Origin of the sequence: Mycobacterium sp. 852002-10029_SCH5224772, assembly GCF_001667315.1 — a bacterium.
Lineage (GTDB): Bacteria > Actinomycetota > Actinomycetes > Mycobacteriales > Mycobacteriaceae > Mycobacterium.
Map to the genome: position 1 here is coordinate 1 of NZ_LZHT01000085.1, position 57671 is coordinate 57671.

General features: G+C 67.7%; 53 protein-coding genes and 1 pseudogene (1 of these 54 running past the window's edge). 32 read left to right on the forward strand and 22 right to left on the reverse strand.

The window, feature by feature from the left end; all coding sequences use genetic code 11:
* The 4 genes from A5775_RS15435 to A5775_RS15450 form a co-directional block, all read right to left on the reverse strand.
* On the reverse strand, nt 1–1098 hold a 1098-nt coding region (locus tag A5775_RS15435), incomplete at its 3' end, for a hypothetical protein (RefSeq protein WP_067253866.1).
* Between the two features lie 2 nt (nt 1099–1100).
* Complete coding sequence (locus A5775_RS15440) at nt 1101–2576, reverse strand: condensation domain-containing protein (protein ID WP_067253869.1); 1476 nt, start codon at nt 2574–2576, stop codon at nt 1101–1103.
* Nucleotides 2577–2989: 413 nt separating this feature from the next.
* Nucleotides 2990–3538, reverse strand: coding sequence for a hypothetical protein (locus A5775_RS15445; protein ID WP_067254098.1), 549 nt, complete (start codon nt 3536–3538; stop codon nt 2990–2992).
* 35 nt (nt 3539–3573) lie between these two features.
* Nucleotides 3574–4155, reverse strand: coding sequence for a VOC family protein (locus tag A5775_RS15450; RefSeq protein ID WP_067253873.1), 582 nt, complete (start codon nt 4153–4155; stop codon nt 3574–3576).
* A 96-nt stretch (nt 4156–4251) separates the two neighbouring features.
* On the opposite strand from A5775_RS15450, the gene A5775_RS15455 reads away from it, so the two are divergent.
* The 4 genes from A5775_RS15455 (at nt 4252) to A5775_RS15470 (ending at nt 9751) form a co-directional block, all read left to right on the forward strand.
* Complete coding sequence (locus A5775_RS15455; RefSeq protein ID WP_067253876.1) at nt 4252–4902, forward strand: TetR/AcrR family transcriptional regulator; 651 nt, start codon at nt 4252–4254, stop codon at nt 4900–4902.
* Nucleotide 4903: 1 nt separating this feature from the next.
* Nucleotides 4904–6034 (forward strand): alpha/beta hydrolase, encoded by a 1131-nt coding sequence (locus A5775_RS15460; protein WP_156660716.1) that lies wholly within the window; start codon nt 4904–4906, stop codon nt 6032–6034.
* 140 nt (nt 6035–6174) lie between these two features.
* Entirely contained in the window at nt 6175–8385 is a 2211-nt protein-coding gene (locus tag A5775_RS15465) for an acyl-CoA dehydrogenase (protein WP_067253883.1), read from the forward strand.
* 1003 nt (nt 8386–9388) lie between these two features.
* Nucleotides 9389–9751 carry an ATPase gene (locus tag A5775_RS15470; protein WP_067253887.1) on the forward strand — a complete coding sequence of 121 codons (363 nt, stop codon included), beginning with the start codon at nt 9389–9391 and terminating at the stop codon, nt 9749–9751.
* Between the two features lie 2 nt (nt 9752–9753).
* Here A5775_RS15470 and fadD2 read toward each other — a convergent pair whose 3' ends face one another.
* On the reverse strand, nt 9754–11433 hold the full coding sequence (gene fadD2, locus A5775_RS15475; protein WP_067254102.1) for a long-chain-fatty-acid--CoA ligase FadD2: 1680 nt from the start codon (nt 11431–11433) through the stop codon (nt 9754–9756).
* A gap of 57 nt (nt 11434–11490) precedes the next feature.
* On the opposite strand from fadD2, the gene A5775_RS15480 reads away from it, so the two are divergent.
* Complete coding sequence (locus A5775_RS15480) at nt 11491–12789, forward strand: DNA polymerase domain-containing protein (RefSeq protein WP_067253890.1); 1299 nt, start codon at nt 11491–11493, stop codon at nt 12787–12789.
* Here A5775_RS15480 and A5775_RS15485 read toward each other — a convergent pair.
* Nucleotides 12786–14177: an MFS transporter gene (locus tag A5775_RS15485; protein ID WP_067253893.1), complete on the reverse strand. Its 1392-nt coding sequence runs from the start codon at nt 14175–14177 to the stop codon at nt 12786–12788. The genes A5775_RS15480 and A5775_RS15485 overlap by 4 nt on opposite strands.
* Before the next feature lie 264 nt (nt 14178–14441).
* Between A5775_RS15485 and A5775_RS15490 the strand changes: the two genes are divergently transcribed.
* The 8 genes and pseudogenes from A5775_RS15490 to A5775_RS15520 all read left to right on the forward strand — a co-directional run bounded on the left by A5775_RS15490 (nt 14442) and on the right by A5775_RS15520 (nt 21538).
* Nucleotides 14442–15446, forward strand: coding sequence for an ABC transporter substrate-binding protein (locus A5775_RS15490; RefSeq protein WP_067253896.1), 1005 nt, complete (start codon nt 14442–14444; stop codon nt 15444–15446).
* A 116-nt stretch (nt 15447–15562) separates the two neighbouring features.
* Nucleotides 15563–16237, forward strand: a complete 675-nt coding sequence (locus A5775_RS15495; RefSeq protein ID WP_067253900.1) for an allophanate hydrolase subunit 1 — start codon at nt 15563–15565, stop codon at nt 16235–16237.
* A gap of 44 nt (nt 16238–16281) precedes the next feature.
* A pseudogene (locus A5775_RS26260) lies at nt 16282–16379 on the forward strand (hypothetical protein); the annotation flags it as partial.
* A gap of 19 nt (nt 16380–16398) precedes the next feature.
* Nucleotides 16399–17316, forward strand: coding sequence for a 5-oxoprolinase/urea amidolyase family protein (locus tag A5775_RS15500; protein WP_067254105.1), 918 nt, complete (start codon nt 16399–16401; stop codon nt 17314–17316).
* A gap of 287 nt (nt 17317–17603) precedes the next feature.
* A complete protein-coding gene (locus tag A5775_RS15505) occupies nt 17604–19049 on the forward strand; it encodes an MFS transporter (RefSeq protein ID WP_067253904.1) in 1446 nt (481 codons plus the stop codon).
* 89 nt (nt 19050–19138) lie between these two features.
* Nucleotides 19139–20290 carry a uroporphyrinogen-III synthase gene (locus A5775_RS15510; RefSeq protein ID WP_156660720.1) on the forward strand — a complete coding sequence of 384 codons (1152 nt, stop codon included), beginning with the start codon at nt 19139–19141 and terminating at the stop codon, nt 20288–20290.
* Nucleotides 20281–21051, forward strand: a complete 771-nt coding sequence (locus tag A5775_RS15515) for a sirohydrochlorin chelatase (protein WP_067253912.1) — start codon at nt 20281–20283, stop codon at nt 21049–21051. The genes A5775_RS15510 and A5775_RS15515 overlap by 10 nt, the downstream gene beginning before the upstream one ends.
* A 31-nt stretch (nt 21052–21082) precedes the next feature.
* Nucleotides 21083–21538, forward strand: coding sequence for a hypothetical protein (locus tag A5775_RS15520; protein ID WP_067253915.1), 456 nt, complete (start codon nt 21083–21085; stop codon nt 21536–21538).
* A gap of 12 nt (nt 21539–21550) precedes the next feature.
* Here A5775_RS15520 and nirD read toward each other — a convergent pair whose 3' ends face one another.
* Both nirD and nirB read right to left on the reverse strand, forming a co-directional pair.
* On the reverse strand, nt 21551–21919 hold the full coding sequence (gene nirD / locus A5775_RS15525; protein ID WP_067253918.1) for a nitrite reductase small subunit NirD: 369 nt from the start codon (nt 21917–21919) through the stop codon (nt 21551–21553).
* On the reverse strand, nt 21916–24510 hold the full coding sequence (nirB, locus tag A5775_RS15530; protein ID WP_082953038.1) for a nitrite reductase large subunit NirB: 2595 nt from the start codon (nt 24508–24510) through the stop codon (nt 21916–21918). Before nirB ends, nirD begins: the two co-directional genes overlap by 4 nt.
* A 227-nt stretch (nt 24511–24737) precedes the next feature.
* Here nirB and A5775_RS15535 point away from each other — a divergent pair, with 227 nt between their 5' ends.
* A complete protein-coding gene (locus A5775_RS15535; RefSeq protein WP_067253925.1) occupies nt 24738–25190 on the forward strand; it encodes an Hsp20/alpha crystallin family protein in 453 nt (150 codons plus the stop codon).
* A 65-nt stretch (nt 25191–25255) separates the two neighbouring features.
* On the opposite strand, the gene A5775_RS15540 is transcribed toward A5775_RS15535, so the two are convergent.
* A complete protein-coding gene (locus A5775_RS15540; RefSeq protein ID WP_067253929.1) occupies nt 25256–26017 on the reverse strand; it encodes an isocitrate lyase/phosphoenolpyruvate mutase family protein in 762 nt (253 codons plus the stop codon).
* A 105-nt stretch (nt 26018–26122) separates the two neighbouring features.
* Here A5775_RS15540 and A5775_RS15545 point away from each other — a divergent pair, with 105 nt between their 5' ends.
* The 5 genes from A5775_RS15545 (at nt 26123) to A5775_RS25670 (ending at nt 30368) form a co-directional block, all read left to right on the forward strand.
* On the forward strand, nt 26123–26437 hold the full coding sequence (locus A5775_RS15545) for a hypothetical protein (protein WP_067253932.1): 315 nt from the start codon (nt 26123–26125) through the stop codon (nt 26435–26437).
* Nucleotides 26438–26531: 94 nt separating this feature from the next.
* Nucleotides 26532–27359, forward strand: a complete 828-nt coding sequence (locus A5775_RS15550) for a hypothetical protein (protein ID WP_067253936.1) — start codon at nt 26532–26534, stop codon at nt 27357–27359.
* Nucleotides 27360–27405: 46 nt separating this feature from the next.
* Nucleotides 27406–29334: a fumarate reductase/succinate dehydrogenase flavoprotein subunit gene (locus A5775_RS15555; protein WP_067253941.1), complete on the forward strand. Its 1929-nt coding sequence runs from the start codon at nt 27406–27408 to the stop codon at nt 29332–29334.
* Entirely contained in the window at nt 29335–30081 is a 747-nt protein-coding gene (locus A5775_RS15560; RefSeq protein WP_067253945.1) for a succinate dehydrogenase/fumarate reductase iron-sulfur subunit, read from the forward strand.
* Between the two features lie 122 nt (nt 30082–30203).
* The gene (locus A5775_RS25670) at nt 30204–30368 is read left to right on the forward strand and encodes a hypothetical protein (protein WP_197512607.1); all 165 of its coding nucleotides are present in this window, start codon (nt 30204–30206) and stop codon (nt 30366–30368) included.
* A 27-nt stretch (nt 30369–30395) separates the two neighbouring features.
* Here A5775_RS25670 and A5775_RS15565 read toward each other — a convergent pair whose 3' ends face one another.
* A complete protein-coding gene (locus A5775_RS15565) occupies nt 30396–30884 on the reverse strand; it encodes a flavin reductase family protein (protein ID WP_067253949.1) in 489 nt (162 codons plus the stop codon).
* 85 nt (nt 30885–30969) lie between these two features.
* Complete coding sequence (locus tag A5775_RS15570; protein WP_067253952.1) at nt 30970–32004, reverse strand: isopenicillin N synthase family oxygenase; 1035 nt, start codon at nt 32002–32004, stop codon at nt 30970–30972.
* 160 nt (nt 32005–32164) lie between these two features.
* Here A5775_RS15570 and A5775_RS15575 point away from each other — a divergent pair, with 160 nt between their 5' ends.
* Nucleotides 32165–34000: an acyl-CoA dehydrogenase gene (locus A5775_RS15575; RefSeq protein ID WP_067253955.1), complete on the forward strand. Its 1836-nt coding sequence runs from the start codon at nt 32165–32167 to the stop codon at nt 33998–34000.
* Nucleotides 34001–34296: 296 nt separating this feature from the next.
* Here the strand turns inward: A5775_RS15575 and A5775_RS15580 are convergent, their stop codons facing one another.
* On the reverse strand, nt 34297–35643 hold the full coding sequence (locus A5775_RS15580; RefSeq protein ID WP_067253958.1) for an acetyl-CoA C-acetyltransferase: 1347 nt from the start codon (nt 35641–35643) through the stop codon (nt 34297–34299).
* Nucleotides 35644–35794: 151 nt separating this feature from the next.
* Here A5775_RS15580 and A5775_RS15585 point away from each other — a divergent pair, with 151 nt between their 5' ends.
* Both A5775_RS15585 and A5775_RS15590 read left to right on the forward strand, forming a co-directional pair.
* Nucleotides 35795–37159: a 3-oxoacyl-ACP reductase gene (locus tag A5775_RS15585; protein WP_067253962.1), complete on the forward strand. Its 1365-nt coding sequence runs from the start codon at nt 35795–35797 to the stop codon at nt 37157–37159.
* 16 nt (nt 37160–37175) lie between these two features.
* Nucleotides 37176–38018: a MaoC/PaaZ C-terminal domain-containing protein gene (locus tag A5775_RS15590; protein ID WP_067253965.1), complete on the forward strand. Its 843-nt coding sequence runs from the start codon at nt 37176–37178 to the stop codon at nt 38016–38018.
* A 63-nt stretch (nt 38019–38081) separates the two neighbouring features.
* Here the strand turns inward: A5775_RS15590 and A5775_RS15595 are convergent, their stop codons facing one another.
* Both A5775_RS15595 and A5775_RS15600 read right to left on the reverse strand, forming a co-directional pair.
* The gene (locus A5775_RS15595) at nt 38082–38726 is read right to left on the reverse strand and encodes a TetR/AcrR family transcriptional regulator (protein WP_067253968.1); all 645 of its coding nucleotides are present in this window, start codon (nt 38724–38726) and stop codon (nt 38082–38084) included.
* An 85-nt stretch (nt 38727–38811) separates the two neighbouring features.
* Complete coding sequence (locus A5775_RS15600; protein WP_067253972.1) at nt 38812–39966, reverse strand: glycoside hydrolase family 3 N-terminal domain-containing protein; 1155 nt, start codon at nt 39964–39966, stop codon at nt 38812–38814.
* A gap of 83 nt (nt 39967–40049) precedes the next feature.
* On the opposite strand from A5775_RS15600, the gene A5775_RS15605 reads away from it, so the two are divergent.
* The 4 genes from A5775_RS15605 (at nt 40050) to A5775_RS15620 (ending at nt 46318) form a co-directional block, all read left to right on the forward strand.
* Entirely contained in the window at nt 40050–40244 is a 195-nt protein-coding gene (locus A5775_RS15605; RefSeq protein WP_067253975.1) for a DUF2613 domain-containing protein, read from the forward strand.
* Nucleotides 40245–40335: 91 nt separating this feature from the next.
* The gene (locus A5775_RS15610) at nt 40336–40509 is read left to right on the forward strand and encodes a DUF2613 domain-containing protein (RefSeq protein WP_007769006.1); all 174 of its coding nucleotides are present in this window, start codon (nt 40336–40338) and stop codon (nt 40507–40509) included.
* Nucleotides 40510–40561: 52 nt separating this feature from the next.
* The gene (locus A5775_RS15615) at nt 40562–44764 is read left to right on the forward strand and encodes a DUF3367 domain-containing protein (RefSeq protein ID WP_067253978.1); all 4203 of its coding nucleotides are present in this window, start codon (nt 40562–40564) and stop codon (nt 44762–44764) included.
* 87 nt (nt 44765–44851) lie between these two features.
* Nucleotides 44852–46318 carry a lipase maturation factor family protein gene (locus A5775_RS15620; RefSeq protein ID WP_067253982.1) on the forward strand — a complete coding sequence of 489 codons (1467 nt, stop codon included), beginning with the start codon at nt 44852–44854 and terminating at the stop codon, nt 46316–46318.
* Here A5775_RS15620 and A5775_RS15625 read toward each other — a convergent pair.
* Together A5775_RS15625 and A5775_RS15630 are read right to left on the reverse strand one after the other, a co-directional pair.
* Nucleotides 46306–47460, reverse strand: coding sequence for an NAD-dependent formate dehydrogenase (locus A5775_RS15625; RefSeq protein ID WP_067253985.1), 1155 nt, complete (start codon nt 47458–47460; stop codon nt 46306–46308). The two genes, A5775_RS15620 and A5775_RS15625, sit on opposite strands and share 13 nt — an antisense overlap.
* A gap of 111 nt (nt 47461–47571) precedes the next feature.
* Complete coding sequence (locus A5775_RS15630; protein ID WP_067253988.1) at nt 47572–48483, reverse strand: LysR family transcriptional regulator; 912 nt, start codon at nt 48481–48483, stop codon at nt 47572–47574.
* A gap of 138 nt (nt 48484–48621) precedes the next feature.
* Between A5775_RS15630 and A5775_RS15635 the strand changes: the two genes are divergently transcribed.
* The 3 genes from A5775_RS15635 (at nt 48622) to A5775_RS15645 (ending at nt 49755) form a co-directional block, all read left to right on the forward strand.
* Nucleotides 48622–48834 (forward strand): DUF2945 domain-containing protein, encoded by a 213-nt coding sequence (locus A5775_RS15635; RefSeq protein ID WP_067253992.1) that lies wholly within the window; start codon nt 48622–48624, stop codon nt 48832–48834.
* 18 nt (nt 48835–48852) lie between these two features.
* Complete coding sequence (locus A5775_RS15640; protein ID WP_067253997.1) at nt 48853–49410, forward strand: DUF488 family protein; 558 nt, start codon at nt 48853–48855, stop codon at nt 49408–49410.
* Between the two features lie 117 nt (nt 49411–49527).
* A complete protein-coding gene (locus A5775_RS15645; RefSeq protein ID WP_067253999.1) occupies nt 49528–49755 on the forward strand; it encodes a hypothetical protein in 228 nt (75 codons plus the stop codon).
* A gap of 102 nt (nt 49756–49857) precedes the next feature.
* Here the strand turns inward: A5775_RS15645 and A5775_RS15650 are convergent, their stop codons facing one another.
* Nucleotides 49858–50562, reverse strand: a complete 705-nt coding sequence (locus tag A5775_RS15650; protein WP_067254002.1) for a metalloregulator ArsR/SmtB family transcription factor — start codon at nt 50560–50562, stop codon at nt 49858–49860.
* A gap of 198 nt (nt 50563–50760) precedes the next feature.
* Here A5775_RS15650 and A5775_RS15655 point away from each other — a divergent pair, with 198 nt between their 5' ends.
* Nucleotides 50761–51171, forward strand: a complete 411-nt coding sequence (locus tag A5775_RS15655) for a hypothetical protein (RefSeq protein WP_067254005.1) — start codon at nt 50761–50763, stop codon at nt 51169–51171.
* A gap of 9 nt (nt 51172–51180) precedes the next feature.
* On the forward strand, nt 51181–51456 hold the full coding sequence (gene usfY / locus A5775_RS15660; RefSeq protein ID WP_231995193.1) for a protein UsfY: 276 nt from the start codon (nt 51181–51183) through the stop codon (nt 51454–51456).
* Between the two features lie 33 nt (nt 51457–51489).
* Here usfY and A5775_RS15665 read toward each other — a convergent pair whose 3' ends face one another.
* Both A5775_RS15665 and A5775_RS15670 read right to left on the reverse strand, forming a co-directional pair.
* Nucleotides 51490–51975 (reverse strand): DUF309 domain-containing protein, encoded by a 486-nt coding sequence (locus tag A5775_RS15665; RefSeq protein ID WP_067254009.1) that lies wholly within the window; start codon nt 51973–51975, stop codon nt 51490–51492.
* Nucleotides 51976–52036: 61 nt separating this feature from the next.
* Entirely contained in the window at nt 52037–53683 is a 1647-nt protein-coding gene (locus A5775_RS15670) for an acetolactate synthase large subunit (RefSeq protein WP_067254011.1), read from the reverse strand.
* An 80-nt stretch (nt 53684–53763) separates the two neighbouring features.
* Between A5775_RS15670 and A5775_RS15675 the strand changes: the two genes are divergently transcribed.
* Complete coding sequence (locus tag A5775_RS15675) at nt 53764–55146, forward strand: NADP-dependent succinic semialdehyde dehydrogenase (RefSeq protein WP_067254112.1); 1383 nt, start codon at nt 53764–53766, stop codon at nt 55144–55146.
* 24 nt (nt 55147–55170) lie between these two features.
* Here the strand turns inward: A5775_RS15675 and A5775_RS15680 are convergent, their stop codons facing one another.
* From A5775_RS15680 to A5775_RS15690, 3 genes are all read right to left on the reverse strand, one after another.
* A complete protein-coding gene (locus A5775_RS15680) occupies nt 55171–56106 on the reverse strand; it encodes a R2-like ligand-binding oxidase (RefSeq protein ID WP_067254013.1) in 936 nt (311 codons plus the stop codon).
* Nucleotides 56103–56798 carry a TetR/AcrR family transcriptional regulator gene (locus A5775_RS15685; RefSeq protein ID WP_067254115.1) on the reverse strand — a complete coding sequence of 232 codons (696 nt, stop codon included), beginning with the start codon at nt 56796–56798 and terminating at the stop codon, nt 56103–56105. The genes A5775_RS15680 and A5775_RS15685 overlap by 4 nt, the downstream gene beginning before the upstream one ends.
* Nucleotides 56799–56966: 168 nt before the next feature.
* Nucleotides 56967–57671 carry the end of an acyl-CoA dehydrogenase family protein gene (locus tag A5775_RS15690; RefSeq protein WP_067254016.1) on the reverse strand. Its footprint extends 1017 nt past the window's final position, so only the last 705 of its 1722 coding nucleotides appear in the window; the start codon falls outside the window, past its right edge; its stop codon occupies nt 56967–56969.

The following is a 57671-nucleotide window of genomic DNA, read 5'->3' on the forward strand; positions in this document are numbered from 1 at the left end:
GGGGCGGTTGGCGGCCGGGTGGAGCGCGCCGAGATTGGACGATACGACGGTGGCGGCGCCGCCGGTGACCACGCTGAGCAACCGCCGAAAGACCGGCTTCGGGATCAGGGGAACCAGGGGCAGCAACGCCCACCGCTCGTCGGGCACGTCGTGGTGGCGAACCAGCGCCTGCTTGATCGCGGCGCGGATCTCGCGCAGGTCCGTGGTGATCGCCGCGGGGCCCAGCGTGACGTCGACGTTGGTGACCGCGTTGGCGCGGGTGTCGCCGGGGGCGCGTTCGTTGACGGGCATCCCCACGTTGACCGAACCATCGGCGGCCACCCGCCCCACCCGCTGGGCGAGGTGGGCCGCCAGCCCGGCCAGCAGCGCGTTGCTCGTGCCGCCCAAGGCGTTTGCGCGGGCGTCCCATTCGTCGGCGCCGACAAAGATCGTTTCCATCGGGAGGGTGATGCGGTCGTCCGGTGCGGTGGCCGGTGCGGGTCGCTTCCCGCGTGGCGCGGCCGCGACACCGTCGCGGCCCTGCCGAAGCATTCGGATCGCTGCGCCGATCGCGCGGCCGACATCGCCGGTGTCATGCGTTGTTTGGCGCGCGTCCTCGCGCAGGGCCCGCCACCGCCGTCGGGATCCGGCAACGGGCCAGCGGATTTCGTCGTCGCGACCGCAAGCCGCGTCGGCGATGGCCTCGCAAAGCCCGACGCCGTCGGTGAGGCAATGCGTGGTGACCAGGCTCACCACCGCGCCGCCGTCGCTCAGCGGGAGAGTCGCCAGGTGCCATCCGGGCCCGTGCTCGGCGTCCAGCCGCTTGTTGGCCTGCACGTGCAGCCACGCGTCGACATCCTCAGGCGGCCGCGGCGTCGCGACGATCTCGAGGGCGCGGCGCTCGCCGGTCGTTACCCAGCGGTGGCGGCCGAACGGCAGGGCGGAGCGCTCGACGCGCCGGGACAGCCGCCCCCGGCCGAGGTGCCGGTGGAACTCGCGCAGGCCGCCGATGTCGACGCCGCGGTCATACACCCAGACGCACTGCAGCAGGCTGGTGGCTCCCGTCGCCCGCTCACCAAGAAAGAGGGTTTGGTCGGCCAGGTCCAGCACGGTGCTCATCGTTACGCCGCTTCGTTGTCGTCGGTGTTGGGCGTCGGGGCGAGGGGTTCCTCCGAGTTCACCTGGGGTGTAACCACAACCGGCTCGTCCGAGGTGGGCCTGGCGACGCGTGCGAACACCTGGATCAGCGTCGCGATGTAGTGGAGCACCGACTCGCGCGCAATCGCGTTGTCCGGGAAGGACATCGTCACCGTGGTGTTTGCGGTTTGGCGGTTGATCCATATGTTCACCCCGCCGTGGGACAGACTGTCGCCGTAGGTGCCGAACTTGGTCTCCGCCCATAACCCGTTGAGGGGAATCCTGCGGAAATCGAGGAATGACAACATCATCGGCAGCTGCGTAGGCAGTTTGATGCCCAGTTCGTCCGGTGTCGCCAATTCCAGCACCCGCTCGACCGGCACGTCGGCGAGGCGCTGAGCGTCGTCGAACGACTTTTGCGCCGTCCTGGCCGCCTGGGCGAACGTCTCGCCGGCGGTCGGCACGGTGATCGGGATCAGGCTGGCGAACCAACCCACGGTCATCGAATCGACGCCCGGGCTACGGGTGTCCTTGGCCGTGAATCCGTGATAGGTCTGCTTGCCGGTCAATTCGTGCTCGGCCAGACCTGTGCAGGCCAGCACGCCCCCGATGAACCGGGCGCCGGCGGCCGCGCAGGCGGCGTCGAAAGCCTCCGTGTCGGCCGCATCCATGAGCTCGACCGTCAACAGGTCGCCCTTGGTGCTGGCCCACGTGTCACCAAGGGGTAGCGGGAAACTCGGCCAGTCACCGTCGGTGTCGCGCGCGAACGCGATCCAGTCCTTGATCTCGGGCGACGACAGGGTCAAAGTCGCAGCCTTCTCGCGTTGGCGCACAACGTAGTCGCGATAGCTGCGGACCTCCGGAAGGACGGCGGGCTGGTGCCCGGTCTGCGCCAGTTCCTGATACATCAGGTGGATGTCGAGGAAGATGAGGGCGGCGGACAAACCGTCGATGTGCAGGTGGTCGACGCTCGCGTAGAACGTGAAATAGTCGGTGTGCTGGACGATTCCGTAGGTGAAGCAGCCCCACTCGAGGGTGTCGGGGGTCGTGGTCAAGGCGTGGGCGCGGACTTGATCCGCGGTCTTGTGGCCGAGCGCCACGGGAACGAACTCGATCGCTGCCGGATCGTCGATCACGCGGCGCACGAAGGCGCCGTTGTCGTATTCGAACCAGTTGTGATAGGTGTCCTGGCGACGCACGTGGGCGTTGACCGTCGACGTCATCGCGGGAATGTCGCAGGTGCCGAGGATGTTCCACGCGACGATCATCAGGCGCGGTAGCTGCCGGTTCATGGCCTTGCCTTGGTAGGAGGCCCAGAGGTGTTGATTCTGTTGATAACTCGGTGCTAGGTCGCTTCGCCGCGCGGCGCGCGCCGCTTCGCGTGCGGCGGGCGCGGCCATCCACATCGTGACCGGGCCGTGTGGCGGTTGCCATTCGTTGATGTTTCCGAGTGCGACCATTCCTCGAGTCCTTGTGCTGTGTGATAACGACGTTTGTACGGCGGTCTAAGGCGTAACGGAAGTGCGCTTGGCGCTTGGCTTTTCGAGGATCGTCGATGTGTGTCGCGCGTGAAAATTTCCGGACGGACTTTTGCCTGTGGTGGCTGAACTACCCCGCCGCTCATACCCCTTATGTCGCTGCCGTGGACGCTAGCTGACGCAGGCGAAGATTTCGCGGTTTTGAAAAGACTCGCATTCTTCCGCGAGATCGCCCGCGGTGCAGTAATCTTTCGTGCCCCACCGGGTCGCGACGGCGCCCCCGGCAGCCCCTGCGCGCGACGATTTATCGCCGATTCGGCTGTCTATGCCCGCAACTCGGGATGGAGCTGTTCAGCCCTCGAGCATCCTCCGGGTCGGGCCAAACCTTCACCGCCTCACGGGAACAGCGGCAGATCCCAGAGCCGCATGCCGGGACGCAGCAGCCACAGCCGCATCATGGTGAGCCGCATGATGCGCAGGGCGCTGAAGATCATGAAGATCGCCAGCGGCACCTCGATCAGCACCGCGGTGATCACCGACAGCCACACGTCCCTGGGCCCGGCGGTCATCAGGTCGAACCACGCGTCGCAGATCAGCAGCACCCCGGTGGTGAACGCGGCGGGCACCAGCAGTTGGCGGCGCAGATACCCGAGGGCGGCCGTCGTGAGCATGAACGTGACCAGCAGCACATCGAAGCCGACCCAGGTGACCGGCCAGTTGTGGGCGACGTACTTGTCGGGCAGCGTCACGGACAGATACCCCAGCCAGGGAACCATCGCCACGGCGCCGCCGATCATCAAACCCAATCGGACGCGCCGCACCCGGGCCAGGAACTCCGGGTCAATGACGTCGCCCAGGGGGCGCTCCAGCCGGGAGATGAGGTCCCGCCGCTGCCCGGGCGTCAGTTCCGCGATCTGTGCATCGGTCAAAATGCCGTCGGTCATCAGTGGCATCCTCCCGCTCGCTCGCGGCGGCGCGATCAGTGGGCGGCGCCCACCGGGGGCCGGCGGTCCGCCGCGGTCTTGGGCACGGCCTGGGCGTCGCCGCTTTCGAATTCCTTCACCCAACAGGCGAACTCAAGGGTAATGCCATCGGGGTCCTGGAAGTAGAACGAGCGCACGTAGACGCCGGGATGCACGGTCGCGGACACCTGCATGGGGCTTTCGTCATGGTTGAGCACCGGGCCGACCCGCACCCCTTTGTCCTTGAGTCGCTGGCGGTAGGCGTCGAACTTCTCGGCCGGCACGTGGAAGGCCAGGTGGTTCATCGTGCTGACCGCGCTGGTGATGTCGCCGATCCCCGGGATGGCGCCCGGCGACGAGATTCCCGGCACCCGATCCGGTGCATCGGCGAACCAGAAGAAGGCGACGCAATCGCCGTTGCCGGCGTCGAAGAAGAAGTGCTGGCCCGCCCCGCCGGGCAGATCGAGCGACTTGATCAGCGGCATGCCCAGGATATTGGTGTAAAAGTCCACGGTTTTGGCCATGTCCGAACACACCAGCGCGACATGGTTGATCCCGCCGAGTTCGAATTCCGCGTTGGTGTTGTGCGGCTTGATCATCGTGCGACTCCCCTCGGTTCCCGGCTCGACGAGCCTGGCCAAGATCCAAATCTGAATCTAACATCAGATTTAGTTTTGGCCCAGGGAGGTGCGCAGGTGTCCACCGCGCCATCCCCTGCTGACCGGCGCGGGCCGCCCGCGGAGTTGCCCACGCATCGCGGCAGGCGGACACAGGCCGCGATCGACACGGCCGCGCGGGCGGTCATCGCGCGCAAAGGCGTCCTGGCCACGACCATCGCCGACATCGCCGCGGAGGCCGGCCGCTCGGCGGCGTCCTTCTACAACTACTACGAGTCCAAGGAGGCGATGGTGCGCCAGTGGGCCCTGCGCTTCCGCGACGAGGCCAACGAGCGCGCACTGTCGGTGACCCAACACGGTTTGACCGACCGCGAGCGCGCGTACGGGGCCGCCGCCGCGCACTGGCACACCTACCGCAATCGGCTCGCCGAGGTGATCAGCGTGTCACAGCTGGCGATGATCAACGACGACTTCGCCCAGTACTGGTCCGAAATCTGCTCGATACCAATATCTTTCATCGCGGAGTCGGTCCGCCGCGCACAAACCGAGGGTCATTGCCGCGACGACGACCCACAACTGATCGCCGAGGCGATCGTGGCGATGTTCAATCAGTTCTGCTACATCCAGCTCGGTTCGGCACGTTCCGGGGAACCCGACGACCAGGCCTGCATCCAAACCTTGGCCAACATCTATTACCGGGCCATCTACACCAGTGAGGAGGACCGCTGAATTGACACATCGAACCGGTGCCGGAGTGATCCGCGAGTTCGTCGGACTGCCGTCGCGCACCGCTGGGCGCGCGGGCGCCGGCGGGCACCCCTGCCAGGGCCTGTATTACCGGGGGGTGGGGCGCAAACCCAAGGTGGCCATGATCGCCGCGCACTACCAGATCGACTTCTCCGAACACTATCTCGCGGATTACATGGCCACGCGCGGCATCGGCTTTCTCGGCTGGAACACCAGGTTCCGCGGCTTCGAAAGCAACTTTCTGCTCGATCACGCGCTGGTGGACATCGGCGTCGGGGTGCGCTGGCTGCGCGAGGTCCAGGGTGTGGATACCGTTGTGCTGCTGGGCAATTCGGGGGGCGGCTCGTTGATGGCCGCCTATCAGTCTCAGGCCTTCGAGCCGAACGTGACGCCGCTGGAGGGCATGCGCCCGGCGGCCGGGGTGACCGAGTTGCCGCACGCCGACGGCTATGTGGCCACCGCCGCCCACCCCGGGCGACCGGAGGTGCTCACCGCCTGGATGGACGCCGCCGTCGTCGACGAGAACGATCCCGTCGCCACCGACGCCGACCTCGACCTGTTCAACGAGCGCAACGGCCCGCCCTACACGGCGGAGTTCCTCGCCCGGTACCGCACCGCGCAGGCCGCGCGCAACCACGCCATCACCGATTGGGCCGAAAGGGAGCTCAAACGCGTTCGTGCGGCGGGGTTTTCCGATCGCCCGTTTTCCGTGATGCGAACCTGGGCGGACCCCCGCATGGTCGATGCCGGCATCGAGCCGACCAGACGGCAACCCAACATGTGCTACGCGGGCGTCCCGGCCAAGGCGAACCGCTCGGCGCACGGCATCGCGGCGACCTGCACGCTGCGCAACTGGCTGGGCATGTGGAGCCTGCGGGTGGCGCAGACCCGGGCCGAACCGCACTTGGCCCGGGTCAGATGTCCCGCGCTGGTGATCAACGCCGAGGCCGACACCGGCGTGTTTCCCTCTGACGCGCAACGCATCTTCGACGCCCTCGCCGGCACCGACAAAACCCAGACCTCGGTGGACACCGACCACTACTTCACCACCCCGGGCGCCCGCACCGAGCAGGCCGACATCATCGCCGGCTGGATCAAAAAGCGGTGGCGCTAGCCAATGGTGGTGGCGACCCGCTGCGCCCGGCTCCACCGCGCTTGCGATCGCCACGATCCCATGTCGTCAACCAACCGACTGGTTGTTAGCTTGGAAGGTACTTGGCCGACACGGCGTCCTGCAGCAACGGAAGGCGACCAATGCCGATCGCGATAAATCCCGAGCATCAAGAACTGGCCGATTCAGTGCGATCGCTGGTAGCGCGCATCGCGCCGTCCGAGACGCTGCACGAGGCGATGGAGACGCCGCTGGAAAAGCTCGTCAACCCTCCGCCGTATTGGCAGCCCGCGGCCGAGCAAGGCCTGCAGGGCGTCCATCTCGCCGAATCCGTAGGCGGGCAGGGCTTCGGCATCCTCGAGTTGGCCATCGTGCTGGCGGAATTCGGTTACGGAGCGGTGCCCGGCCCCTTCGTCCCGTCGGCGATTGCCAGCGCCCTGATCTCCGCGCACGACCCGGACGCGAAGGTGCTCGCCGCGCTGGCGTCGGGCGCCGAGATCGCCGCCTACGGTCTGAATTGCTGCGCGCTGACCGCCACCCGGCAGGGCAATTCGCTGGTCATCCGCGGCGAACTCCGCGCGGTCGCGGCCGCGGCGCAGGCCTCGCTGCTGGTGCTCCCCGTCGCGATCGACAGCGGCGAGGCGTGGGTGGTGCTGCGCGCCGACCAGCTCGAGATCGAGCCGGTGAAAAGCCTGGACCCGTTGCGGCCCATCGCCGACGTGCGCGCCAACGCCGTAGAGGTCGGCGACGACGTCGTGTTGACCAACCTGAGCATGGGCACCGCGCACGCGTTGATGACGACGCTGCTGTCCGCCGAAGCCATCGGCGTGGCGCGTTGGGCGACCGACACCGCGTCGCACTACGCCAAGATCCGTGAGCAGTTCGGCCGGCCGATCGGCCAATTCCAGGCCATCAAGCACAAGTGCGCCGAGATGATCGCCGACACCGAGCGGGCCACCGCGGCGGTGTGGGATGCCGCCCGCGCGATCGATGAGGCCCGCGAAAACCATTGGGACACTACAAGTTCCCATGTCGAGTTCGCCGCCGCCGTGGCCGCGACACTGGCGCCGGCGGCCGCCCAACGATGCGCGCAGGATTGCATCCAAGTGCACGGCGGGATCGGCTTCACCTGGGAGCACGACACGAACGTGTACTACCGCCGGGCGCTGATGCTGGCCGCGTCCTTCGGCCGCAGCTCGGACTACCCGCAAAAAGTGGTCGACACCGCGACCACCACGGGGATGCGCGCGGTGGACATCGACCTGGACCCCGACACCGAGAAGTTGCGGGCGGAGATCCGGGCCGAAGTGTCGGCGCTCAAGGAGATCGAGCGCGAGCAGCGCAAAGTCGCCATCGCCGAGGGCGGGTGGGTGCTGCCGTATCTGCCCAGGCCGTGGGGCCGGGCCGCCGGGCCGGTAGAGCAGATCATCATCGCGCAGGAATTCGCCGCCGGGCGGGTCAAGCGGCCACAGACCGGCATCGCCACCTGGATCGTCCCGTCGATCGTGGCGTTCGGCACCGACGAGCAAAAGCAGCGGTTCTTGCCGCCGACCTTCCGCGGCGAAATGGTGTGGTGTCAGCTGTTTTCCGAACCGGGCGCCGGTTCGGACCTGGCCGGCCTCACCACGAAGGCCACCCGGACCGACGGTGGCTGGCGCATCACCGGCCAGAAGATCTGGACCACCGCCGCGCAATTCTCGCAGTGGGGCGCACTGCTCGCGCGGACGGACCCCAGCGCGCCGAAACACAGTGGCATCACGTACTTCCTGCTGGACATGCGCAGCGAGGGCGTGGACGTCAAGCCGCTGCGCGAGCTCACCGGTAACGCCATGTTCAACACCGTCTACATCGACGACGTGTTCGTGCCGGACGAGTGCGTGCTGGGCGAGGTGAACCGGGGCTGGGAGGTCAGCCGCAACACCCTCACCGCGGAGCGGGTGTCGATCGGCAGCAGCGAGGCGAACTTTCTGGCCACGCTGTCGCAGTTTGTCGAGTTCGTGCGCGACGGCCAGTTCGACCAGGTCGCGCAGCACCGCGCCGGGCAGTTGATTGCCGAGGGCCATGCGGCCAAGGTGCTCAACCTGCGCTCCACGCTGCTGACGCTGGCGGGTGGGGACGCGATGCCGTCGGCGGCGGTCTCCAAGCTGCTGTCGATGCGCACCGGACAGGGTTACGCCGAATTCGCGGTCTCCTCGTTCGGCACCGATGCCGCTATCGGCGACACCGACCAACTGGCCGGCAAATGGGGCGAGTACCTGCTGGCCAGCCGCGCGACCACTATTTACGGCGGAACGTCGGAAGTGCAACTGAACATCATCGCGGAACGGTTGTTGGGCCTGCCGCGCGATCCGTAAACCGGACGCAAAATGGGCCATGCCGACCTGACTAAGTCAGGCCGGCATGGATCCCCCCATACGCGGGCCGCCCATCCCGAGGGTTGGCGTGTCGGCGATGGTCGGCTACCGCGCGGAGATGGTGGTCACCACCACCAGTTCACCCAGTGCTGGGGGTGGGCCCAATAGCCACCGCCATGGCCCCAGCCACCGTGGCCCCAGCCGCCGTTCCCCCAGCCGTTCCCCCAGCCGCCATGTCCCCGACCATCATGGCCACCCCAGCCGTGACCGCCGGGGCGGTCCGGAATGAAGCCCGGACCGCTGTGCGGCCCAGCACTGGCGAAACTTGTGGAGGGACCTGGGACGGGGGCGGCCTGAGCCACCGGGGCGCCGCCGAACAGCAGCGCGCCTGCCACCGCTCCGGCGCCCACAACAGCCGCGGCCGCGCCGCGTGGCGATAGTGACGAAATCATCGGCGCTCCTTTCAAAGATTTGGTATCGATGCTTAGAACGCTAGCCCGACATTTCTCAGCGAACAAGCGAATTCGGCGAATATCCCGTGTGAATTGCGCAACAATGCCTCGAATGCAGGCGAATGTATGACGCATTCATCCATGCGTATTTCCGCAATTCATTTATCCGCAAGTACTGATTAGAGGCGGCCGTATTGGCTCATCGATGCAGCTAACGACCGCTCTACTGATGTACTGGCCCGCTACCCGCGTATCTACTGACGTCACACTTTGCGTAACTGCATATCCACTGAGTCCCGGTCAAATGGCTGCACATAGGTCCGCTGACGAATGTAGCCATCCCCCGCCTTTCCGTCGCACAGCTATGCTTTACAATTTGCTCTTCACCTGCACTCGGAGGCGTGGAATCGCGCACAAATCCGCCGGCGCCCACCCGGGCCGTCCGCGGCCCGGCGACGCGACTTACGCTGGCGTCGGTGAGAGAATCAGTATTGACACACAGGCGACCAGCGCTGATCTACTGATTCGCACTCACGGAGGAAGACACCGAAGTGAACTTCAAGCCCAGCCCCAACGGACCCGGCGCCGGCTCCTTTCGCGCCCCCACCCCGTCCGCCGGCCCCTCCGGAGACGCCGCCCCGACCGAGCGCCTCAGCCTCGGGCAGCCACGCGGCCAGCGGGTAGCCGGCCAGCCGTCGGCCGACCAGGCGGGGCGCACCCAGCGAACCCGCCGGACCGTCGACCTGGCGGCGGCGACCCACCGGGCCCTCGACATCTGGCAGCGCGAAGCGGCCGACCGGCTGGGCGTCGCCCGGGTGACCGGACAAGAGGTGCTGACCGCGCTGATCGACCAACTGCTGGTCGACCCGAAGCTGACGGCCCAGATCACCCGGGCCATCAAAGATCGCCGCTGAGGTTAGTCGATCTCCATTTCGCGCAGCTCGCGCTTGAGGACCTTGCCCGTGGGGTTGCGCGGCAGTTCGTCGAGGAAGACGACCTCCCGCGGCACCTTGTAGCGGGCCAGATGGTCGCGCACGTAGTGCTTGACCGTGTCCTCGTCGAGGTCGGCGCCGTCCTTTTTCACCACGAAGGCGCGCAGGCGGTGGCCCCATTCCTTGTCGTCGACGCCGATCGCGGTGGCCTCCACGACGTCCGGGTGCCCGGTGATGAGGTCCTCGACCTCGGCCGGGAAGACGTTTTCGCCGCCGGAGACGATCATCTCGTCGTCGCGCCCGCTGATGTAGAGCAGACCGTTCTCATCGAAGTAGCCGACGTCGCCGGAGGACAGCAGCCCGTCGATGACCTGCTTCTTGCCCCCGCCGGTGTAGCCCTCGAACGGGAAGGCGTTGCCGACGAAGATGCGACCGACCTCGCCTTGCGGCAGTTCCTTGCCGTTGTCGTCGTAGATCTTGACGCGCACGCCCTTGACGACCGGCCCCACGGTCGATGAGTTGTACTCCAGATGCTTGGGCTCGGCGATGGTCGCAAAGGCGATCTCGGTCGAGCCGTACATGTTGTAGATCACCGGGCCGAGGTCCTTGAGCGACCGTTCCGCGAGGTCGGCCCCCAGCGCCGAGCCCGACACGAACACGATCTTCAGGCTGGACAGGTCGGGCTTAGAGTCCATCTTCTCGACGGCTTCGAGGATCCGCGACAACATCACCGGGACGACGACCATCGCGGTCACCTTGTACTTCTCGATGTCCTGCAGCACCAGCGGCGGCTTGAACTTCCGGCGCAACACCAGCGTCGAGCCCAGGAACATCGCGATCGTGCCGTGCAGATAACCCAGCGCGTGGAACATCGGCGCAGGCAGCGACGTCACCTCGCCGGCCTTGAACGGGACGTGCGACAGGATTCCGCCGACCGGCGCCAAGGTCGGCGGAGTACTGCGGTTCGCGCCCTTGGGAGTCCCGGTGGTCCCGCTGGTCAAGATGATGATCGATGCGTGCCTGGCCGTCTTGGGGGCGGGGTCTTTGCTGCTCCGCTGGATCAGGTCGGCCAGCGTTTCGTCGGCGCTGCCGGACGGCTCGTCACTGTCCGGGTTGGTCCCGAGCGCCCGCAGCTTGCCCAGCTCCGGAGAGGCCTTGCTGACCGCCTTGGAGTACTCGTCGTCGTAGATGATCAGCTTGGCGCCCTCACGCTCGGACACCTCTTTGATCTGCGGACCGGAGAATTCGCTGTTGAGCAGGATGATGCGGGCACCGACCCGCGCGGCCCCGTAGTTGGCGATCAGGAACCACCGAGAGTTGCGGGCCAGGATGGCGATGCCGTCGCCGCCCTTGACGCCCTTGTCGATCAACCCGTTGGCCACCGCGTGCGCCGCCTCGTCGAGTTCCCGGTAGGAGAATTCGCCGTCTTCGTCGATGCACGCCGCTCGGTCGGGGTGGCGCCTCGCGTTGAGGGAGGGCAGCATGCCGAACTCGCCCCATTTGTAGATGTCGGCGGCCATCGCGGCGTAGTTCTGCGGCGGCTCGATTCGGAACGCGCCCGACTCGAAGATTTTGCGCACGTAGTGCAGTTCGGCGGAGCCGCGCTCGACGTACTGGTGCAGTTTCGCGGCGGCCTGAGCGGGCAGGCCGAGGAGGTTAGGCATGGAATCCACCATATGTGACGTCCGTCTCAGCACGGCCAGAAATTCTGGCGAATTAACATGAACCGCATGACCCGTCCGGTTTTGCTGGAGGTGGCCGGGCACGAGGTCACCGTCACCCATCCGGACAAGGTCGTGTTCCCCCGCGTGGACGGCCACAAAACATCCGGCCCCCACACCAAGCTCGACCTGGTCCGCTATTACCTGTCCGTGGCCGACGGCGCGCTTCGCGGTGTGGCCGGGCGCCCGATGATCCTGAAGCGCTTCGTCAAGGGCATCTCGGAAGAGGCGGTGTTCCAGAAGCGCGCGCCGGCGAAACGGCCGGGCTGGGTCGACGTCGCCGAACTCCGTTACGCGCGAGGCACTTCCGCGGCGGAGGCCGTCATCCGCGACGCCGCGGGGCTGGCCTGGGCGGTCAACTTGGGCTGCATCGACCTCAACCCGCACCCGGTGCTCGCCGACGACCTCGATCATCCCGACGAACTGCGCGTCGACCTGGATCCGATGCCCGGGGTCTCCTGGCGGCGCATCGTGGACGTCGCGCTGGTGGCCCGCGAGGTGCTCGAGGACTACGGGCTGACCGCGTGGCCGAAGACGTCCGGGTCGCGCGGCTTTCACATCTACGCCCGCATCGCCCGGTGCTGGGAGTTTCGCCAGGTGCGGCTGGCCGCGCAGACCGTCGCCCGGGAGGTGGAGCGGCGGGTGCCCGAGGCGGCGACCAGCCGGTGGTGGAAGGAAGAACGCGAGGGCGTGTTCGTCGACTTCAACCAGAACGCGAAGGACCGCACGGTCGCGTCGGCGTACTCGGTGCGCGCGACCCCCGACGCCCGAGTCTCGACGCCGCTGCAGTGGGACGAGGTCGCCGACTGCCGGCCCGAGGCGTTCACGATCGACACCGTGCCCGGCCGGTTCGCCGACATGGGTGACCCCTGGGCGGGCATGGAGGACGCGGTCGGCTCACTCGACCGGCTGCTGGTGCTTGCCGAGGAAATGGGGCCCCCCGAGCGCGCGCCGAAGGGGTCGGGCAAGCGCCGCGACGGCGTTAGCGGCCGGCGCCAATCCTCGATGCCGCTGATCGAGATCGCCCGCACCAAAACCAAGGACGAGGCGATGGCGGCGCTGGACACCTGGCGCGACCGCTATCCGGCAGTGGCCGGCCGATTGGAGCCGGCCGACGTCCTCGTCGACGGCATGCGCGGGCCCAGCTCGATCTGGTATCGGATCCGGATCAACCTGCAGCACGTCCCCGAAGAACAGCGGCCACCGCAGGAAGAGCTGATCGCCGACTACAGCCCCTGGAGAAAGGAGGGGAAAAAGGAGGGGCGAAATGACGACGGCGAGCAGCAGCCGTCGAACTAGATCCCCACCCGCGTGACCGCGTTGTGCTTGCGCAGGTAGCAGTACCAGGTGACGCCCAGCAGGGCGAGGAAGAACGCGACGTAGAACCGCAGCGCCGGTTCGATGCTGCCGAACTGCGACTTCGACCAGGCGTAGGCGAGCGGCACGATGAACCCGCCGAAGGCGCCGACCGCCGAAATGACGCCCAACGCACCCGCGGCCTGTCGGCGCATCTGCACCATGGTGTCGGGATCGCCGCCGGCCAGCTCGCCCTTGATCTTGAAGATCCGCGAAATCATCCGGTAGGTCGAACCATTGCCGATGCCCGTGGCGACGAACAAGAACATGAAACTCCCGAAGAACGTCGGCAGGTTGACCGCCCGCACGGACCACAGCGCCGCCGCCGCCCCGATGGCGAGCAGCACGAAGCTGACGGCGGTGAGGCGCGCCCCGCCGATCCGGTCGGCCAGCTTGCCGCCGAGGGGCCGGATCACCGATCCGATCGCGGCCCCGAGGAAGGCCCAGGTCAGCGCGATATCACCGCGGCCGAACACCGTCTTGAGCAGGGTCGGGAAGGCGGCCGAGTAGCCGATGAAGGACCCGAACGTGCCGATGTACAGCAACGACATGACCCAGGTATCGGCATGGCGCAGCGACTGCCACACGGGCTTCACATCGGCCTTGGCTTCGGTCAGGTTGTTCATGAACAGCAACGCGCAGACGGCGGCCACGACGGCCAGCGGCACGTAGCACAGTCCGGCGCGGGACAGGGCCACCCCGCCACCGGCGATGACGATGGGCGGGATGATCTTCTGCACGACGGCGACGCCGACGTTGCCGCCGGCGGCGTTCAGGCCCAGCGCCCAACCCTTGTCCTTCTCCGGGTAGAAGAAGGAGATGTTGGCCATCGACGAGGCGAAGTTGCCACCGCCGAAGCCGGCCGTCGCGGCGATCGCCACCAGGACCCCGAACGGGATGCCGGGATGGCTCACCGCCCAGGTCAACAGCAGGCAGGGGATCAGCAGCAGCGCCGCCGAGATGGTCGTCCAGTTGCGGCCACCGAAAATCGGGACCGCGAACGTGTACGGCAGCCGCAGGAAGGCGCCGACACCGCTGGGGACGGCGACCAGGCACAACGCCTGGCTGGCGGTCAGCGCCCAGCCGGACGCGGCGGGCAGCCCGTGCGGGCCGGCGGTCATCTGCACCACGACGATGCTCCACAACATCCACACGCTGAACCCGACGTGCTCGGCGAAGATCGAGAAGATCAGGTTGCGGCGCGCGATCGCCCTGCCGGTCGTCTCCCAGAACTCGGGGTCTTCGGGCCGCCAGTCGTCGATCCAGTGCCGTCCTGCGGGGCGCTCGCGCGTCGGCGCGGGCTGCGCTGCCGGGCTGATGGTCGTGGTCATCTGATGGGACTCCCTGGGGGTTGCGGGGACGAGGCGCGCGGGTCAGCTTGGCGCCGGGCGGTGACCACTTGACGCTAAAGACGCACTGTTACCGGTCCGGGTGTGCGCGGTTACGTGGGCGATACGCAGAAATTGCACCGGCCCGTCCGCGTTTGTCAGAACTGCGCGACGCGAAGCCTCGACGCGGTGGAGGCGCGGTGCCGATGCGCGGCCAAAGCAGCGCGGCGATGCACTTGCGCGTGCGGAACGCGATACTCTCACGCGATGCGACAGGGATGGAATCGACGGGGATTCTTGCAGCTCGCAGGGGCTTCCGGGGTCGCCGCGGTCACCGGGTTGTCGGCGCTGTCGGCGGGGTGCTCGTCACGGCAGTCGGCCCCCGGCGCCGGGCCGGGATCGGTGACCCTCACCCACCTGTTCGGCCAGACCGTCATCAAGGAACCGCCCAAGCGCGTCGTCAGCGCCGGCTATACCGAGCAGGACGACTTGCTCGCCGTCGGAGTGGTGCCCATCGCGGTGACCAACTGGTTCGGTGACCAGCCGTTCGCGGTGTGGCCGTGGGCCGCGCCCAAGCTCGGCGGGGCGCAGCCCGTGGTGTTGAACCTGGACAACGGCATCCCGGTCGACCAGATCGCGGGCCTGAAACCGGACCTGATCGTGGCCGTCAACGCCGGCCTGGACGCCGACACGTATCAGAAACTGTCCGCGATCGCCCCGACCGTGCCGCAATCCGGCGGGGACGCCTTCTTCGAGCCGTGGAAGGAGCAGGCCACCGCCGTCGGCCAGGCGGTGTTCCAGGCGGACCAGATGAAGTCGTTGATCGACGGTGTCGACCAGAAGTTCACCGATGTCGGGAAGAAGAATCCGCAGTGGACCGGTAAGAAAGCGCTGCTGATGCACGGCGCGCTGTGGCAGGGCACGGTCGTCGCCACCATGGCGGGCTGGCGCACCGACTTCCTGAATCAGATGGGGCTGGTCATCGCCGACAGCATCAAACCGTTCGGCACCGATCAGCGCGCCGTCATCCCGCGTGACCACATCAAGTCGGTGCTCGATTCGGCCGACGTGGTGATCTGGACGACCCGGACCCCGGACGACCAGAAGGCCCTGCTGGCCGACCCCGAGGTGGCCGGGTCGCTGACCACCGCGCAGAACCGCCACATCTTCACCACCAAGGAGCAGGCCGGCGCGATCGCCTTCGCGTCACCGCTGAGCTACCCCCTCGTCGCCGACCAGTTGCCCCCGCTGATCACCAAAATCCTGGGCTAGCGCCCCGGCGGGCGCATCGCGGCTGTTTGAGCGTTTGCTAAGGCAGCTCTGGCAGTGCTCGAAAATCCGGTCGCCGCCCCTCGCACGAGCCCCGATCGCGGGGTTACCGTCGAGTAATGAGCGTGACGGACCTTAGCGACGACCTGACCCGCGACCTGCCCACAGAGCTGGCCGGCAACACGGTCCTGGACTACGGCGATCGAGCGCTGATGGTCCAATGTGGCAGTACCGCAGAGGTTTTGGCGTGGGCGGACGCGCTGCGCTGCGAGCCGATACCGGGCGTGGTCGACGTCGTGCCGGCGGCCCGCACGGTGCTGGTCAAGCTGGACGGCCCCCGCCGCCAGGGTGTCATCCGCCGGCGGCTGCGCACCATGCACGTCACCGCCACGCACGCGGCGCCGTCCGAGCGGCGCGCCGACGTGGTGATCGACGTGGTCTACGACGGCCCCGACCTCGCCGAGGTCGCCGGCCACACCGGGCTGACCATCCCGCAGGTGATCGACGCGCACACCGCTAACCTGTGGCGGGTCGGATTCAGCGGATTCGCGCCCGGTTTCGCGTATCTGGTCGACGGCGACACCCGCCTGCGAGTGCCCCGGCGCCCCGAGCCGCGGACCGCCGTGCCGGCCGGATCCGTCGCCCTCGCCGGCGAATTCAGCGCGATCTACCCGCGCCAGTCCCCCGGCGGCTGGCAACTCATCGGCCACACCGACGCGGTCCTGTGGGATCTGCAGCGCGCCGACCCGGCGCTGCTGATGCAGGGCATGTGGGTTCAGTTCCGGGCCGTCTAGGCCATGGCGATCGGGAAGCAGGTCGGAGGGCGACACCATGACCCGTGGCGATCGCGAGCGCGGCAGAGCCGGGCGAAGCGGGTCGACACCATGACCCGTGGCGATCGCGAGCGCGGCACAGCCGGGCGAAGCGGGTCGACACCATGACTAAGGAGGCAATCGTGGCAACCCTGGAGATCCTCCGCACCGGACCGTTCGCCGTCGTCGAAGACCTCGGCCGGCCGGGACTGGCCCACCTCGGCGTCAGCCGGTCCGGGGCCGCCGACCGGCGCGCACACAAGCTGGCCAACCGGCTGGTCGCCAACCCCGACGACCGCGCCACCGTGGAGGTGACGTTCGGCGGCTTCTCGGCCAGGGTCCGGGGCAGCGACGTCGACATCGCGGTGACGGGCGCCGACACCGATCCGACCGTCGACGGAATCAAGTTCGGCACCAATAGCATTCAGCACGTTCGCGACGGCCAGGTGATCTCCTTGGGTGCCCCGCGGGCGGGGCTGCGGAGCTACCTCGCGGTCCGCGGCGGCATCTGCGCGGAGCCGGTGCTGGGCTCGCGCAGCTACGACGTGATGTCGGCCATCGGGCCGTCGCCACTGCAGGCCGGAGATCGGCTCCCGATCGGTGAGCCCACCGCGGACTATCCCGAGTTGGACCAGGCGCCGGTGGCGGCCATCACCGACACCGTCGTCGAACTGTCGGTGGTGCCCGGGCCCCGCGACGATTGGTTCGCCGATCCCGACGCGCTGGTGCACGCCGATTGGGTGGCATCCGATCGCAGCGACCGGGTGGGAATGCGATTGGTCGGCCGCCCCCTGCAATGCCGCCACCCCGACCGGCAGCTGCCCAGTGAGGGTGCCACCCGCGGCGCAATCCAGGTGCCGCCCAATGGTTTACCGGTGATCCTGGGTCCGGATCACCCCGTCACCGGTGGCTATCCGGTGGTGGGCGTGGTGATCGACGAGGACGTCGACAAGATCGCCCAGGTGCGGCCCGGCCAGACGGTGCGGCTGCACTGGGCGCGGCCACGGATTCCGGTCGGTGCCGCGTCCGGCGCCGGTGTCGCGAGTTGGCCGTTCGGCTAACGCAATTCCGACGGCGCCACCGGCGCTCGACTGTAGGACAGCTCACACTAACCCGCATGCCGGTGTGAGATCACTTGGCGGCAGCCGATATTCGCGTCGACGACCGGCCCTTCAGGGACTTACCAGATAACTGGTAATCAACTAACAGCCGATATCGGCCGCTTCCGGTTGACCCGCTCGCGTCCTAGATGTGAGCATCGGAAGCCACGGCGGGGCATGCCCCTTCATGCGGGGCACCACACGCGTCGGCGCCAGACCCCGAACTGCTTCTAAGGAGAGGGATCGGTATGCATGCACGCGCCAAGTCCATAGACCAACGCGCCCAAGCATTTTCGCCGCGCCGACACCGCCGCATAGCGGACTGGAATCCAGAAGACGCGGCCGCCTGGGAGGGCGGCAACAAAATGATCGCCCGGCGCAATCTGCTCGGCACCATCGCGGGTGACCACGTGGCGTTCTCGATCTGGACGCTGTGGCCCGTCATGGCGCTGTTCATGCCCGGGTCCGTCTACGGCTTCTCCGCCGGCGACAAGCTGTTGCTGGGCGCGGTGGCCACCCTCGTCGGTGGTTGCGCCCGGATTCCCTACACCCTGGGTATCGCCGCCTTCGGCGGCCGCAATTGGACGACGTTCTCCGCCTTGGTGTTACTGATCCCGACGGCAGGCACGATCGCGTTGCTGGCCAATCCCGGTCTGCCACTGTGGCTTTTCGTGCTGTGCGCCGCGCTGACCGGGTTGGGCGGCGGCAACTACGCGGCCTCGCTGGCCAACGTCAACGCCTTCTACCCGCAGCGGCTCAAGGGCGCCGCGCTGGCGCTGAACGCCGGCGTCGCCAACCTCGGGGTCGCGGTCATCCAGCTGGTCGGCCTGCTGGTGCTGGCCACCGCCGGGCATCAGGCCCCGTACTGGGTGTGCGCGATCTACCTGGTGTTGCTGGTCGTCGCGGCGATCGCGGCCGCGTTGGTCATGGACAACATCCCCCACGGCACCCAGCTGAGCACCATGCGTTCGATCCTGTTCGAGCGCGACACCCACGTGATCTCGCTGCTCTACATCGCCACCTTCGGCTCCTGGATCGGCTTCTCCTTCGCCTTCGGCCAGGTGATGCAAGTCCATTTCCTGGAAAACGGGGAGAGCGCCAAGCACGCGGCGCTGCACGCTGCGGAGGTGGCCTTCGTCGGCCCCCTGCTGGGCTCCCTGGCGCGCATCTACGGCGGCCGGCTGGCCGACCGTGTCGGCGGCAGCCGTGTCACGCTGCACGTCCTTGCCGGGATGACCGTAGGCGCCGCGCTGTTGGTCACCGTCAGTGCCCTCGAGGACCATCACGCCATTTCGCGCCCCGTCAGCATGATCGGCGGCGTCGCCGGCTTCCTGGTGCTGTTCATCCTGTCCGGCATGGGAAACGGGTCGGTGTTCAAGTTGATCCCGTCGGTCTATGAGGCGCGCAGTCGCGGGCTGGACATCAGCGAAGCCGGCCGCCGTCATTGGGCGCGCGCGAAGTCGGGATCGCTGATCGGCATCTGCTCCGCCGTCGGCGCGTTCGGCGGCGTAGGAATCAACCTGGCGCTGCGGCAGTCCTACCTGAGCACCGGCACCGAGACGGCGGCGTACTGGGTGTTTCTGGCTTCCTACGTCGGAGCGGCGGTCATGACGTGGATGGCCTACGTCCGGCGGCCCGCCGCGACCCCAGGCCTGTCCGACGCTCGTCCGCAAGCCGAGGCCGCGCATGTGTGAGCGGACTCGCAACACGGGCAATGCCACAGCAATTGCTCGGTAACGCAACCGAAACGTCGCAGGCATACACACTTCATATGGCCCCCCAACTGGCCCCACCAGAGTCCGCGCCGCTGACCGGCTACCGGATCGCTGTCACGTCGGCGAACCGGGCCGAAGAGCTGTGCGCGTTGCTGCGCCGCAACGGCGCGGAGGTCACCAGCGCCGCGGCCATCAACCTCATCGCGCTGCCCGAGGACGAAGAACTGCACCACCACACCGAGGCGGTGATCGCCCAGCCACCCGATATCTTGGTGGCGCACACCGGCATCGGCTTCCGCGGCTGGCTCGCCGCGGCCGACGGCTGGGGCTTGGCCACCCAACTGCTGGCGTCGCTGTCCACGGCGCGGATCGTGGCCCGCGGGCCGAAGGCGACCGGCGCGTTGCGCGCCGCCGGACTGCACGAGGAGTGGTCCCCCGCATCCGAATCGTCGCGCGAAGTCCTGCGATACCTGCTCGACTCGAATGTCGCCGGCAAGCGGATCGCCGTCCAGCTGCACGGCGCGGCCGAAAGCTGGGATCCTTTCCCGGAATTCCTCAACGGATTGCGGGCCGCGGGCGCGCAGGTGGTCCCCCTCCACGTATACCGCTGGAAGCCGACGCCGGCGGGCGGCGAATTCGACCAACTCGTCGCGTCGGTCGCCCGGCGACGGTTCGACGCGGTGACGTTCACCTCGGCACCCGCGGGCGCGGCGCTGCTGGAGCGCAGCCGCGAGTTGGGCCTCGAAGACCTACTGCTGCAAGCGCTTCGCAGCGACGTGCACGCGATGTGCGTGGGCCCGGTCACCGCCCAGCCCTTGATCCGTGCCGGGGTCCCGACGTCGTCGCCCGAACGAATGCGGTTGGGGGCGTTGGCCCGTCACATCGCCCAGGAGCTCCCGACACTTCGGTCGTGCATCATCCGTGCGGGTGGCCACGAGATGGAGATTCGCGGGACCTGTGTGCTGGTCGACGGTTCGCCGCGGTCGCTGTCGGGATCGGGAATGGCGACGCTGCGGGCACTCGCGGAGCGCCCCGGCGACGTCGTCGCGCGCAACGACCTGTTGCGGGTGCTGCCCGGCAACAGCAACGACCCCCACGCCGTCGATACCGCCGTGCTGCGGCTGCGAACGGCGCTGGGCGACAAGAACATCATCGCGACGGTGGTCAAGCGCGGCTACCGGCTCGCGATCGACCATCCCGGTAAATCCCCATGGCACTGATCCTGGTAGCGCACGGCACCCGTAGGCCCGGTGGCGTGACGATGATCGAAGACCTTGCGGCACAGGTGAGTACGCTCGTTCATCGCACGGTCGACGTCGCGTTCGTGGATGTGGTGGGCCCTACCCCCAGCGAGGTCCTCGCGGGGGTGAAGGCCGCCGACCGGCCGGCCATCGTGGTGCCGGCGTTCCTGTCGCGCGGATATCACGTCCGGGCCGACCTGCCCGCCCACGTCGCGATCAGCGGGCATCCGAACGTGACCGTGACCTCCGCGTTGGGCCCGAGCGGCCAGATCGCGCGCATCGTCGGCGATCAGCTGCTCAAATGCGGTTGGCGCCCGGGCGATTCGGTGATTCTTGCGGCCGCGGGCACCTCGGATGACAAGGCGCGGTCTGACCTGCACACCACGGCGACGTTGTTGTCGGCGCTCACCGGGTCACGGGTGAGCCTGGCGTTCGCAGCCACCGGTGACCCGCAACTGCACGAGGCGGTCGAGTGGTCGAGGCGTCGTGGTCCTCGCGGTGGACGCGTCGTGGCCGCCTCCTACCTGTTGGCCGACGGCTTGTTCCAGCAACGGCTGCATTGCTGCGGCGCCGATCTCATCAGTCAGCCGCTGGGGACTCATCCCGGTCTGGCACGCCTGATCGCGAACCGATTCCGCCGCGCCCTGCCGCCCGCCCTGGCCGCCACCGCCCGGCATGCGTCACGCCGTTCGGGCCAGCGTCAGGTCACCCACGCGCGCACGTTGCGGCCAATTCCTTGATCTTTGGTCTCGAACCGGCGATCCTGGCACCATGCCCCGTAGCCGCGAAGAGCCGTCGCCCGGGCTCCTTGACCCCGTCGCCAAGATGCTGCGGTTGCCGTTCGGCACACCGGAATTCATCGACCGGATCGTCACCGGAGGGGTCAACCAGGTAGGCCGCCGGACGCTGGGGATGCTGATCACCACCTGGGATGCCGCCGGGGGCGGGCCGTTCGCGGCGAGCGCCGTCGCATCCACGGGTATGGCCAAGACCGCCGAAATCGTCCAAAGCAATTTCGTGGGCCCGGTGTTCGGCCCGCTGCTGAAAATCCTCGGCGCCGACAAGGCCGCCACGCGGGCCTCGTTGTGCGCCTCTCAGCTCGTGGGCCTGGGCATCATGCGCTACGGCATCCGCTCCGAGCCGCTGCATTCGATGTCGGTGGACGCGCTCGTCGACGCGATCGGACCGACGATGCAGCGCTACCTGGTCGGCGACATCACCCGTTGAAACCTCGCGCGCTCAGGCGGCCCTGGGCTCGTCGTCGCGCGCGATCTGGACGAAGCCGTCGGCGGTGATCCGCACCGGAAACACCGGCACCGAAACATTCGGATCGTCCAGGCAGGAGCCGTCTTCGAGCGAAAACGCCTGCTTGAGGATGGGCGACTGAACCGTGACGCGGCCGTCGCGGTCGCCCACGATGCCGCGGGACAGCACCGCCGCCCCGGAGAACGGGTCGACGTTTCCCACCGCACGCACCGAGCCGTCGTCGAGCCGGAACAAGGCGGCCTGGGAGCCGTCGTCGAGCAGGACGCCGACGCCGCGACCCGGAATGAGGTGGTCGTAAGAGCAAGCGCTCGTCCACACTGCAATGTCGTTGAGAAGCGTCATGATACCTTCCTCGTTCCTCCGGAGTTGGCCGCGCGGACTGTCGGCATGCCAATGGACACAGGGATTTTGCGACCGGCGTGCTCGGTGAATGTCACCGTCGAATCGACGGCGTCGGGAGCGTTGACGAACGACACGAACCGCGACAGCTTGTCCGGATCATCGAGGACCCCCTTCCATTCGCACTTGTAGTTCTGCACATGCCGCTCCATTGCGGCCTCGAATTCTTCCGCCAGGCCCAGCGAGTCGTCGCAGACGACCTCACGCACATGATCCAGACCTCCGTCGAGCGAGTCGACCCACGGCGCGGTGCGCTGCAGCCGGTCGGCCGTCCGGATGTAGTACATGACCAACCGATCGACGTACCGGACCAGCGTCTCGGTGTCGAGGTCGCTGACCAGCAGCTGCGCGTGCTTGGGGGTCATGCCGCCGTTGCCGCCGACGTAGAGGTTCCAGCCCTTTTCGGTGGCGATGACGCCCACGTCCTTGGAGCGGGCTTCGGCGCACTCGCGCGCGCAGCCGGAGACGCCCATCTTGATTTTGTGCGGTGCCCGCAGACCGCGGTACCGCAGTTCGAGGTCGATGGCCAGCTGCACCGAATCCTGCTGCCCGTAACGGCACCAGTCGGTGCCCACGCAGCTCTTCACCGTGCGCAGCGCCTTGCCGTAGGCGTGCCCGGATTCCATGCCGCCGTCCACCAGGCGTTTCCAGATCTCCGGCAGTTGGTCCACCCGCGCACCGAACAGGTCGATCCGTTGGCCGCCGGTGATCTTGGTGTAAAGGCCGAAGTCCTGGGCGATCTGGCCGATCAGGATCAGGTGCTCGGGCTTGATGTCGCCACCGGGGACCCGGGGCACCACCGAATAGCTGCCGTTCTTCTGGATGTTGGCCAGGAAATGGTCGTTGGAATCCTGCAGCGAGGCCTGCTCGCCCTCGAGGATGTGGTCCGAGCCGGTGGACGCCAGGATCGAGGCGACCACGGGTTTGCAGATGTCGCAACCCTTTCCGCGGCCGAAGCGCTCCAGCAGACCGGAGAAGGTCCGCAGCTCGGTGGCGGAGATGATCTCGAAAAGCTCGGCACGCGACTGGCCGAAGTGCTCGCACAGCGCCTTGGACTGCTCGACTCCCTCGGCTTCCAGCAGCTGCTTGAGCAGCGGCACGCAGGACCCGCATGACGTCCCGGCCGAGGTGCACGACTTGAGCGAGGCGACATCGGCGCAGCCGTCGGCGATCGCGCATTTCAGATCGCCCTTGGTGACGTTGTTGCACGAGCAGATCTGCGCCGAATCCGGCAGCGCCCCAATGCCCAACGCCTCACCGCCGCCGGAGGACGTCGGGGCGATCAGCGCGAGCGGATCCCCGGGCAGTTCGCTGCCGACCATGGGCCGCAGCACCCCGTAGGACGAGGCATCACCGACCAGGACGCCGCCGAGTAGGGTCCTGGCGTCGTCGGAGAGCACCAGCTTGGCGTACGTCCGGTTGACCGCGTCGTTGACGGCGACCTCGAGGCAGTTCTCGGTGACCCCCATCGCGTCACCGAAGCTGGCGACGTCGACGCCGAGCAGTTTGAGCTTCGTGGACAGGTCCGCCTCGCCGAACTCCGCGACGCCGTCCAGCAGCCGGTCGGCCACCACCTCGGCGGACGTGTAGCCCGGCCCCACCAAGCCGTAGCACAGGCCGCCGATCGCGGCGACCTCGCCGATCGCGTAGATGTCGGGATCGCTTGTCCGGCAGGACACGTCGGTGAGCACCCCGCCCCGCTCGGCGCGCGTCAGCCCGGCGGCGACCGCCAGCTCGTCGCGCGGCCGGACGCCGGCCGCGAAGATCACCAAGCCGGCGTCGACTTCCTGGCCGTCGGTCAGGCGCACCCGCACCGAGGTGGAGCCGTCCGGGTGGTCGACCGATTCGATCGACGCGGTGCCCGCACCCACATGGACGGAGATGCCGAGGTCGCCGACCATCCGGGCCAGCAGCGCACCGCCGGCCTCGTCGATCTGCTGGGCCATCAGTCGCGGCATCATCTCGACGACGTGGGTCCGCAATCCGAACTGGCGCAGCGCATTAGCGGCTTCCAGCCCCAGGAGACCGCCGCCGATGACCACGCCCGCGGTGGCGTGCGAGGTTTCCGCCGCGCGCTGGGCATCGGCGCGGATCGCGTCGAGGTCGTCGAGCGTGCGGTACACGTGGCACGCGGGCAGATCGTGGCCGGGTACCGGCGGCACGAACGCGTAAGACCCGGTCGCCAGGACCAAGGTGTCATAGTCGTGGCGCTGGCCGTCGGCGGTGAGTACCGACTTTGTGGCGCGGTCGATTTCGGTGACCCGCTGGTTCAGTACCAGCCGGACCCGCTCGTCCCCCGCGTACTCGTTGCCGGGTAGTGCGAGCAGCTTGCGATCCCAGCTTTCGGTGTAGGAGGTCAGCCCCACCCGGTCATAGGCCGCGTCGGTCTCCTCGGCGAAAACCGTGATGCGCCAACGCCCTTCGGAGTCGCGGGCGCGGAGCGCCTCGACGAACCGGTGCCCCACCATGCCATGTCCGACTACGATGATGTGACGCTGCGCACAGTTTGCGCGCGAAATCCCGTCTGCAGACATGGCTTTGAGAGTAACGGCCAGAAATTACGTCTCTTTCGCACAATGTGACAGTCCTATGACGAGGATCTCACAACTCACAGGGACGGCTGTGAGTGATTGTTCGCTGCCGGCGAACGGCCAGCTGGAACTTAAGCGTGGTCGACTCATGTTTCTACTAGTAGCCGGTCGTGGCAGAGCCGGTCACAGGAATCTCACAACGAAGATCAAGGAATTGAAAGGGAAGCACCATGAGCAACCTCGCACTGTGGTCGCGACCGGCCTGGGACACCGACCGGTGGCTGCGCGACTTTTTCGGCCCCGCCGCGGCGGCGGACTGGAACAACCCGGCGACCAGCGGCTTCAAGCCCGCCGCCGAGATCGTCCGGGACGGCGACGACGCGATCGTACGGGTCGAGCTCCCGGGCGTTGACGTCGACCAGGACGTGAACGTCGAGGTGGAGCCCTGGCACGGGATGAGCCGACTGGTCATCCACGGCGAACACCGCGACGAGCACGCGGAGGAGAAAGACGGCCGCACACTGCGGGAGATCCGGTACGGGTCGTTCCGCCGGTCGTTCCAGCTGCCCGCCCACGTCACCAGCGACGCGATCACGGCGACCTACGACGCCGGGGTGCTGACGGTGCGGGTCAGCGGTGCGTACGCCGGGAACCAGGCGCAGCGCATCTCGATCACCAAGTAACCGCCGAAAAGCCGCAAGGGCCCCCGCACGCACGGCGTGCCGGGGGCTTTTGTGTCTGCTCGGCGTCAGCCCCAGCGGGCGAGCAGTTCGTTGGCCCGGCCCGTCAGCGCGGCCTGCAGGAAGGGCCCGAAGCTGATCCGCGCCACGCCCAGCGGACCGAAGGACGCCGGGTCGTCCTCGTCAGGCAGCGCGATCGCATTGACCGGCAAGACCAACTCGGCGGTCAGGCGCCGCAACGTGTCGGGGTGGTGACGCCCGACCGGGTACAGAACGTCGGCGCCGGCGGCCGCGGCCAGATTCAGCCGCGCCACGGCGCGGTCGACGCGGTCGGACTCCTCGCCGTCCTGGCGCAGAAACAGATCGGTTCGGGCATTGATGACCACATGGACCCCGGCCGCGTCGGCGGCCGACCGCAGCGCGCCGACCAGTTCGGCGTGTTCGTCGGCGGACCGCAGTCGCTTGCCCTGCGAGTGCACGGTGTCCTCGATGTTCAGCCCGACGGCCCCGACGCCCAGCAAGCCCTCGATCAGGCGGTCCGCCGGGAGTCCGTAGCCGGATTCGACGTCCACCGACACCGGGACGTCGACCGCCGCGGTGATCTGCGCGACGCGATCCAGGACGTCGTCGAACGACATGCCCTCGTTGTCCGGTTTGCCGATCGAGTCCGCCATCGGATGGCTGCCCACCGTGAGCGCCACGAATCCGGCGCCGGCGGCCAGGCGCGCCGACCAGGCGTCCCACACCGTCGGCAGGATGACCGGGTTCCCCGGCCGATGCAGCCTCAACAGGGCGGCGGCGCGCTCGGCAGGCGTGGTGGGGCCCGTCATAAGTGTTTGCTCCCTTGGCGTCCGGGCTCAATGCTCTGACGTTCGGCTGCGCCGTGGATAGTATTGAGTGCGTACTGTGATCCGAAACACTGCCGAGGAGATCCCTTGAGGAGCACGCCGAGCACGACTGGCACGACCGAATTCGCCGAACTGCACGACCTCATCGGCGGCCTGCGGCGGTGCGTGAGCTCCCTGCGGTCGCGATACGGCGACAGCCCCGCGATGCGACGCATCGTCATCGACGCCGACCGGATCCTGTCCGACGTCGACCTGCTCGATACCGACGTCTCCGAATTGGACTTGGCACGCGCCACCGTGCAGCAGTCCGGCGAGAAGATCGTCATTCCGGACACCCAGTACGACAGCGAATTCTGGCGTGATGTCGACGACGAGGGCGTCGGCGGTCACAACAGGTCCTGAACAACCCGAACACCCCGACCCAAGCCCCCCGCGGGAGGGGGGCTTGCATCTGTGTACCCTTCGACAGACAGCCCGTTCGAAGAGGAACAACTAGATGAGCGCACCTACGGCGAACCGTCCTGCGTCCGGTGTCTTTTCACCCACACGCGCCCGTATCCAGCAACGGACCCTACGCACCGACCGGTGGTGGATGTCGCCGCTGAGGATCGACCTCGGCTTCGCCGCATTCCTCATCTACGCGACGGCCAGGGCGTTCCAGCAGGATTACTTCTTCGTCCCGAAATACCACTACCTGACGCCGTTCTACTCGCCGTGCGTCAGCAAGGCGTGCGGTGAGGCCGGCGACATCTGGCCGCAGTTCCTGCCGGACGTGTGGTGGCTGCCGTACGCGGCGCTCTCGCTGCCGTTCCTGCTGCTGTTCCGGTTGACCTGCTACTACTACCGCGGCGCCTACTACCGCACGGTGTGGCAGTCGCCCACCGCATGCGCGGTGGCCGAGCCCCGCGTGCACTACACCGGCGAGACCAAGTTCCCGCTGATCGTCCAGAACACCCACCGGTACTTCTTCTATATCGCCTGCCTCATCTCGATCGTCAACAGCTACGACGCGATCGTCGCGTTCCATTCCGAAAGCGGGCCGGGTGGATTCGGCTTCGGGCTGGGCAACCTGGTCCTGCTCGGCAACGTCATCATGCTGTGGTTCTACACGCTGTCCTGCCATTCGTGCCGGCACGTCACCGGCGGGCGCCTCAAGCACTTCTCCAAAAACCCTGTGCGGTACTGGATCTGGTCCAAAGTCAGCGTCATCAACATCCGGCACAAGCAGTTCGCCTGGATCACGCTGGGCACCCTGATGCTCACCGATTTCTACATCGCGCTGGTGGCCAGCGGCACTATTCCCGACCTGAGATTTGTTGGCTGAAAAGCCATTTGACTTCAAAATCAGAACTTAGCTAGCGAGGGTTTTCATGGTTGATGTCGAGCGGCATGCCTACGACGTAGTTGTCATCGGCGCCGGCGGCGCGGGATTACGCGCGGTCATCGAAGCGCGTGAACGGGGTCTGCGCGTCGCGGTGGTGACCAAGTCCCTGTTCGGCAAGGCGCACACGGTGATGGCCGAGGGCGGCTGTGCCGCGTCAATGGGCAACACCAACCCGAAAGACAACTGGCAGACCCACTTCGGCGACACGATGCGCGGCGGGAAGTTCCTCAACAACTGGCGCATGGCCGAACTGCACGCCAAGGAGGCCCCGGACCGCGTCTGGGAGCTGGAAACCTATGGCGCGCTGTTCGATCGCCTCAAAGACGGCAAGATCAGCCAGCGCAACTTCGGGGGGCACACCTACCCGCGGCTGGCCCACGTGGGTGACCGCACCGGCCTGGAACTGATCCGCACCATGCAGCAGAAGATCGTCTCGCTGCAGCAGGAGGATTACGCCGAGGTCGGCGACTACGAGGCGCGCATCAAGGTGTTCGCCGAGTGCGCGATCACCGAACTGATCAAGGACGGCGACGCGATCGCCGGCGCGTTCGGCTACTGGCGCGAGAGCGGCCAGTTCGTCCTGTTCGAGGCGCCCGCGGTGGTGCTGGCCACCGGCGGGATCGGCAAGTCGTTCAAGGTGACCTCGAACTCGTGGGAGTACACCGGCGACGGGCACGCGCTGGCGCTGCGCGCGGGCGCGTCGCTGATCAACATGGAGTTCGTCCAGTTCCACCCGACGGGCATGGTGTGGCCGCCGAGCGTGAAAGGAATCCTCGTCACCGAGGGTGTCCGCGGTGATGGCGGCGTGCTGAAGAACTCCGACGGCAAGCGGTTCATGTTCGACTACATCCCGTCGGTGTTCAAAGGCCAGTACGCCGAGAGCGAGCAAGAGGCCGACCAGTGGCTGAAAGACAACGACTCGGCCCGCCGCACTCCTGACCTGTTGCCGCGCGACGAGGTCGCGCGCGCGATCAACTCCGAGGTCAAGGCCGGCCGGGGCAGCCCGCACGGCGGCGTCTTCCTCGACATCGCGTCGCGGTTGACGCCGGCGGAGATCAACCGCCGCTTGCCGTCGATGTACCACCAGTTCAAGGAGCTGGCCGGGGTCGACATCACCAAGGAGCCGATGGAAGTCGGACCGACCTGCCACTACGTGATGGGCGGCGTCGAGGTCGACGCCGACACCGGGGCGGCCACCGTCCCCGGGCTCTTCGCCGCCGGCGAATGCTCCGGCGGTATGCACGGCTCGAACCGGCTGGGTGGCAACTCGCTGTCGGACCTGCTGGTGTTCGGCCGGCGCGCCGGCCTGGGCGCCGCCGACTACGTGCGGGCGCTGAGCAGCCGTCCGACGATCGGTGAAGGCGCCGTCGACGCCGCGGCGAAGCGGGCGCTGTCCCCCTTCGAGGCACCCGCCAACGGCGGCCCCGGGGAGAACCCCTACACCCTGCAACTGGAATTGCAGCAGTCGATGAACGACCTGGTCGGCATCATCCGCAAGGCTGACGAGGTCTCCGAGGCCCTGACCCGGCTCGACAAGCTGCGGGAGCGGTTCAAGAACCTCCATGTGGAGGGGCAGCGACGCTACAACCCGGGCTGGAACCTCGCCATCGACCTGCGCAACATGCTGCTGGTCAGCGAATGCGTCGCCAAGGCCGCGCTGGAACGCACCGAGAGCCGCGGCGGGCACACCCGCGACGACCACCCGTCGATGGATTCGTCATGGCGCAAGCAGCTGCTGGTTTGCGAGGCGGCCGCCGGCGACGAGGTGATTCCCGACATCACCATCACGAAGAAAGATCAGACGCCGATGCGGCCCGATCTGCTGGAACTGTTCGACATCGCCGAGCTGGAGAAGTATTACACCGACGAGGAACTCGTCGGGCATCCAGGGCGGAACCCCAGGACGGAGAAGTAAATGACCTACAACGCGACGATGCGGGTGTGGCGCGGCGACGAGGCCGGCGGCGCGCTGCAGGACTTCACCGTTGAGGTCAACGAGGGCGAGGTGGTGCTCGACATCATCCATCGCCTGCAGCAGACCCAGACCCCCGATCTCGCGGTCCGGTGGAACTGCAAGGCGGGCAAGTGCGGGTCGTGTTCGGCGGAGGTCAACGGCTATCCCCGGCTGCTCTGTATGACCCGAATGTCCACGTTCGCCGAGGACGAGGTCGTCACCGTCACGCCGATGCGGACGTTCCCCGTGATCCGCGATCTGGTCACCGACGTCTCGTTCAACTACGAGAAGGCCCGCGAGATCCCCTCTTTCAAGCCGCCCAAGGACCTGCAACCCGGCGAGTACCGGATGGCGCAGGAGGACGTGCAGCGCTCCCAGGAGTTCCGCAAGTGCATCGAGTGCTTCCTGTGCCAGAACGTGTGCCACGTGATCCGCGACCACGAGGAGAACAAGAAGTCGTTCGCCGGGCCTCGCTTCTTCATCCGCATCGCGGAATTGGAGATGCATCCACTCGACACGGGGGACCGGCGCGACCTCGCCCAGGACGAGGCGGGTGTCGGAATGTGCAACATCACCAAGTGCTGCACGGACGTCTGCCCCGAAGGCATCAAGATCACCGACAACGCCATCATCCCGATGAAGGAGCGCGTCGCCGGTCGCCGCTACGACCCGGTGGTGTGGCTCGGTAACAAGCTGTTCCGTCGCTGAGCACAAGCGCCGCGCACCCACCCGGCTCGCGGGGTTAGGCCGTCGCGGTGCCCGGGTAACCACACTGCATCCTGTCGGGCCGTCTGGGGACGGCCGTTTGCCCACGACCGGAAAGGCAGCTCATGGAACCCAGGCGAGAAACCGCCAGCATCAACAACATTCGGACCGCGATTCGGCAGTTGTCGGTGCGCGCCCAACTCGCGCACAAAGAGGGCCGGCACAACGACGCCGCCGAACTCGAGACCCGCATCCAAGGCTTTCGGGAAGAACTGAGCCACCGCCCCTAGCGGGGCCGGGCTGTCGAAAAAGCTGGCTCAGACGCCGAGGCGGCGAAATGCGCTTCGATGAAACACGATGGGCGCCACCTCGGCGTCCACCGTCACCTCGCTGACCCGCAACACGACGATGGTGTGGTCCCCGGCCGGGATGAGTTGCTCGATCGCGCTTTCCAGCCAGAGGCCGGTGCCCTTGATGAACACCGCACCCGTGGTTTTGGAGACCGTCTCCAGACCGGCGAACCTGTCGCCGGTCTTGGCGGCCAGGGCGCGGGCGGCCTCGTCGTGCTCCTCACCGAGCACGCTGATGCCCAGCATCGGCAGGTCCTTGAGCTTGGGCCACGTCGTCGAGGTGTTCTGCACGCAGAACGACACCAACGGCGGGTCGAGCGAGACGGGCACGAAGGTGCTGGCGGCCAGGCCTTCCCGGGTTCCGTTCACCTCGGCGGCGATGGCCACCACGCCAGACGGGAAATGACCGAAGGCCTCACGAAGTGACGACGCTGTCAGCTTGTTGTTCGAGTTCACCGGACTTTTTCGCCCCTAGAGCCCCAGACGTATTTTCGGATGTGACCCTACCCGGCGCGCGTCGCACCGTCGCAGCCACCCTGAGTCATCCCGGTTCGCCGGGGCCGGTCGAAAATCCGTGCGCGGAGGCGACATCGGGGTGCGAGCGCAGCCGGCTCTTCCAGGCGTTGCGCCCGTATACCGAAAAGATGGGGTCGTCGGGATCCTGCGACGGCGTCCACCGGTCATCGGCGTCGGGCAGCGACAGCAGCGGTATCCGCGCGTCGAGGCGCGGATTGAAGAAGTAGGGCACCGAGATCCGGTCACCCGCCGGTCCCTGCAGGTTGACGCGGTGCTCGGTGGCCCGCAGGTAGCCGCGTGTCGCGGCCTCGAGCAGCTCACCGATGTTGACGATGAACGCCCCCTCGCGTGGGGGCACGTCGATCCAGTCGTCATCGCGGGCCCGACGCACCTGCAGGCCCTGGCTGCCCGGCTCGGCCAGCAGCAGGGTGAGCACCCCGGCGTCCCGGTGCGCGCCCACGCCCTGGCAGCTGGCGGCGCGCCCCGGGTAGCGGATGATCTTGATCAGCGTGGCCGGGGTTTCGGCGAAGGCCGCGTCGAACACGTCGGCCGGGCTGCCCAGCGAGGCCGCCCAATGCCGCAGCAGGCTGCGGGCCACCGCGGACAGCGCGGCGTCCCACTCCTCGACGATCCCGGGCAGCTCCGGCAGCGCGGCCGGCCACTGGTTGGGGCCCTGCAACCAGCGGTAGTCGGACTTCCCCAGGCCGCCGATCGGTGGGCGCTGCGGCCCGATATCGATCTGTTCGCGCCAATCCACCTCGCCGCGGGTCACCTCGCCACCGAGGCGGGTGTAACCGCGGAAATGCGGGCTGCGCACCATGGCGACGGACTCCTTGTCCGCCTGCGGCAGCGCGAAGAGCCGGCGCGCGGCCCCGAGCACCCGCGTCACCAATGCCGGCGCGACCCCGTGACCGGTCAGATAAAAGAACCCGACCCGGTGGCCGGCCTCCCGCAGACCCTTCCGCAGCAGCGCCGGTTCGGCGCGCAGGTCCACAACCGGCACTGGAGTGACGCCCCGCACATCGGCGGTGTCTGCGCCATCACCGCAGGTAGAACTCATAAGCTAGGCCTTCCCAACCGGTTGGTTACATAGATAATGAAATTTGGCTCACATCTACTTGCATACCGCTGACGCGAACGATATTTTAGGTGTTGTTACTGGTGGGTAACTTAGACCTAGTACCCAACCACAAGTGGCATTCTCAACGAGGAGGACCGTAGTGAGCCACTACAAGAGCAACGTCCGCGACCAGGCGTTCAACCTGTTCGAGGTGTTAGGCGTTGACAAGGCGTTAGGCCAGGGCGAATACAGCGACCTGGACGCCGACACCGCCCGCGAAATGTTGAACGAAATCAGCCGTCTGGCCGAGGGGCCGATCGCCGAGTCCTTCGTCGAGGGCGACCGCAACCCGCCGGTCTTCGACCCGAAGACGCACTCGGTGAGGCTGCCCGAATCTTTCAAGAAGTCCGTCCACGCCGTCATCGAGGCCGGATGGGACAAGGTCGGCCTCGACGAGGCACTCGGCGGCGTGCCGATGCCCAAGGTGATCCTGTGGGCGCTGCACGAGCACCTGCTCGGCGCCAACCCCGCCGTCTGGATGTACGCCGGTGGCGCGGGATTCGCCCAGATTTTCTACAACCTGGCGACCGAAGAGCAGAAGAAGTGGGCCATCATCGCCGCTGAGCGCGGCTGGGGTTCCACGATGGTACTGACCGAGCCGGACGCCGGCTCCGACGTCGGCGCCGGCCGGACCAAGGCCGTTCAGCAAGACGACGGCTCCTGGCACATCGACGGCGTGAAGCGGTTCATCACCTCGGGTGACTCTGACGACATGTTCGAGAACATCTTCCACCTGGTGCTGGCCCGTCCCGAGGGCGCCGGACCCGGCACCAAGGGTCTGTCGCTGTTCTTCGTGCCCAAGTTCCTGTTCGACTTCGAGACCGGTGAATTGGGCGAGCGTAACGGCGTGTTCGTCACCAACGTCGAGCACAAGATGGGCCTGAAGGTCTCGGCGACGTGTGAGCTGACCTTCGGCCAGCACGACGTACCGGCCAAGGGCTGGCTCGTCGGCGAGGTGCACGACGGCATTGCCCAGATGTTCGAGGTCATCGAGAACGCTCGCATGCTGGTCGGCACCAAGGCCATCGCGACGTTGTCGACCGGTTACCTGAACGCTCTGGCGTACGCCAAGGAGCGGGTGCAGGGCGCCGACCTGACCCAGATGACCGACAAGACCGCTCCGCGAGTGACCATCACTCACCACCCGGACGTGCGTCGCAGCTTGATGACCCAGAAGGCCTACGCCGAGGGTTTGCGTGCGCTGTACCTGTACACCGCGACCTACCAGGACGCGGCGGTCGCCAAGGCGCTGCACGGTGTAGACGCCGAGCTGGCCGTCAAGGTCAACGACCTGATGCTGCCGATCGTCAAGGGTGTCGGCTCCGAGCAGGCCTACGCCAAGCTCACCGAGAGCCTGCAGACCTTCGGTGGGTCCGGCTTCCTGCAGGACTATCCCATCGAGCAGTACATCCGCGACGCCAAGATCGACTCGCTCTACGAGGGCACCACCGCCATCCAGGCGCAGGACTTCTTCTTCCGCAAGATCGTCCGCGACAAGGGTGTGGCGCTGGCCCACGTGTCCGAGCAGATCCAGACGTTCGTCGACAGCGAGTCCGGCAACGGCCGGCTCAAGTCCGAGCGGGAGCTGCTGGGCAAGGCCCTGACCGACGTCCAGGCGATGGCCGCCACGCTGACCGGCTACCTGATGGCAGCCCAGGAGGACGTGACCAGCCTGTACAAGGTGGGTCTGGGCTCGGTGCGCTTCCTGATGAGCGTGGGTGACCTGGTCATCGGCTGGTTGTTGCAGCGTCAGGCGGCGGTGGCCGTGGCAGCGCTCGACGCCGGCGCCAGCGGCGAGGAGCGGTCCTTCTACGAGGGCAAGATCGCGGTGGCGTCGTTCTTCGCGAAGAACTTCTTGCCGATGCTGACCAGCACCCGCGAGGTCATCGAGACGCTGGACAACGACATCATGGAGCTCGACGAGGCTGCCTTCTAGGCCGCTTCGAACGGACGCACAAATCCCCCGCTTCGCGTGCGAAGCGGGGGATTTTGCGTGGGGCACGCGGCCGGCAGGCCGGAACAGCCAAAAAGGCCGCCGCTGGATCCCCTCACTCCAGCGGCGGCCCTTTTCGTACGCCCGTCGGCAAAGAGTGACAGGCGGTCGTTCGAGGGATACCCCGTATTGCCGTCGGGGTCGGGGGGTCAGACCACAACACGGGGCTATCCGAGGTCACGCATACCCGTCGCCTCTGATCGCTAATCCGATGTGACCCATGTCATGGGGCTCCAGGATCAGGCTTCCAGGATCGCTGCCACTCCCTGGCCGCCGGCCGCGCAGATCGAGACGAGAGCGCGCACCGGCTTGTCCGCGCCCTTCTGCTCGGCCTTTTTCTGCGCGAGCTGTTTGGCGGCCTGAGCGAGGATCCGCCCGCCGGTGGCCGCGAACGGGTGACCTGCCGCCAACGAGGAGCCGTTGACGTTGAGCTTCGACCGGTCGATCGAACCCAGGGCAGCGTCCAGACCGAGCCGTCCCTTGCAGTACTCCTCGGACTCGAAGGCCTGCAGGTGGGCCAGCACCACCGACGCGAACGCCTCGTGGATCTCGTAGAAGTCGAAGTCCTGCAGGTTCAGGCCGTTGCGGGCCAGCAGCCGCGGCACCGCATAGGTCGGGGCCATGAGCAGGCCGTCGCGGCCGTTGACGTAGTCGACCGCCGCGGTCTCCGAATCCACCAGGTAGGCCAGCGGGGTCAGCGAGTGAGCGGCCGCCCATTCGTCGGTGCCCAGCAGGGCCACGGACGCACCGTCGGTCAGCGGGGTCGAGTTGCCGGCCGTCATCGTCGCGTCGCCGGCCTTGACGCCGAACACCGGCCGCAGCTTCGCCAGCTTCTCGGCCGACGAGTCCGGTCGCAGGTTGTCGTCGCGGTACAGCCCCAAAAACGGCGTGACCAGGTCATCGAAGAAGCCGCGGTCGTAGGCGGCGGCCATGTTGCGGTGGCTGGCGGCGGCCAGCTCGTCCTGCGCGACGCGCGGGATGCCCATCTGCTTGGCCGTGATCGCCTGATGCTCCCCCATCGACAGCCCGGTGCGGGGTTCGCTGTTGACCGGGATCTCGACGCCCAGGGTCGCGGGCAGCGTGCCCACCAGCTTCAGCCGCTGGACGTTCGACTTGGCCCGGCGCAACTTGAGCAGGGTGCGGCGCAGGTTGTCGCCGAGCCCGATCGGCGCGTCGGAGGTGGTGTCCACCCCGCCGGCGGCGGCTACCTCGTAGCGGCCGGCCGCGATGCCGTCGGCGGCGGCGATCGCCGCCTGCAGCCCGGTGCCGCACGCCTGCTGCAGGTCATACGCCGGCGTGTACGAGGCCAGCTGCGAACCGAGCACGCATTCGCGCGTCAGGTTGAAGTCCCGGCTGTGCTTGAGCACGGCGCCACCGACCACCACCCCGAGCCGCTCGCCGGCCAGCCCGAAACGATCCACGAGACCGCCCAGGGCGGCGGTGAACATGTCCTGGTTGGAGGCCTCGGCGTAGGCGCCGTCGGAACGGGCGAACGGGATGCGGTTGCCGCCCAGGATGGCGACGCGTCGCCGCTCGGCGCTGCGCTGAGCTGCCGGTGTACTTGCCTCAGAACTTGCAGGGGCCACTGTTCTCTCCGTGCTTGTGCGGTCTCTCGGTTTGGGATTCGCCCGTCTGGGGCCATACTACCCACTGTTCTTACTCTGCAGTAAGTTCGTTCTCGATACCGTTGTGCTGTAGGCATACCCCGACTTCGCAAGAACATGGAAGGTAGCTCCGGTGGCTCCCAAAGTCTCGTCCGATCTGTTCTCTCAGATCGTCAACTCCGGTCCTGGCTCGTTTCTCGCCAAGCAGCTCGGTGTTCCGCAACCCGAGACGCTGCGCCGCTACCGCGCCGGCGATCCGCCGCTGGCCGGGTCGTTGCTGATCGGCGGGGAGGGCAGAGTCGTCGAGCCGCTGCGCGCGGCGCTGGCCAAGGATTACGACCTGGTCGGCAACAACTTGGGCGGGCGCTGGGCCGACCAGTTCGGCGGGCTGGTGTTCGACGCCACCGGCATCACCACACCCGAAGGACTCAAGGGGTTGTACGAGTTCTTCACACCGCTGCTGCGCAATCTGGGCCATTCCGCGCGCGTGGCGGTGGTCGGCACCACGCCCGACGGCGCCGCCAGCCCGCACGAGCGGATCGCGCAGCGGGCGCTGGAGGGCTTCACCCGCTCGCTGGGCAAGGAGCTGCGCAACGGCACCACGGTGGCGCTGGTGTATCTGTCGCCCGACGCCAAACCCGCTGCGACGGGCCTGGAATCGACCCTGCGGTTCATCCTGTCGGCCAAGTCCGCGTACGTCGACGGCCAGGTCTTCTACGTCGGCGAGGCGGACTCCACGCCGCCGGCCGACTGGGAGCGCCCGCTGGATGGCAAGGTCGCGATCGTGACCGGCGCGGCCCGCGGGATCGGCGCGACGATCGCCGAGGTGTTCGCCCGCGACGGCGCGCGCGTCGTCGCGATCGACGTCGAGTCGGCCGCCGAGACGCTGGCCGAAACGGCCAGCCGGGTCGGGGGCACCGCACTGTGGCTCGACGTCACCGCATCCGACGCCGTCGACAAGATCACCGAGCACCTGCGCGAGCATCACGGCGGCCGCGCCGACGTCCTGGTCAACAACGCCGGCATCACCCGCGACAAGCTGCTGGCCAATATGGACGACGCGCGCTGGGACGCCGTGTTGGCCGTCAATCTGCTTGCCCCGCTGCGCCTTACCGAGGGGTTGGTCGGCAACGGCAGCATCGGCGAGGGCGGCCGGGTGGTCGGCCTGTCGTCGATGGCGGGCATCGCGGGCAACCGCGGCCAGACCAACTACGCCACCACCAAGGCCGGGATGATCGGCCTGACGCAGGCGCTGGCGCCGGAGCTCTACGACAAGGGCATCACCATCAACGCCGTCGCACCGGGATTCATCGAAACCCAGATGACGGCCGCCATCCCGCTGGCCACCCGCGAGGTCGGACGCCGGATGAACTCGCTGCTGCAGGGCGGCCAGCCGGTTGATGTCGCCGAAGCCATCGCCTACTTCGCCAGCCCGGCCTCAAACGCGGTGACGGGCAACGTCATTCGCGTCTGCGGCCAGGCCATGCTGGGCGCATGAGCGTCAGGAGAATCTGATGAACCAGCCAAGCGGCCTGAAGAACCTGCTGCGCGCGGCCGCCGGGGCGCTGCCGGTGGTGTCCCGCGGCGGCGGGCTGCCCACCCGCACGGTCACCATCGAGGATCTGCCCATCGACCGCACGAATGTGGCCGAGTACGCGGCGGTCACCGGTCTGCGTTACGGCAACTGCGTGCCGCTGACGTACCCGTTCGCGCTGACCTTTCCGGCGCTGATGTCCCTGGTGACCGGGTTCGACTTTCCTTTTGCCGCAATGGGATCGGTGCACACCGAAAACCACATCACGCAGTACCGCCCGATCGCGGTGACCGACACCGTCGGCGTCCAGGTGCACGCCGAGAACTTGCGTGAACACCGCAAGGGCCTGCTGGTCGACTTGGTGACCGAGGTCAGCGTCGGCAATGACACCGCGTGGCATCAGGTGACGACGTTCCTGCACCAGCAACGCACCAGCCTGTCGGACGAACCCAAACCACCCCCGCAGAAGCAGCCCAAGCTGGCCCCACCGCCCACCGTGTTGCGGATAAACCCGGGCCTGATCCGGCGCTACGCCGTCGTCGGGGGCGATCACAACCCGATCCACACCAACCCGATCGCGGCCAAGCTGTTCGGATTCCCCACCGTGATCGCACACGGAATGTTCAGCGCCGCGGCCGTATTGGCCAACGTCGAAGCCGCGATTCCCGACGCGGTGCGGTATTCGGTGCGCTTCGGCAAGCCGATCGTGCTGCCCGCGACCGCCGGCCTCTACATCGACGAACACGACGGCGGCTGGGACCTTTCGCTGCGCAACGTCGCCAAGGGATACCCACACCTGACCGGCACCGTCCGGCCGCTTTAGTGCTGACGGTTGCCGCGGCCCGTGCGGGGGGCGGGCATCCGGGGCACCTCAACGAAGCGAGGTCTAATCGCCGGCGGCGTCCGAGTCGCCCGGCTGGGATCGGGCCGCTTCCCGCTCCTCCGGGGAGCCCTTGAGGCCGTACCAGAACAGGTCGATCATCAGTTCGGCCGCCTCGTCGACGTCGATGTCGCCGGTGGACAGCCGGTTGGCCACCGCCTCGCCCGCGCCCACCAGGGCTACGGCCATCATCTCGTGCTCGCGGTCGGGCCGCGGGGTGCGGCTACCGGCCCGCACCAGCCCGGCCACCAGGTCGATGATCTGCTCGCGCCCCTCGCGCACCATGTGGGCGAACGCCTGCGAGCTGGTGGCCTGGGTGTACATCACGATCCAGGACGCCCGGTTGGCGTCGATGTAGCGCATGAACGACACGATGGTGTTGCGCAGCATGTCATTCGGGCTCTGCCCGAAGTCCATGTCGGCGCGCACCACGTCGATGAACCGGCTCATCTCCCGGTTCAGGCAGGCACCGAAGAGGTCCTCCTTGGAGCCGTAATACAGGTACAGCATGGGCTTGGAGATCTGCGCCTGGGCGGCGATGGCGTCCATCGAGGTCTCGTGGTAGCCGTTGACCGAAAACATCTGCACGGCGGCGTCGAGCATCTGCTGTTCGCGCACGGCACGCGGTAGCCGCTTGGTACCACCAGCCATCGCTCGCCTCTCTAGCCCGTCTATCTGACTCAAGAGTAAGCAATGCGGCCGGGCCGATCACCGCCTGTGCCCACGGCGCCGACAGCTAGTGCCCGCAGGTCGGGCTGGGGCCCTTCATCGTCGCCACCCGCACCAGCGCCTCGTCCACCCGTTGTGCCGGCAATTCGCCTGAGGCCACGGCCTTTTGGAGTCGGTCCAGGACGGCCGGCACCTCGTCGGTGGTGACCCACAGCGCGACGTCGACGCCGGCCTGCAGGGTGCGCAGCACCGCCTCCGATACCCCGTACCGGTCGGAGATGGCGGCCATGCTGGACAGGTCGTCGCTGAACACCGGGCCGGTGAACGGCGACCCCTTGTAGCCGACGCCGTTGCGCAGCAACTGCACCGCCTCGGGGCTCAGGCTGGCCGGGGCGCCGCCGCTGAGCCCCGGGACCTGCAGGTGGCCCACCATCACCGCGACCGGCGACGCGGCCACCAGGGACCGGTAGGGCACCAGGTCGCTGGTTTGCAGGTCGCTCAGCGGCGGCGTGACCACACCGCCGGTATGCGAATCACCCGAGCCGTGCCCATGGCCGGGGAAATGCTTGAGTACCGGCAGCAGCCCGGCCTCGCGAAGGCCCTGCGCGTAGGCCCCGGCATAGTCGGTCACCGTCTGTGGGTCCGCGCCGAACGAACGGTTCCCGATCACGGCGTCGTCGTCCTCGTCGCTGACGTCGACCACGGGAGCGAAGTCGACGGTGATGCCCAGGTCGTGCATCTTGCGGCCGCGGTCGGCCGCCACGTCGTGGACCTGCTGGACGGTTTGCGTCTGCGCCAACTCCCGGGCCGACGGCGACGTCCCGATCAGGGTCTTCAACCGCGACACCCGGCCACCCTCTTCGTCGACGCTCACCGCCAGCGGCAGCGGCCCCGCCTTGGCGCTGATGTCGGCCAACGGTCCCTTGAAGATCGCCAAGTCCGTCCAGCTGCCGATGAAGATGCCCCCGACGTGGTAGCCGTTGACGACGGCCCGGGCGTCGTCGGCGTTCTTCACGCCCACCATCAGCAGCTGGGCCAGCTTGTCGCGGATGCCCAGCGTGGCCGGCACCTCCGTAGGGTCGGCGCAGACCGGCGGCGCCGGCGCGGCCGCCGGCTTTCTCGACGTCGACGAGTGAGCGGGTGGGTGCGCGGGGTGGTGGGCGCAGCCGGCCACCAGCGCCGACGCGGCCGCGAGCACGGCGAAGGTGCGCGAAAATGCCATCCGGCCATGTTTTCACGGGGTGCGTTTCATCCCCGGCCCCAGGGGGCATCAGCGGTAGGTTGCCGATCAGGGGGGAGCGAGCGATGACCGGTTTCACGGTGGCGGCCGCGGCCAGCATCGCGGTGGGCTTGTCCATCGGGGTCGCGACGACCGTCGGCGTCACGCTGGCCGTGGCCGACGACACCGTCGTCCCGGTGCAGGCCCCGCCCCGTCCGGCCCTGTCCTATCAGGTGCAATACGGCGACCGCTGTATCCACGGACACTGTCTGCACTGGTGACGAGCGGCCGGGTTGGCCGACCGCTCTTCTGCTAGGTTGGCGCTAGGTTGAAGTCACGACCGCAAACCCCGCGAAGACTCAGGAGCCGTCGATGAACCGGATCGTTGCGCCCGCCGCAGCGAGCGTTGTGGTTGGCCTGTTGCTCGGCGCGGCCGCAATTTTCGGGATCACCTTGATGGTCCAGCAAGACACGAAACCGCCACTTCCCGGGGGCGATCCGCAGTCATCAGTGCTCAACCGGGTCGAGTACGGCAACCGTAGCTAGCCGGTCGAGGTCGGGGACCGCATCGTCGGTCTCGTGCTCGACGGCCGGACCGCTGTCGCGCCGTTGGTTGTGGTTGGTCGGCGCGATCGCGCTGGCGTTGACGTTCGCGCAGTCCCCGGGGCGGATCTCCCCCGACACCAAACTGGACCTGACCGCCAACCCGCTGCGCTTCCTGGCGCGCGCGACCAATCTCTGGAACAGCGAGCTGCCGTTCGGGCAGGCGCAGAACCAGGCCTACGGGTACCTGTTCCCGCACGGCGCCTTTTTCCTGATCGGCCACGCGCTGGGGGTGCCGGGCTGGATCACCCAGCGGCTGTGGTGGGCGCTGCTGCTCACCGTCGGCTTCTGGGGACTGTTGCGGGTCGCTGAGGCACTGCGGATCGGCAGCCCGGCCTCCCGGGTGATCGCCGCGGCCGCGTTCGCGCTGTCGCCGCGGGTGCTGACCACCCTCGGATCGATCTCGTCGGAAACCCTGCCGATGATGTTGGCGCCGTGGGTATTGCTGCCCACGATCCTCGCGTTACGGGCAACCGGCGACCGGTCGGTACGCGCGCTGGCCGCGCGGGCGGGCCTGGCGGTCGCCCTGATGGGTGCGGTCAACGCCATCGCGACCCTGGCCGGCTGCCTGCCCGCGGTGATCTGGTGGGCATGCCATCGCCCGAACCGGCTGTGGTGGCGTTACACCGGGTGGTGGCTGGTGGCGCTGCTGCTGGCCACGCTGTGGTGGGTGGTGGCGCTGGTGATGCTGCGCGCCATCAGCCCACCCTTCCTGGATTTCATCGAATCCTCCGGCGTGACGACGCAATGGTCGTCGCTGACCGAGATGTTGCGCGGCACCGACAGCTGGACCCCGTACGTGGCGCCGAACGCCACCGCGGGCGCTCCGCTGGTGACGGGCTCGGCGGCCATCCTGGGCACCTGCCTGGTCGCGGCGGCCGGGCTGGCGGGACTGGCTTCCGCCGCCATGCCGGCGCGCGGCCGCCTGGTGACCATGCTGTTGGTCGGGGCGGTGCTGATGGCCGCCGGTTACAGCGGCGGGCTGGGCTCGCCGGTGGCGCACGCGGTGCAGGCCTTCCTGGACGCCGGCGGCGCCCCGTTGCGCAACGTGCACAAGCTGGGGTCGGTGATCGCCATTCCGGTGGCGCTGGGCATCGCCCAGCTGCTGGGCCGGATACCGCTGCCGGGCAGCGCCCCGACGACGGTGTGGCTGCGCGCGTTCGCCCACCCGGAACGGGACAAACGGGTCGCGGCCGCGATGGTGGTCCTGGCGGCGCTGATGGTCAGCACGTCACTGGCGTGGACCGGCCGGCTGACTCCGCCGGGGACGTTCACCGCGATCCCGCCGTATTGGCATGACGCGGCCGACTGGCTCACCGAGCACAACACCGGCACACCCACCCCGGGGCGGGCGCTCGTCGTCCCGGGGGCGCCGTTCGCCACTCAGGTGTGGGGCACCAGCCACGACGAGCCGCTGCAGGTGCTGGGCAGCAGCCCGTGGGGGGTGCGGGATTCGATCCCGCTGACCCCGCCGCAAACCATCCGGGCGCTGGATTCGGTGCAGCGCCTGTTCGCCGCTGGCCGGCCCTCGGCCGGCCTGGCTGATACCCTTGCACGCCAAGGTATTTCGTACCTGGTGGTGCGCAACGACCTGGATCCCGACACGTCGCGTTCGGCGCGCCCGATCCTGGTGCACCGCGCCGTGGACGGATCGCCGGGACTGCGCAAGGTCGCACAGTTCGGCGCCCCGGTGGGGCCGGGCACGCTGGCGGGCTTCGTCGCCGACAGTGGATTGCGGCCGCGCTACCCGGCGGTCGAGATCTACCGGGTCGGTGGTGATGGCGACCCCGCCACGCCCTACTTCGTCGACGCCGACGGGTTGGCCCGGGTCGACGGCGGGCCCGAAGCGCTGCTGCGCCTCGACGAACGGCGGCGGCAGCTGGGCCAGCCGCCGCTGGGCCCGGCGCTGATGACCGCCGATGCCCGCGGCGCCGGACTGCCGCCCGGCGCCGGCGTGACCGTCACCGACACCCCGGTAGCCCGGGAGACGGATTACGGCCGCGTGGACCAACATTCGTCGGCCGTCCGGGCCCCCGGCGACGCGCGGCACACCTACAACCGGGTGCCCGACTATCCCATCCCCGGCGCCGACCCGGTCACCGGCGCCTGGACCGCCGGTCGGATCACGGTATCGAGTTCGTCGTCGGATTCCACCGCGATGCCCGACGTCGCACCGGCGACCTCCCCGGCCGCCGCGATCGACGGGGACTCGGCGACCTCCTGGGTGTCGAACTCACTGCAGGCCGCCGTCGGTCAATGGATGCGGATCGATTTCGACCACCCGGTGACCAACGCGGCAATCACGTTGACGCCCAGCGCCACAGCCGTCGGCGCCCAAGTGCGCCGCATCCTGATCGAAACCGCCACCGGCAGCACCACGTTGCGGTTCGACGAGCCGGGCAAGCCACTCGCCGCGGCGCTCCCCTACGGCGAGACCCCGTGGGTGCGGATCACCGCCGCGGGCACCGACGACGGATCCGCCGGGGTGCAATTCGGCATCACCGACCTGACGATCACCCAGTACGACGCGTCCGGATTCGCCCACCAGGTCGACCTGCGGCACACCGTGCGGGTGCCCGGGCCGCCGCCGGGCACGGCGATCACGGGGTGGGACCTGGGGCCGGAGCTGCTCGGCAGGCCGGGCTGCGCCCCGGCGCCCGCCAGCGTGCGCTGCGCGCCCTCGATGGCGCTGACCCCAGAGGAACCGGTCAACCTCAGCCGGACGCTGACCGTGCCGGCGCCGATGTCGGTGACCCCGACGGTATGGGTGCGGCCCCGACAGGGACCCAAACTGGCCGCCCTGATCGCCGAACCCAATACCACCGTTGCACACGGTGATTCGGACACGGTGGATGTGCTCGGCTCGGCCTACGCCGCCACCGACGGCGACCCGGCCACCGCCTGGACGGCCCCGCAACGGGTGGTGCAGCACAAGACGCCGCCGACCCTGACGCTCACGCTGCCGCGACCCACCGAGGTCGCCGGGGTGCGCCTGCTTCCCAGCCGGGCGCCGCTGCCCGTGCGCCCGACGGCCGTTGCCGTCAACCTGGGCGACGGCCCCCAAGTCACGACGATCACACCCGACCGCGACGGGCCCGCCCGCGCGCACACGGCGGCACTGAAGCCCCGCGTGACCGATACCGTGACCATCAGCCTGCTGGACTGGGACGACGTCATCGACCGCAACGCGTTGGGCTTCGACCAGCTCAAGCCGCCCGGGCTGGCCGAGGCGACCGCGCTCGGTGCCGACGGCAACCCGATCGCCCCGGCCGACGCTGCCCGCAACCGCGGCCGCAAGGTCACCGTCGGGTGCGATCGCGGCCCCGTCATCGCGGTCGCGGGCCGGTTCGTGCACACCGCAATCCACACCACCGTCGGGGAGATACTGGATGATTCGCCGCTCGCGGCGGTGCCGTGCGACCGCGACCCGATCGCGCTGCCCGCGGGCCAACAGGAGCTGTTGATCAGCCCGGGCGCCCAGTTCGTCGTCGACGGAGCCGAACTGTCCACCCCCGTCCCAGTCAAAAGCGCACGGGCCGAACGTGTTTCGTCTTGGCGGGCGTGGGGCCCGGACCGGCGTGAAGTCCAGGCTCCCCCGTCGGGCACCTCCCGGATCCTGGTCATTCCGGAAAGCATCAACCCCGGCTGGGTGGCACACACCAGCGCCGGGGCCCGGCTGACGCCGATCGCCGTCAACGGCTGGCAGCAGGGCTGGATGGTCCCCGCGGGCGACCCCGGCACCATCACGCTGACGTTCGCCTCCAACTCGCTCTACCGCGCCGGTCTGGCCGTCGGACTGGCGTTGCTGCCGCTGTTGGCGCTGCTCGCGTTCTGGCGCACCAGAAGGCGTTCCGAGGAAACCCCCGCGCAGCCGTGGCAGCCCGGGGCGTGGGCGGCGGTCCCGGCGGTGGCGGCGGGGGCGGTGATCGCCGGTGTGGGCGGTGTCGCGGTGCTGGGCGCCGCCCTGGGCCTGCGGTACGCGCTGCGGCCACCGCGCTGGGAGCGTCTCGCGCTCGCGGGCGGCGCCGGCGGGCTGATCCTCGCCGGGGCGGCACTGTCGCGGCAGCCCTGGCGCTCGGTCGACGGTTACGCCGGCCATTCGGCGAATGTCCAACTGCTGGCGTTAATTTCGCTTGCGCTGCTCACCGCCTCGGTCGTTGCGCTGCCCAGCCGGGGGCGCGGGTCCGGCGACGAATAGTTCGCCGCGGTATTGGCTACCCGTTTACCGGCTGATTGACTGGATATGCGGGTTGGCGTAACCGCCAGCGACCGAGGAGTGAGCGCCATGAGCTGGTTTTCCGCACCCGAATACGGGGTGGGCAGACTGGTGCTCGAGCGCGGCGCCGCGGCGGTCTATCTGCTGGCGTTCGTCGCCGCCGCCGCGCAATTCCGCGCGCTCATCGGCGAACACGGGATACTGCCCATTCCGCGGTTCGTGGCGAGTCAGTCGTTTTGGCGCACGCCGAGCATCTTTCACCTGCGCTATTCCGATCGGCTGTTCGCGGCGCTCGCCTGGTTCGGCGCGGCGCTGTCGGCGGCCGTCGTCGCCGGGGCGACCGATGCGGTGCCGCTGTGGGCCGCGATGGCGATGTGGCTGACGCTGTGGGTGGTCTATCTCTCGATCGTCAACGTCGGACAAACCTGGTACTCGTTCGGCTGGGAGTCGCTGCTGCTCGAGACCGGGTTCCTGATGATCTTTATCGGCAACCACGACGTGGCGCCGCCGGTGCTGACGTTGTGGATGGTCAGATTGCTGTTGTTCCGAGTCGAATTCGGCGCGGGACTGATCAAGATGCGCGGCGACCCGTGCTGGCGCGACCTGACGTGTTTGTACTACCACCATGAGACACAGCCCATGCCCGGGCCGCTGAGCTGGTTCTTCCACCATCTGCCCAAACCGCTGCACCGTGTCGAGGTGGCCGGCAACCATGTCGCGCAGCTGATCGTGCCGTTCGGATTGTTCGCGCCACAGCCGGTGGCCAGCGTGGCCGCGGCGATCATCGTCGTCACCCAGCTGTGGCTGGTCGCGTCGGGAAATTTCGCCTGGCTCAACTGGGTGACGATTCTGTTGGCGTGCAGCGCGATCGACGACACGTCGGTCGCGTTGCTGCTGCCCGGCGGCTTTCGCCCGGCGCACGGCGGCCTGCCGGAGACGCCGCCGTGGTTTGTCGGCCTGGTCGTCGTGGTCACGGCGGCCGTGCTGTTCATGAGCTACTGGCCGATCCGCAACATGCTGTCCGCGCGTCAGCGAATGAACATGTCTTTCAACTCATTTCACCTCGTGAACACCTACGGGGCGTTCGGTAGCATCGGGCGGATTCGCCGGGAGGTGGTGATCGAGGGCACCGACGATACCCACCTCACCCACCAGACCGTCTGGCGGGAATACGAATTCAAGGGCAAGCCGGGCGGGGTGCGCCGGCTGCCGCGCCAGTGGGCCCCCTACCACCTGCGCCTGGACTGGCTGATGTGGTTCGCCGCGATTTCGCCGGGCTACGCGCAGCCCTGGCTGAGACCGTTTCTGCAGCGGCTGCTACGCAACGACCGGCCGACCCTGCGTCTGTTGCGCCACAACCCCTTCCCGGATTCGCCGCCCCGGTACGTGCGCGCCCAGCTCTATCAGTACCGCTTCACCACCCCGGCCGAGCTGCGCCGTGATCGGGCGTGGTGGCATCGCGCACTGGTGGGTGGCTACGTCCCGCCCATGTCACTGACGACGGCGAATCCGCGGTCGCACGACTACTTTTGGTAGGAGAGCGCCCCGGTGCCGGCGAGCTTTCCGCCCTCGACGATCAGATACTCCGGGCGAAGGGGCTTGCCGGCGAACCAGCCTTCCAGGATCTCCCGGGTGCCGGCGGCGTAGCGCGCCTGCGCGGACAGCGTGGTGCCCGAAACATGCGGAGTCATCGCGTTGTTCGGCATCGTCCGCCACGGGTGCCCGGTTGGTGGTGGCTGCGGATACCACACGTCCCCGGCGTAGCCGCCGAGCTGGCCGGTGCGCAGCGCCTCGGCGATCGCGTCCGGGACGGTCTCCTCCGCGCGGGCGGTGTTGACGATGTAGGAGCCGCGCCGCATCGTCGAAATCAGCTTCTCGTCGAACATCCCGCGGGTGTCGTCGTACAGCGGCGAGTGGATGGACACCACGTCGACCGCCCGCACCAACGATTCCACGGTGGGATGAAACGTCACGTTCAGTTCCCTCTCCACGTCCGGCGCCAGCCGGCGCGTGTCGGTGTAGTGCAGGTTGACGTCGAACGGCGCCAGCCGGCGCAGCACCGCGCGCCCGATCCGTCCGGCGGCGATCACCCCCACGTCCATGCCCTCGAGGTCGTAGGCGCGCTCGACGCAATCGGCGATGTTCCAGCCGCCTTCGGAGGCCCACCGGTGCGACGGCACGAAATTGCGTACCAGCGCCAGGATCTGCATCACCGCGTGCTCGGCGACGCTGATGCTGTTGCTGTACGTCACCTCGGCCACCGTGATCCCGCGCTCTTTCGCCGCATCCAGATCCACGTGGTCCGAGCCGATGCCGGCGGTCAACGCCAGCTTGAGTTTGGGCGCCTTGGCGATGCGTTCCTTGGTCAGGTAGGCCGGCCAAAACGGTTGCGAGATCACGATTTCGGCGTCGGGCAGCTCACGTTCGAACTCCGAGTCGGGCCCGTCCTTATCCGACGTCACCACCAACTCGTGCCCGGCGTCTTCGAAAAACTTGCGCAGCCCGAGGGCTCCCGACACGCAGCCGAGCAGCTCACCGGGGGTGAAGTCGATCGTCGACGGGGTCGGCACGGTGCTGCCGTCGGGGTACCGGTGGATCGTCGGGATGCTGTCGCGGGCGTAGGTCGGGGGGTATCCGTCGACGGGGTCGGGATAGAGCACCATCACGCATTTGGCCATTGAATTCTCCTTTGACTGGCGATCAAGCCCAGTCTCACGGGATGGCCGCGGGGCTGTCCAAGACGAGATTCCGACCGGCTGATAGGCAACGCCGATCAGTGGAGGCGGCGGCTAGGGCGGCTCGCTGAGCGTGGCACCGATGCGCGCCTCGCGCGCGGTCCGTCGCAACGCCCGGGCCAGCAGGGAGCCCGGCTCCGCCCGGTTGGTGACCAGCGCAATGAGCGCGGTGACCGAGGGCCGCCGCAGCCGCAGCACGCTGGCCCCGGCGGGAACGCCCAGGGTATGGAGCCACGGTTGCGGCACGATGCTCGCCCACCGGCCGGTGCGCACATGCGCGAACAGCGCTGCCACGGAGTCGGTTTCCAGCTGTGGCGTGACCTGCAGGTCGTGGGTGGCCAACGCGTCGTCGATGACCCGGCGCCCACGCATGCCCTGGGTCAGCAGGCACAGCGGCAGCCGCATGGCGTCCGCCCAGGCGATGGTGTCCGATGCGCCGTCCAGCAGTTCGGCCGCGGCAAGGAGCACGGGCTGCTCGTGGTAGAGCGGGGTGACCAGCAGGTCAGCCGTGTCCTGTTGGTCCGGATAGAGAATGCCGGCGTCCAATTCGAACTTGCGGACCCTGTCGACGATCCCGGCCGAGCGCAGATTGACTTCGAGCCGGACCCGCACCAGGGGATGGGCGGCGCAGAACGGATCCGTAAGCAGCGCAACGGTGGTCGAGGCCGCCGGGACCACCCCGAGCCGCAGCTCGCCGGTCAGCCCGGCCTGCAACGCGGTGACTTCCTGTTTGAGCGCGTCGCGGTCCGCGAGGATGCGCCGGGCCCAGGGCACCAGCCGCTCGCCCTCGGGGGTGAGGCCTTCGAACCTCTGCCCGCGCCGCACCAGCGGGACGTTGAGTTCGGATTCCAGCTTGCGGATGGCCTCCGACAGCGCGGGCTGAGACACATAGCAAGCCCGCGCGGCGCGCGCGAAGTGGCGCTCGGAGGCCAGCGCGACGAAATACTCCAGCTGACGAAACAGCATGTGCCCATTCGACCACGTCGCCGGCCGCGGGCCGCCACTCGTCTTGGTGGCGGGCGTTTTCCTCCGGTGCTGCGAGGTATATCAAACCCGAGACGGTTCACCACAGCGCGAGCAGTACACCCACGAAGGAGGCGCACGATGTCGAAGCACTTCGAGGTCGGAGACCACGTCAGATGGAATTCAGAAGCCGGTCACGTCAGCGGCGTCATCGTCAAGAAGCACACCCGTGACACCGAGTACAAAGGCCACAAACGGCATTGCACGAAAGACGATCCGCAATACGAGATCAGAAGCGACAAAACCGACCACATCGCGATGCACAAGGGCGACGCGCTGGAGAAGATCGATTAGAACGAGCCTGACACAACCATGAGCGAGCACGGCGAGATCTGGACCATCGGACACTGGACATGCCCGGTGCCGACCTTCCTGGAACCCCTGGATCACGCCCAGATCAACCTGCTCGTCGACGTGCGCGCCCAGCCCGGCTCGCGGCGCAACCCTCAGTTCGGCAGTGCGGAGATGTCGCGCTGGCTCAACGACGCCGGCATCGGCTACCTCCACCTTCCCGAACTCGGGGGACGCCGCCGTCAACAAGGCGTCGATCCCGGCATCAACGCCGGCTGGCACAACGCGAGCTTCAAGAACTACGCCGACTACACCCTCACCGAGGAATACCAGCGCGGCCTCAAGCGACTGATCGTCCTCGCCCGCTCAAACCGGGTGGCGATCATGTGCGGCGAGCCCGTGCCCTGGCGGTGCCATCGACAACTGATCGCGAACAGCCTTGTCGCCCAAGGTTGGACGGTATGGCACCTCATCAGCGGATCCGCCCCACGGCAGCACCGCCTCGGTCAATGGGGCGCCACGCCGGTGGTCGACGAGCGCAACCACGTCACGTACCCGGCGGACGCCGGCGGTGCCTGAAACATGCATTGCTTGATGCTGAAGTCGGCCTGTTCTAAGGTATGAGTTATTGTCCGTTAGCGTTGAGGAGCTCTGGTCCCCATCGATCACCACCCCGTAAGGATCGAGTGAGCGGTCGTGACATGGGACGATGCAGATGAGCTGGCGTTAATGTGGCACATCGTCGATGAACGGTCCGCAGACCTGCCGCACGCCGACCGCTGCGCGGTGCGCAACGTCATCGCTACCAGCGTCTTGCAGGGCCGGTTCCCCAACCCCGAGGAGATCGGGCACCTGGTCGCCTTCGCGGCCGGGCGGATCAGCATGGGTGAATACTTCGTCCTCGTCAACCCGGACCGCGGCTGAACCACGTCGCTACTTGTGCCGCGAGAACCCGCCTGACCCACAAGGTTTGGCGCATCACGAGGTGGTAAAGCCGCCGACCAGCAACTGCGCTGTCCCCGAACGCTATTCAGCGCTTGGTGTGACAACTACACAACACTGCCCCGGAGCCGGCTGTAGCCGGGCATGGAGGCAGTGCGGAGTCACCGCATCGACCATTCCGTTGATCAGCGCATGGTTCATGCCGCAGGCCAATTCGGTCTGTTCCTGAGCCAGCGCATGGAAGGGACAGTTGACCAGATACAGCGCGTCGTCGGCGTGACGCGGTTCATATCCGTAGTCCCGCAACAACCGTGCTACCAACTTGAGCGCTGCGCGCGCGTCGGACAGCGGCCGCCGGCCAGCGCTGAGCGCGGCAGCCGTGATGCTCCGGCCGTAGTCACGGGCGATGCGGTGCAACACCTTTACTACGGGCACACCGCTTTGCTGGGACTCGACGATGGCTTGTCCCATCAGCCGCCCGGCCAACTCATATTGGCGTTGCGGCAAACTGACCGCGATGTCACGACGGACTCGCCGATACAGTTTCGAGGTGCGGCCCGCTCCCGGACCTGACCGCCCCGTCAACCGGGCGTAGTCACATTCCAGTAGGCCCTCGGCCGTCAGCCGATCTAGATGAAACTTCGCCTGATGCCGGGCAATTCCCACCACTTCGGCTGCCTGGTCACGGCTCACCGGCCCGGGTTGTGAACACACAAACCGGTACAGCTCGTAGCGCACCGGGTCGGCGAGGGCACCGATCCCGGAGGCGTCGCGTCGCAGTTGGTCCATCGCGCCTAACTTCTCGATCAAAATGAGCCTTGACGTTACAGCCAATTATTTCTAAAATGTAATTAATTATCCGTTAGTTGCAGGAGCAGTCATGGTCATCCCCCAAGCCGCCGCCCTCATTGAACGGATTGAAGATCAGGCTACCCGCGCGCATTGTCGACCGCGACGCGATCGCGCCGGAGTAAAGCCGCTAGTGCCGTGACGCACTTTCTGCTACGCACCGCCGCGCGGTCGGCAACGTGGACAATCGGACTGGTGCTGGCGGCGAGGATCGTTCCCCATGTTGCATTGTCGGCGTCGGGCCTCATCGTCGCCGTGCTGCTTTTCTCGACAGCGCAGACCACCCTCTCAGTGAAGTTCCTGAAGTTGCCGTACGGATATGCGTCGCTGCTTCTGGGATGCAGCGGTCTGACCCTGACCCTTGTCGCTATCAGCTTTGCGTCGGTGTCGACGCACGGACTCAGCATCCATGGGGCCGCATCATGGCTCGCCACCACGGTCATGGTTTGGCTCGTGACGACAATCGGCGCGATTCTGCTGTTCGACGTCTACGTTCCCCGATATCAAGCACCAGTGCGGGTCATCCACCGTTACGAGGGAATTCACTGAAAGGGAGCCATGGGCGACACACATCATGACCCGACGGATCGGCACCGCACCACACAACCCCGCGCCGGCCTCACGATGAAAGACAACTTCTTTTGGCCCGGGTTCATCCTGCTGGGAGTCGCATTAGCCGGCATCATCGCCACCGTCGCCGTCGCCGCCTACCAGCATTACGAATGGCTCACCACGATGGCGGTCATCGCGCTGCTCGCCGTCGTCGCCGCGTCGCTATGGTTCGTCGTGGAACTTCGCAGGGTCGCCCTCTTGGAGGGTCAACAAAACTGTTAGCGGGGACGCCCCCCTCCCCCCGATCCTGTTGGGCTATTTGGCATTTCGGATCACCAGACGGGGCCGTAGCCGCGACGCGGTGACGTCGACCCCGGCAGCGAGGTCGTCGATCAGCGCATCGGCAAAGCCCACCAGCCCGGCGGTGTCGATGCCGTGCGGAGCCGGCCGATCCCCCTGGGCAAGGTGGGCCGAGGCCCGACGAAGCAGTGTGGCTGCACCCTTGAGGTTGCCCCGCTGGGCGTGCGTGATCCCCACCGCGAGCTGCGTCAGGGCCTGCCACAGTGCCTGCTCGTCGGCCGGGCCGTTCTTCCAGGCCGCCTCGAGCACCTCGTGAGCGTTGAACGCGAGGCCCCGATCCAGCAGATCCTGGGCATAGGCGAGGGTCTCGGCCGGCGCCAGCACCAGGTCGTCCGGAACGCGCGCCACGCCCGCGCTGCCCGGCGGAAGGGGCCGGCCCAGATCGTCGCGCGGTCGGGCGCTTCGTGGCCGACCCGATTCGTCGCGATCCCGCTCGGTCATCTTTCCATCATGACGCATGTGGAACCCTACGCATCACATAGTTGGGCAAGAGGTTTGAGAGTTACAGCGTTTCGTCCAGTTCACCGAGGCGGTCGGTCAGCCGCAGGTTCTCCGAATAGTCGACCGGGCAGCTGATCAGCGAGACGCCGTCGTCATCGAGCGCGGCGCGCAACGTGGGCAGCAGCTCCTCGGCGCTGTTGATGCGATACCCCTTGGCGCCGAAGCTTTCCGCGTACGTCACCACGTCGGGATTGTTGAACTTCACGTAGTAATGCGCCCCGAGTTCGAGATCCATCTTCCATTCGATGAGGCCGTACCCGCCGTCCTCCCAAATCAGCACCACCAGCGGAATCCGCTCGCGGACGGCCGTCTCGATTTCTTGCGAGTTCATCAAGAACGCGCCGTCGCCGGCGACGGCCAGCACCTTGGACTCCGGCCGCGCCAGCTTCACGCCCAGCGCTCCCGGAAGGGCAAAGCTCATGGTGGACAGGCCATTTGAAATCAGGCAGGTGTTCCTTTCGTACGTCGGATAAAGCCGGGCCATCCACATCTTGGTGGCGCCGGTGTCGACCAAAACGACGTCGCTGCGGCCCAGCGCCGCGCGGGTATCGGCGACCACCCGCGCCGGCGCCAGCGGGTAGCGCGAATCCTGTTGGCCCCGAGCGAATTCCTCGGCGAGCAGGCCCGACCCGGGCGCGTCGGCGGCGTGGCTGAAGCTGTGACCGGAAAGCGCGTCGGTGAGGGCGTTCAGCGAATCGCTGATGTCCCCGATGATCCCCACGTCGACCGAGTAGTGCGCGTCGACCTCGGCCGGGAACCGGTGAATGTGGATGATCTTCTTGTCGGCCTGCGGGTTGATCCGGATCGGGTCGAATTCCTGCAACTCGTAGCCGACGGCGATGATGACGTCGGCGTTGTCGAACCCGAAGTTGACGTAGTCGTGGCCCATGAAGCCCAGCGTGCCGATGCTGTTGTGGTGATCGTCGGGCATCACGCCCTTGCCGTGGAAGGTGTTGGCCACCTGGATGCCGAATTCGTCGGAGAAGCGCACCAGGGCTTTGGTGGCGTCGGCGCGCGCGGCGCCGTGCCCGGCCAGCACCACCGGGCGCCGCGCGTCACGCAGGATTTCGACGGCCCGTTCCACCTGGCGGGGTGCCGGGGCGTCGGGTCGGACGACGTTGCGCGGCAACGGCCCCAGGTCATAGTCGGTCTCGTCGGCATCGATGTGCTCGGGCACCGCGAGGTAGACCGCGGCCGGACGTTCGGACTCGGCCAGCTTGAAGGCCTTACGCACCATCTCGGGGATGGCGCGGGCGGTCGGGATGCCGGCCGCCCACCGGGTGATCGGGGTGAACATCGACACCAGGTCGACGTACTGGTGTGACTCCTTGAACTCGCGGTCGTGGCCCACCTGCGCGGAGATGGCGACCAGCGGGGTGCTGTTGGTGGTGGCGTCGGCGACGCCGAGTTGCATGTTGATCGCGCCGGGTCCCAGGGTGGACGACACCACCGCCGCCCGGCCGGTGACCCGGCCATACATCTCGGCCATGAACGACGCGGCCTGCTCGTGCCGGGTGAGCACGTAGCGGATGTCGGACGACGCCAGCGCCTGCACGAAGCGGATGTTCTCCTCGCCGGGCAGCCCGAACACGACGGAAACGCCCTCGTTTTCCAGGCACTTGACGATCAGCTCAGCGGCTTGGGTCATCCGACACCTCCCTTAGGGGAACGATAGTGGCACTGTGGAGGTTGGACTTTTCAGCCACTCATCCGATGAAGGAGGGCCCGGTGCCCATCGCCACCATCAACCCCGCTACCGGCGAGACGGTGAAGACCTTCACCCCGGCCACCGACGACGAAGTCGACGCCGCGATCGCCCGCGCCTACGAGCGCTTCCTCGACTACCGCCACACCACCACGTTTGCCCAGCGCGCCGGGTGGGCAAACGCCACCGCCGATTTGCTGGAGGCGGAGGCCGACGAGGTCGCCGCCATGATGACGCTGGAGATGGGTAAAACCCTGAAATCGGCCAAGGCCGAGGTACTGAAGTGCGCCAAGGGTTTTCGCTACTACGCCGACAACGCCGAGCAGCTGCTGGCCGACGAGCCGGCCGACGCCGAGGCGGTCGGCGCGAAGAAGGCCTACATCCGCTACCAGCCGCTCGGTGTGGTGCTGGCCGTGATGCCGTGGAACTTCCCGCTGTGGCAGGCCGTGCGGTTCGCCGCACCGGCGCTGATGGCCGGCAACGTCGGGATCCTCAAGCACGCGTCCAACGTTCCCCAGAGCGCGCTGTACCTGTCCGACGTCATCACCCGCGGCGGCTTCCCCGACGGCTGCTTCCAGACGCTGCTGGTCTCCTCGGGCGCCGTCGAGCGCATCCTGCGCGACCCGCGCGTCGCCGCGGCGACCCTGACCGGCAGCGAACCGGCCGGCCAATCGGTGGCGGCCATCGCCGGTGACGAGATCAAGCCGACCGTGCTCGAGCTCGGCGGCAGCGACCCGTTCATCGTGATGCCCTCGGCGAACCTGGACGAGGCCGCCAAGACCGCGGTGACCGCCCGGGTGCAGAACAACGGCCAATCCTGCATCGCCGCAAAGCGGTTCATCGTCCACACCGACATCTACGACGCGTTCGTCGACAAGTTCACCGAGCGCATGCAGGCACTCACCGTCGGCGACCCGACCGACCCGGACACCGATGTGGGCCCGCTGGCCACCGAGTCGGGCCGCGACGAGATCGCCAAGCAGGTCGACGACGCTGCCGCCGCGGGCGCCACCGTCCGCCTCGGCGGCAAGCCCCTGGACCGGCCGGGGTGGTTCTACCCGCCGACGGTGGTCACCGACATCACCAAGGACATGGCGCTGTACGCCGAGGAGGTGTTCGGCCCGGTCGCGTCGATGTACCGGGCGGCCGACATCGACGAGGCCATCGAGATCGCCAACGCCACCACCTTCGGCCTGGGCTCCAACGCCTGGACCGATGACGAGGCCGAGCAGCAGCGCTTCATCGACGACATCGAGGCCGGCCAGGTCTTCATCAACGGGATGACGGTGTCCTATCCCGAATTGGGGTTCGGCGGCGTCAAACGATCCGGCTACGGACGCGAACTCGCGGGCCTGGGCATCCGCGCGTTCGTCAACGCCAAGACCGTCTGGGTCGGTGACTCCTAGGCCGTCTCAGTGTCAGGGTGAGCGCTAGACGCTGGCCAGCGCCCGCTCGTCCTCGTCGGCGAACGTGTCCTCGAGCTGCAGCGGCGAGTAGTCCAGGTCGATCTCGGCGAGCGGCCGGCCCCGGGCGCTGGAGATGGTGCCGAACCGCCGCATCCCCTTGTCGCTGGCGTACTGCATGAACTCGTCGACCGACAGGCCGAAGGGCATCGGGTCGTAAAGGGCGAAACCCTCTTCGATCAGGCGCAGTCCGAGCGGCATGAGCTCGTTCATCCGCGTTTCGAAGACGCCCCAGTTGGCGTCGTCGGCGGCGACGTGCCGGCGGCAGGTGAAGGTGCCCCACGCCATGTGCCGCCGCTCGTCGTCGCCGATTCGCCGGACCAGCTCCTGCATGCCCGGCAGGATGCCGCGCTCCACGCAGATCTTGTGCCAGCCGAAGTACCCGGTGAGCGCCAACATGCCTTCGACCATGTGGTTGTAGGTGACCGAGGCCCGCACCTGGGCGGCCGGCGACGGATCGACCATCAGCGCGTTCAGACACTTGGGCAGCTCTTCGTAGAAGATCGTGCGGTAGGTCGGCACGTCCTCGAGGTAGTAGTGCAGGTCCTCGGTGATGCCGACGGCGTCGAGCCACATGCGGAACACCTGGACGTGCTTGGCCTCTTCGAAGGCGAACTGCGTCAGATACATCTCGTCGCCGAGCCGGCCTTCGGCGCGCATCGCGGCCATGAACGGTTGGATGTCCTGGGTCACCGATTCCTCGCCGGCAATGAACTCGGCGCACAACCGGGTCGCATAGCTGCGTTCGTCGTCGGTGAGGCGCTCCCAGTCCTCCCTGTCGCGGGAGAAGTCGATGTCGGCCGGGTTCCAGAATTTCGCGTTGCCGCCCGCAAACAGCTTGAGCGGCAAGCTTTCCCAGTTGAGACCGCCCTCGGCCATCGAGGCGATTCGGGTTCGATTCATGTGACCTCCTCAGATCGTTTGGGGGTGGAGCTGACCGGCAGGGCTTGCGGCGCGGCCGAGAACGCGGCCGCCAGTACCCCGACGAGCCTGCGCACGGCCAGCGCCGGCTGCTCGGGGCTGGGCTCGTCGAGCCCGAGGACCGGATCCAAACCGCGCATGTAGGGCGCCAGCGCCAGGTGCGGAAAGATCAACAGCAGCAACGACAACAGCGCGTCGGTGTCCGAATCGGCGCGCAGGTCGCCGCGAACCTGCGCGTCGCGCACGAGGGGGCGCATCACTTCCAGGTAGTGGCGGTGGATCACGTTCTGCACGCTGATCCGGGCCTCGGTGTCGACTTCGAGGGTCGCCGCGGCGTGCAGAGCGCGCTCGTGCGGGTGATCCGCGAAGTAGGCCACCCAGGTGTCGAGCCAGTCGGTCAGGAACTCGAAGAAGGGCCGGCTGGGGTCGAGTTCGTGGATGCGTCCTTCCATGTAGGCGCGCACCCGCTGGCTGGCGATGTCGGCGATGAACGCATACAGGTCGCGCTTGTCGGCGAAGTACTGGAACAGGCTTCCCTTGGCGACCCCCGCGCGGCGCGCGATGACGTTCAGGCTGCCGCGGGAAAACCCGTGCGCTCCGAATTCCGACTCCGCGGCTTCGATGATCGCGGCGCGACGAGCGGGGTCGACGCGCGCCCAGGTGACCGTCGGCAATGCCGCCTCCTCAATTGAATGACCACTGGTCATCCTACTGTGAGGAACCTCACAGTCAAGGGGTCACGGGAGGTTACCGGCGTAGCGCCCGACTGTGCGTCCAGCCGCGCAGTGGGCTTCGAGCGTGCGGCCAGCCGCGCACGGGGCGGGCACGGCAGGCCAAAGAGGTCAGGGCCGCATCCGGTAGGCGCCGCTGAGCGGAAGGACGTGCTCCTTCCACATCTGGTCGTAGCGCGCGGGGTCGTGCACGGGGCGCCGGATCATCCGGAGCGCGAAGCGGGACTGGGCGTCCGTCGTCGCGGGCTTGTCGCTCAACTCGACGGCGTAGCCGTTGAAGTCGCGGACCAGGACGGCGAAGATCTCGTCGATCAATGCCTCGTCCACCCCGGAGAGCCCGGCCTCCTCCAGGATGAGCTGGGCGTAGGGCACGGTCGCGAACAGCTGGCCGACCCCGAACGCGAAGTCGATGTCCTTCTGCTGCACCGCATCCGGGGTGGCGGAGGCCAGCATCTCGGCGAGCACGTCGATCTGTGCGCGCAGCAGTGCGACGTTGGGGAGATGCCCGAAGCTGTCGAACGGCGCGCGCCAATCATGGAAACGGACCTTGCCCAGGCCGCCGGTCGCCCCCTGCGCGAACAGGAAGGCGTCGTCGGCCGCGTCGTCACGGCGGCCGATCAACGGCAGCGCCCCGGTGGGGGCGAACAAGAAGTTCGGCATGAACTTGCCCAGCAGCCCGATGTTGATGTGGACGGTGCCTTCCAGCCTTGGCAGCAGGCCGATCTCGCGGGTCATCGCCTCAAAGATGGTGTCCTTCTCCACGCCCTTGGCGGCGATGACGTCCCACAGCGCGGTGATGACGCGTTCGCCCTCGCT

Excerpts from the sequence above, each read along its gene's own strand:
- A5775_RS15440 (WP_067253869.1), bottom strand. The coding sequence starts at position 2,576 with ATGGTCGCACTCGGAAACATCAACGAATGGCAACCGCCACACGGCCCG.
- A5775_RS15640 (WP_067253997.1), top strand. The coding sequence starts at position 48,853 with ATGAGCGAGCACGGCGAGATCTGGACCATCGGACACTGGACATGCCCG.
- A5775_RS15600 (WP_067253972.1), bottom strand. The coding sequence starts at position 39,966 with ATGGCATTTTCGCGCACCTTCGCCGTGCTCGCGGCCGCGTCGGCGCTG.
- A5775_RS25670 (WP_197512607.1), top strand. The coding sequence starts at position 30,204 with ATGGAACCCAGGCGAGAAACCGCCAGCATCAACAACATTCGGACCGCG.
- A5775_RS15515 (WP_067253912.1), top strand. The coding sequence starts at position 20,281 with ATGGCACTGATCCTGGTAGCGCACGGCACCCGTAGGCCCGGTGGCGTG.
- A5775_RS15610 (WP_007769006.1), top strand. The coding sequence starts at position 40,336 with ATGAACCGGATCGTTGCGCCCGCCGCAGCGAGCGTTGTGGTTGGCCTG.
- A5775_RS15450 (WP_067253873.1), bottom strand. The coding sequence starts at position 4,155 with ATGATCAAGCCGCACAACACCAACGCGGAATTCGAACTCGGCGGGATC.
- nirB (WP_082953038.1), bottom strand. The coding sequence starts at position 24,510 with ATGTCTGCAGACGGGATTTCGCGCGCAAACTGTGCGCAGCGTCACATC.
- A5775_RS15635 (WP_067253992.1), top strand. The coding sequence starts at position 48,622 with ATGTCGAAGCACTTCGAGGTCGGAGACCACGTCAGATGGAATTCAGAA.
- A5775_RS15540 (WP_067253929.1), bottom strand. The coding sequence starts at position 26,017 with ATGACGGGCCCCACCACGCCTGCCGAGCGCGCCGCCGCCCTGTTGAGG.
- A5775_RS15650 (WP_067254002.1), bottom strand. The coding sequence starts at position 50,562 with ATGGACCAACTGCGACGCGACGCCTCCGGGATCGGTGCCCTCGCCGAC.
- A5775_RS15625 (WP_067253985.1), bottom strand. The coding sequence starts at position 47,460 with ATGGCCAAATGCGTGATGGTGCTCTATCCCGACCCCGTCGACGGATAC.
- A5775_RS15560 (WP_067253945.1), top strand. The coding sequence starts at position 29,335 with ATGACCTACAACGCGACGATGCGGGTGTGGCGCGGCGACGAGGCCGGC.
- A5775_RS15535 (WP_067253925.1), top strand. The coding sequence starts at position 24,738 with ATGAGCAACCTCGCACTGTGGTCGCGACCGGCCTGGGACACCGACCGG.
- A5775_RS15550 (WP_067253936.1), top strand. The coding sequence starts at position 26,532 with ATGAGCGCACCTACGGCGAACCGTCCTGCGTCCGGTGTCTTTTCACCC.
- usfY (WP_231995193.1), top strand. The coding sequence starts at position 51,181 with ATGGGCGACACACATCATGACCCGACGGATCGGCACCGCACCACACAA.
- fadD2 (WP_067254102.1), bottom strand. The coding sequence starts at position 11,433 with ATGCCTAACCTCCTCGGCCTGCCCGCTCAGGCCGCCGCGAAACTGCAC.
- A5775_RS15570 (WP_067253952.1), bottom strand. The coding sequence starts at position 32,004 with ATGAGTTCTACCTGCGGTGATGGCGCAGACACCGCCGATGTGCGGGGC.
- A5775_RS15595 (WP_067253968.1), bottom strand. The coding sequence starts at position 38,726 with ATGGCTGGTGGTACCAAGCGGCTACCGCGTGCCGTGCGCGAACAGCAG.
- A5775_RS15590 (WP_067253965.1), top strand. The coding sequence starts at position 37,176 with ATGAACCAGCCAAGCGGCCTGAAGAACCTGCTGCGCGCGGCCGCCGGG.
- A5775_RS15445 (WP_067254098.1), bottom strand. The coding sequence starts at position 3,538 with ATGACCGACGGCATTTTGACCGATGCACAGATCGCGGAACTGACGCCC.
- A5775_RS15620 (WP_067253982.1), top strand. The coding sequence starts at position 44,852 with ATGAGCTGGTTTTCCGCACCCGAATACGGGGTGGGCAGACTGGTGCTC.
- A5775_RS15520 (WP_067253915.1), top strand. The coding sequence starts at position 21,083 with ATGCCCCGTAGCCGCGAAGAGCCGTCGCCCGGGCTCCTTGACCCCGTC.
- A5775_RS15495 (WP_067253900.1), top strand. The coding sequence starts at position 15,563 with ATGAGCGTGACGGACCTTAGCGACGACCTGACCCGCGACCTGCCCACA.
- A5775_RS15480 (WP_067253890.1), top strand. The coding sequence starts at position 11,491 with ATGAACCGCATGACCCGTCCGGTTTTGCTGGAGGTGGCCGGGCACGAG.
- A5775_RS15555 (WP_067253941.1), top strand. The coding sequence starts at position 27,406 with ATGGTTGATGTCGAGCGGCATGCCTACGACGTAGTTGTCATCGGCGCC.
- A5775_RS15505 (WP_067253904.1), top strand. The coding sequence starts at position 17,604 with ATGCATGCACGCGCCAAGTCCATAGACCAACGCGCCCAAGCATTTTCG.
- A5775_RS15665 (WP_067254009.1), bottom strand. The coding sequence starts at position 51,975 with ATGACCGAGCGGGATCGCGACGAATCGGGTCGGCCACGAAGCGCCCGA.
- A5775_RS15680 (WP_067254013.1), bottom strand. The coding sequence starts at position 56,106 with ATGAATCGAACCCGAATCGCCTCGATGGCCGAGGGCGGTCTCAACTGG.
- nirD (WP_067253918.1), bottom strand. The coding sequence starts at position 21,919 with ATGACGCTTCTCAACGACATTGCAGTGTGGACGAGCGCTTGCTCTTAC.
- A5775_RS15465 (WP_067253883.1), top strand. The coding sequence starts at position 6,175 with ATGCCGATCGCGATAAATCCCGAGCATCAAGAACTGGCCGATTCAGTG.
- A5775_RS15605 (WP_067253975.1), top strand. The coding sequence starts at position 40,050 with ATGACCGGTTTCACGGTGGCGGCCGCGGCCAGCATCGCGGTGGGCTTG.
- A5775_RS15490 (WP_067253896.1), top strand. The coding sequence starts at position 14,442 with ATGCGACAGGGATGGAATCGACGGGGATTCTTGCAGCTCGCAGGGGCT.
- A5775_RS15670 (WP_067254011.1), bottom strand. The coding sequence starts at position 53,683 with ATGACCCAAGCCGCTGAGCTGATCGTCAAGTGCCTGGAAAACGAGGGC.
- A5775_RS15630 (WP_067253988.1), bottom strand. The coding sequence starts at position 48,483 with ATGCTGTTTCGTCAGCTGGAGTATTTCGTCGCGCTGGCCTCCGAGCGC.
- A5775_RS15485 (WP_067253893.1), bottom strand. The coding sequence starts at position 14,177 with ATGACCACGACCATCAGCCCGGCAGCGCAGCCCGCGCCGACGCGCGAG.